The 44,862-nt window shown below is 30.3% G+C and carries 38 protein-coding genes (1 of these 38 running past the window's edge); 16 read left to right on the top strand and 22 right to left on the bottom strand.

The window, feature by feature from the left end; all coding sequences use genetic code 11:
• Positions 1–603 precede the first annotated feature (603 nt).
• A complete protein-coding gene (locus AC27L2_RS03425; RefSeq protein ID WP_487210271.1) occupies positions 604–1,050 on the top strand; it encodes an SRPBCC family protein in 447 nt (148 codons plus the stop codon).
• Positions 1,051–1,265: 215 nt separating this feature from the next.
• Here the strand turns inward: AC27L2_RS03425 and AC27L2_RS03420 are convergent, their stop codons facing one another.
• From AC27L2_RS03420 to AC27L2_RS03410, 3 genes are all read right to left on the bottom strand, one after another.
• Entirely contained in the window at positions 1,266–2,387 is a 1,122-nt protein-coding gene (locus AC27L2_RS03420; protein WP_487210270.1) for a C-GCAxxG-C-C family protein, read from the bottom strand.
• 15 nt (positions 2,388–2,402) lie between these two features.
• Positions 2,403–2,843, bottom strand: a complete 441-nt coding sequence (locus AC27L2_RS03415; RefSeq protein ID WP_487210269.1) for a tetratricopeptide repeat protein — start codon at positions 2,841–2,843, stop codon at positions 2,403–2,405.
• A gap of 192 nt (positions 2,844–3,035) precedes the next feature.
• Positions 3,036–4,358, bottom strand: coding sequence for a sigma-54 interaction domain-containing protein (locus tag AC27L2_RS03410; RefSeq protein WP_487210268.1), 1,323 nt, complete (start codon positions 4,356–4,358; stop codon positions 3,036–3,038).
• A gap of 197 nt (positions 4,359–4,555) precedes the next feature.
• On the opposite strand from AC27L2_RS03410, the gene AC27L2_RS03405 reads away from it, so the two are divergent.
• Positions 4,556–5,875: an NCS2 family permease gene (locus AC27L2_RS03405; protein ID WP_487210267.1), complete on the top strand. Its 1,320-nt coding sequence runs from the start codon at positions 4,556–4,558 to the stop codon at positions 5,873–5,875.
• 28 nt (positions 5,876–5,903) lie between these two features.
• Here the strand turns inward: AC27L2_RS03405 and AC27L2_RS03400 are convergent, their stop codons facing one another.
• The 3 genes from AC27L2_RS03400 to AC27L2_RS03390 are packed head-to-tail and all read right to left on the bottom strand — an operon-like array spanning position 5,904 to position 7,738.
• Positions 5,904–6,338 (bottom strand): hypothetical protein, encoded by a 435-nt coding sequence (locus AC27L2_RS03400; protein ID WP_487210266.1) that lies wholly within the window; start codon positions 6,336–6,338, stop codon positions 5,904–5,906.
• Positions 6,339–6,393: 55 nt separating this feature from the next.
• Positions 6,394–7,167, bottom strand: a complete 774-nt coding sequence (locus tag AC27L2_RS03395; RefSeq protein ID WP_487210264.1) for an AMP nucleosidase — start codon at positions 7,165–7,167, stop codon at positions 6,394–6,396.
• Positions 7,157–7,738: a phosphatase PAP2 family protein gene (locus AC27L2_RS03390; protein ID WP_487210263.1), complete on the bottom strand. Its 582-nt coding sequence runs from the start codon at positions 7,736–7,738 to the stop codon at positions 7,157–7,159. The genes AC27L2_RS03395 and AC27L2_RS03390 overlap by 11 nt, the downstream gene beginning before the upstream one ends.
• Before the next feature lie 187 nt (positions 7,739–7,925).
• On the opposite strand from AC27L2_RS03390, the gene AC27L2_RS03385 reads away from it, so the two are divergent.
• From AC27L2_RS03385 to AC27L2_RS03365, 5 genes are all read left to right on the top strand, one after another.
• A complete protein-coding gene (locus tag AC27L2_RS03385; RefSeq protein WP_487210262.1) occupies positions 7,926–10,169 on the top strand; it encodes a hybrid sensor histidine kinase/response regulator in 2,244 nt (747 codons plus the stop codon).
• Between the two features lie 75 nt (positions 10,170–10,244).
• Positions 10,245–10,751 carry a hypothetical protein gene (locus AC27L2_RS03380; protein ID WP_487210261.1) on the top strand — a complete coding sequence of 169 codons (507 nt, stop codon included), beginning with the start codon at positions 10,245–10,247 and terminating at the stop codon, positions 10,749–10,751.
• Between the two features lie 3 nt (positions 10,752–10,754).
• A complete protein-coding gene (locus AC27L2_RS03375) occupies positions 10,755–11,900 on the top strand; it encodes a 1-deoxy-D-xylulose-5-phosphate reductoisomerase (protein WP_487210260.1) in 1,146 nt (381 codons plus the stop codon).
• Positions 11,901–11,912: 12 nt separating this feature from the next.
• Entirely contained in the window at positions 11,913–13,265 is a 1,353-nt protein-coding gene (gene rseP, locus AC27L2_RS03370) for an RIP metalloprotease RseP (protein WP_487210259.1), read from the top strand.
• A gap of 197 nt (positions 13,266–13,462) precedes the next feature.
• Positions 13,463–15,280, top strand: a complete 1,818-nt coding sequence (locus tag AC27L2_RS03365) for a TonB-dependent receptor plug domain-containing protein (protein ID WP_487210258.1) — start codon at positions 13,463–13,465, stop codon at positions 15,278–15,280.
• A gap of 42 nt (positions 15,281–15,322) precedes the next feature.
• Here the strand turns inward: AC27L2_RS03365 and AC27L2_RS03360 are convergent, their stop codons facing one another.
• The 7 genes from AC27L2_RS03360 to rimO all read right to left on the bottom strand — a co-directional run bounded on the left by AC27L2_RS03360 (position 15,323) and on the right by rimO (position 22,326).
• Positions 15,323–15,877: a hypothetical protein gene (locus AC27L2_RS03360; protein ID WP_487210257.1), complete on the bottom strand. Its 555-nt coding sequence runs from the start codon at positions 15,875–15,877 to the stop codon at positions 15,323–15,325.
• 106 nt (positions 15,878–15,983) lie between these two features.
• The gene (locus AC27L2_RS03355) at positions 15,984–16,340 is read right to left on the bottom strand and encodes a YraN family protein (RefSeq protein WP_487210256.1); all 357 of its coding nucleotides are present in this window, start codon (positions 16,338–16,340) and stop codon (positions 15,984–15,986) included.
• Entirely contained in the window at positions 16,330–16,947 is a 618-nt protein-coding gene (gene rnhB, locus AC27L2_RS03350; RefSeq protein ID WP_487210255.1) for a ribonuclease HII, read from the bottom strand. Before rnhB ends, AC27L2_RS03355 begins: the two co-directional genes overlap by 11 nt.
• A gap of 65 nt (positions 16,948–17,012) precedes the next feature.
• Positions 17,013–18,761 carry a BamA/OMP85 family outer membrane protein gene (locus AC27L2_RS03345; protein ID WP_487210254.1) on the bottom strand — a complete coding sequence of 583 codons (1,749 nt, stop codon included), beginning with the start codon at positions 18,759–18,761 and terminating at the stop codon, positions 17,013–17,015.
• Entirely contained in the window at positions 18,742–19,710 is a 969-nt protein-coding gene (locus tag AC27L2_RS03340) for a 1-phosphofructokinase family hexose kinase (protein ID WP_487210253.1), read from the bottom strand. The genes AC27L2_RS03345 and AC27L2_RS03340 overlap by 20 nt, the downstream gene beginning before the upstream one ends.
• Before the next feature lie 28 nt (positions 19,711–19,738).
• Positions 19,739–21,016, bottom strand: coding sequence for a GWxTD domain-containing protein (locus AC27L2_RS03335; protein WP_487210252.1), 1,278 nt, complete (start codon positions 21,014–21,016; stop codon positions 19,739–19,741).
• Between the two features lie 17 nt (positions 21,017–21,033).
• Positions 21,034–22,326 (bottom strand): 30S ribosomal protein S12 methylthiotransferase RimO, encoded by a 1,293-nt coding sequence (gene rimO / locus AC27L2_RS03330; RefSeq protein WP_487210251.1) that lies wholly within the window; start codon positions 22,324–22,326, stop codon positions 21,034–21,036.
• Positions 22,327–22,478: 152 nt separating this feature from the next.
• Here rimO and AC27L2_RS03325 point away from each other — a divergent pair, with 152 nt between their 5' ends.
• From AC27L2_RS03325 to hutH, 5 genes are all read left to right on the top strand, one after another.
• A complete protein-coding gene (locus tag AC27L2_RS03325) occupies positions 22,479–23,819 on the top strand; it encodes a SpoIID/LytB domain-containing protein (protein ID WP_487210250.1) in 1,341 nt (446 codons plus the stop codon).
• The gene (locus AC27L2_RS03320) at positions 23,819–24,943 is read left to right on the top strand and encodes a glycosyltransferase family 4 protein (protein WP_487210249.1); all 1,125 of its coding nucleotides are present in this window, start codon (positions 23,819–23,821) and stop codon (positions 24,941–24,943) included. The genes AC27L2_RS03325 and AC27L2_RS03320 overlap by 1 nt, the downstream gene beginning before the upstream one ends.
• Before the next feature lie 8 nt (positions 24,944–24,951).
• Entirely contained in the window at positions 24,952–27,045 is a 2,094-nt protein-coding gene (locus tag AC27L2_RS03315; protein WP_487210248.1) for a BatA domain-containing protein, read from the top strand.
• A gap of 53 nt (positions 27,046–27,098) precedes the next feature.
• Complete coding sequence (hflX, locus tag AC27L2_RS03310; protein WP_487210247.1) at positions 27,099–28,364, top strand: GTPase HflX; 1,266 nt, start codon at positions 27,099–27,101, stop codon at positions 28,362–28,364.
• Between the two features lie 140 nt (positions 28,365–28,504).
• The gene (gene hutH, locus AC27L2_RS03305) at positions 28,505–30,067 is read left to right on the top strand and encodes a histidine ammonia-lyase (protein WP_487210274.1); all 1,563 of its coding nucleotides are present in this window, start codon (positions 28,505–28,507) and stop codon (positions 30,065–30,067) included.
• Between the two features lie 198 nt (positions 30,068–30,265).
• On the opposite strand, the gene serC is transcribed toward hutH, so the two are convergent.
• From serC to AC27L2_RS03290, 3 genes are all read right to left on the bottom strand, one after another.
• Positions 30,266–31,354 carry a 3-phosphoserine/phosphohydroxythreonine transaminase gene (gene serC / locus AC27L2_RS03300; protein ID WP_487210246.1) on the bottom strand — a complete coding sequence of 363 codons (1,089 nt, stop codon included), beginning with the start codon at positions 31,352–31,354 and terminating at the stop codon, positions 30,266–30,268.
• Positions 31,355–31,396: 42 nt separating this feature from the next.
• Positions 31,397–32,629, bottom strand: coding sequence for a DUF1015 domain-containing protein (locus AC27L2_RS03295; RefSeq protein WP_487210245.1), 1,233 nt, complete (start codon positions 32,627–32,629; stop codon positions 31,397–31,399).
• 155 nt (positions 32,630–32,784) lie between these two features.
• Entirely contained in the window at positions 32,785–33,243 is a 459-nt protein-coding gene (locus AC27L2_RS03290) for a MarR family winged helix-turn-helix transcriptional regulator (protein WP_487210244.1), read from the bottom strand.
• Positions 33,244–33,453: 210 nt separating this feature from the next.
• On the opposite strand from AC27L2_RS03290, the gene AC27L2_RS03285 reads away from it, so the two are divergent.
• Positions 33,454–33,831 carry a DUF2203 domain-containing protein gene (locus AC27L2_RS03285; protein ID WP_487210243.1) on the top strand — a complete coding sequence of 126 codons (378 nt, stop codon included), beginning with the start codon at positions 33,454–33,456 and terminating at the stop codon, positions 33,829–33,831.
• Between the two features lie 102 nt (positions 33,832–33,933).
• Here AC27L2_RS03285 and AC27L2_RS03280 read toward each other — a convergent pair whose 3' ends face one another.
• The 4 genes from AC27L2_RS03280 to AC27L2_RS03265 form a co-directional block, all read right to left on the bottom strand.
• The gene (locus AC27L2_RS03280; RefSeq protein WP_487210242.1) at positions 33,934–34,365 is read right to left on the bottom strand and encodes an OsmC family protein; all 432 of its coding nucleotides are present in this window, start codon (positions 34,363–34,365) and stop codon (positions 33,934–33,936) included.
• Positions 34,366–34,466: 101 nt separating this feature from the next.
• Entirely contained in the window at positions 34,467–34,688 is a 222-nt protein-coding gene (locus AC27L2_RS03275) for a DUF2905 domain-containing protein (protein ID WP_487210241.1), read from the bottom strand.
• A 53-nt stretch (positions 34,689–34,741) separates the two neighbouring features.
• Positions 34,742–40,354, bottom strand: a complete 5,613-nt coding sequence (locus AC27L2_RS03270; RefSeq protein ID WP_487210240.1) for a pyridoxal phosphate-dependent aminotransferase — start codon at positions 40,352–40,354, stop codon at positions 34,742–34,744.
• A gap of 8 nt (positions 40,355–40,362) precedes the next feature.
• Complete coding sequence (locus tag AC27L2_RS03265; RefSeq protein ID WP_487210239.1) at positions 40,363–41,343, bottom strand: SPFH domain-containing protein; 981 nt, start codon at positions 41,341–41,343, stop codon at positions 40,363–40,365.
• A gap of 258 nt (positions 41,344–41,601) precedes the next feature.
• On the opposite strand from AC27L2_RS03265, the gene AC27L2_RS03260 reads away from it, so the two are divergent.
• Positions 41,602–42,279, top strand: a complete 678-nt coding sequence (locus AC27L2_RS03260) for a PspC domain-containing protein (RefSeq protein WP_487210238.1) — start codon at positions 41,602–41,604, stop codon at positions 42,277–42,279.
• Positions 42,269–42,769 (top strand): hypothetical protein, encoded by a 501-nt coding sequence (locus AC27L2_RS03255; protein WP_487210237.1) that lies wholly within the window; start codon positions 42,269–42,271, stop codon positions 42,767–42,769. The genes AC27L2_RS03260 and AC27L2_RS03255 overlap by 11 nt, the downstream gene beginning before the upstream one ends.
• On the opposite strand, the gene AC27L2_RS03250 is transcribed toward AC27L2_RS03255, so the two are convergent.
• On the bottom strand, positions 42,770–43,804 hold the full coding sequence (locus tag AC27L2_RS03250; protein ID WP_487210236.1) for an anti-sigma factor: 1,035 nt from the start codon (positions 43,802–43,804) through the stop codon (positions 42,770–42,772).
• Positions 43,805–43,809: 5 nt separating this feature from the next.
• Positions 43,810–44,388, bottom strand: a complete 579-nt coding sequence (locus tag AC27L2_RS03245; RefSeq protein ID WP_487210235.1) for an RNA polymerase sigma factor — start codon at positions 44,386–44,388, stop codon at positions 43,810–43,812.
• 216 nt (positions 44,389–44,604) lie between these two features.
• Between AC27L2_RS03245 and alaS the strand changes: the two genes are divergently transcribed.
• A protein-coding gene (gene alaS / locus AC27L2_RS03240; RefSeq protein WP_487210234.1) for an alanine--tRNA ligase crosses the window boundary here: on the top strand, positions 44,605–44,862 show its 5' portion. Its footprint extends 2,355 nt past the window's final position; the window shows 258 of its 2,613 coding nt (coding positions 1–258); the start codon lies at positions 44,605–44,607; its stop codon lies off the right edge, out of view.

Raw genomic sequence — 44,862 nt, 5'->3', positions numbered from 1 at the left:
GCTCACAACATTAATGCCTTGTTAGACAATAATTTACAAGACTTTTTTAGTTAAAAGGGAAATTAATTGAAGTATTAAGAATTAAACCACGAATTCACGAATCAATAACGAATTTATTCGTGCATTAGTGGCTTATAAAAAGTTGCCACTAATACACGAATGTTATTTGAAAGTCCGATAAGAAATACTCGAGAAATTAGCGTATCTGAAGTGTATGTGACAGGAATTTATGATGAATATGATAATAGTTTATTAAGAATTATTAGTATTCATCATTACATCCTTATTGTTTTATAATAACAAACCAAATCTAAAATAACTGATTGATTCTGAAATTCAAGTTTTTGTTGTGTATGAACTATTAGTTTATTTACTACGTTTTGATTTATATAAACTTTATCAATGAACTATCTAATTTGCTAATTACACAGAAACACTTAATAAATAATTTTGAAATAAAAAATACAATTAGATATAAATGAAATTATTATGAAAATAATACTATACACTTTCATCATGCTTGTATTAATAATTATTTTATTTTTTTTCTATGAAAATTATTCTTTTAATAAATACATTATAAATCAAACGAGAAAAGAAAAAATGAATATTCCTATAAACACTAATGCTCCAGTGATATCAAAGGGTCAAATTGAAATATTAGCACCAATAGACACAGTCTGGAATATACTTACAAGCATAAAAGATTGGCCCAAATGGCAAAAATCCGTTTCAGAAACAGAAGTTTTAGGCGATATTGAGGAAGGCACAGAATTTAATTGGAAAGCCGGAGGACTTTCATTCAAGTCTAAAATTCACACATCAAAACCAAATGTAAATTTCGGATGGACTGGTACTACACTTGGTGCAAGTGCTATTCATAATTGGACTTTAATAAAAGATAATAACAGAACAATAGTTATTGTAGAAGAAAGCCTACAAGGTATATTTCCAAAGATATTTAAGAATTATTTTCAAAAAAATCTTGATAAAGGTATTTTAACAAATTTAATGGATCTTAAAAACGCTTGTGAATTGAAAATAAAATAATTACTAAAATACATCTTTAATTTAAATTGGATAGATGTAGTTAATCTATTAAGTATGCATTAATTAAAGTAATATTTATTCTAATTAGGAACTCTAACGATATACTAAGTTAATTTTGAGGAATCCACTATTTTTTATATCCTTCACAAAAAAAAGCAGTTCACCTATTCAGAAAAAACCAAAATTAGATGAACTGCTTTGAAATTATTCAACAATTATTTCAATAAATTCATCTTTCTTGTAAATTGATATTGACCTGCGGTCATTCGTGCAAAGTAAATTCCGCTTGATACTCGATTGCCTGAATTATCTGTTCCATTCCATTCAACTGTATATTTGCCTGGATTTAATATGTCATAGTCTACAAGTCTTTTTACTTCTCGACCCATTAAATCATAAACTATAATTGATACTTTTTCTGTTCTTGGAACTGAAAACTGAATCTTAGTTGATGGGTTGAATGGATTAGGATAATTTTGTTCAAGATGGAAATCACTTGGAATTTCGCCGCTTGCTTCTATTAAACCAGATACATTGTGAGGATTGCCATGACATGGTTCGCAGTTCATTTGTGTCATAACATTATTAAATGCAGCAGGTCCATGACATCCCTGACATTGAGTTACATATGGATTTGTAACGTAAGTAGAAGTAAATGTTTGAGCAAAGAATGCATTTAATATTTCAGCTGTCTTTGCTGCAACATCTCCTGCAAGTCGAGCACATCTTTCTTTTCTTTCTGTGTCGCTCACTTTCTTTTTAGCAACATTACACCATTGAGAAACAGAAGCATGGCATAGAACACTTCCACTTACACTTTGAGGAAGTACATCATTATATTTTTTGTCGATATATTTACCATTTACAGCAGCTTGATTTGCAGCATTAGAAGGTAAAGCTTCAGAAGATGCCCAGCCCCAGATTTCATTAATTAATTTACCTGAATCAGCTTTTGATGTAACAAGACTTATTATTGCAGCAGCTCCATTTACTGCGCCGCAAAGAGTTCCCCAACCATTTCCACCGCCTCTTCCAAATAACATTACTTCAATTGGCATAGCTGTCCATGGTTCACCAACTTTTTCTCTTAATGCTTCTACAAGAGCACCAAAAACTCCAGATGCACAATCCTTATCGTTCCAGTATAAATGATGAGCTCTTATTCTAACATCTTCAGGGTCTAATGGCTGGTAGGGCCATGGCCATGTGTAATCTTTGGGACTTGCTAATATTTTACCTCCAGCAAGTGCATTCAATCCAATTACTCCTGCCATAGCTCCAACTGCATATTTAGAGGTGTTAGTTAAAAATTCTTTTCTTGTAATTTCTTTTGACATATTCATTTCTCCTTTTTAGTTCGACATTAACCTTGATTTTATTTTATCTATGATGATGGGAATTCTTTTGTCTTCAGAATTCAAGTTGAAGGCTTTTTCAAAATACTGAAGTGATTTTTCTTTATTACAATAAAGCCAAAGAATCCCAAGTTCTAAAAACAAATCATAATCATTTAAATGTTCTGGTTTTTCCTTCTCTAACTTTTCTACTAAATCTGGACACGGACAATCTTCAAATTCTGGATTTGTATTTATAATGAAATCAATATCTTCTTCTATCAGCGAATAAAATAAATTCATTGCTTTTTCAAGCTCATTAACCTGTGTATAACATATTATCAATTTCTTTTTAACACGCTTGTCTGCTGGATTTAATGACAAATAATTTTCCAGCTCTTCTATTGCAGAAGGATAATCTCTTGTAAGAAAATGATAATTTCCTAACATAATATTCATGCTTATACCAAAAGCAAAATTATTGCCAGAGAAACAACAAATTTTGGTTGAGTTTTTATTTCTTTTTTGAAGGAAATTTTATAGAAATGTTCTGAGGCAAGTATTCTGTCGCACAGTTATGCAACGAAAGTCTTATAATTTATTTAATTAAAAAAAGTTGCGATTATCAAATAATCTGTTGCAAATGCAACATTAGTTTTGTCTGATTTCCTTAAGCCAGCGCCACAAAGTAGAACGATTAACTCCTAAAATTTCTGCTACTTTTGATTTATTCCATTTATATGTTTCGAGCAGGCGGATTAATTCCGTGGTATTAATTTTTTTTGTCTTTAATAATTTTTCAATGCATATATCATTAGAGGTGTAATTTCTTATTTGCTCAGGAAGGCAGCATGGAGTAAGTAAGTGTTCATTTTTAGTTCTTATAACAGCATACTCAATTGCATTTTCGAGTTCTCTTATATTTCCAGGCCAATTATAATTCATTAAAATCTCGAGTGCAGATTTATCTATATCAAGAATATCTTTTTGATAAATTAAATTAAATTTTTTTATAAAGTATTTTATGAGATAAGGAATATCTTCTTTTCGTTCTCTTAGAGGAGGCAATTCAATTGGAATAACATTTAATCTGTAGTAAAGGTCTTCTCTAAATTTTCCTTCTGCTATTGCGTCTTTAATCTTAACATTTGTAGCTGCAATAATTCTAACATCAACATGTCGTGTAATAGATTCTCCTAATCTTTCAAAGGTTCCATTTTGAATTACTCTTAATAATTGAGCTTGAGTTTGAAGAGGCATTTCAGCAATTTCATCAAGAAAGATTGTTCCTTTATCTGCAAGTTCAAATCTTCCGATACGGTCTTTGACTGCATCAGTAAATGCTCCTTTTGCATGTCCAAATAGTTCACTTGCAAGCAATGCAGGAGGCAGAACAGCACAATTGACTTTAATGTATTTTTCATTCTTCCTTTTGCTTGTCATCTGAATTGCATCTGCAATCATTTCTTTCCCTGTTCCAGTTTCTCCTTGTATCAAAACATTTGCATCTGTATAAGCAATTTCATGAATCAAGTTAAAGATATTTACCATTGCTCGAGTGTTGCCAACAATTCCATAAAAGTGCTCATCAGTTTTTGTATTCTCTTTTTCATTTATGTATGAAGAAATATCTCTAAAAGAAATTACTCCACCTGATATTTCTCCGTTACCGTTTTTAATTACAGATGCACTCAGTCTTACAAATTTAATTGTGTTATTTTTTGTTCTAAGTTTTGTTCTTAAGTCAAATATATTTTCGCCTGATTTTAATGCTCTTGCAATTGGACAATTACCATAACATAAATCTGATTGAAAAATATTTTTGCAGAATTTCCCAATTACATCTTGACTTGCAAACCCAGTAATTTTTTCTGCAGACTTATTGAAAAAATTAATTCTGAAATTTTCATCTACAGTAAAAATGCCATCAGCTATTGAATTAAGTATGTTGCTTTTTAAGTCTTCGCTGTTCATAACCTATAACTTTTCTAATCACACATATAAAAATAATAAAAAAAGATAAATATAGCTGAATTAATATTTTTATCAGAATCATAACAGACTTTTTAAATGATTTGGATTGTTGAATTCTATTCTAAGAGAAAATATTTTCTTGCAATTTATTTTATTTCTTTTCTTATTGAATTTATAATTCTTAGGAAGTGATAAAAATGATTAAAGAATATTTCCAGTTCGAAAAATATAATACTGATTTAAAGACAGAATTAATAGCTGGCTTAACTACATTCTTAGCTTCAATGTACATTATTGTTGTAAATCCTTCTATACTTTCACAGGCAGGTTTGCCTTTTGAAGGCGTTCTTACAGCTACAATTTTAGTCAGTGCATTCAGCAGCATAATGATGGGAATTTATGCAAGGAATCCAATTTTAATTGCTCCTGGGATGGGAATAAATGCTTTCTTTGCTTATTCAGTTGTATTAGGAATGGGTGTCAAATGGGAAGTTGCACTTGGAACTGTTTTCTGGTCAGGCATAATTTTTTTGATTCTATCGATTTTGAACATAAGAACATTAATTCTAAAATCAATTCCAAAACAAATTAGATTTGGTATTTCAGCAGGTATAGGATTATTTATCACATTCATTGGTTTTGTTAATGCTAAATTTATTGTAAGCAAACCTGCCACTCTACTTGGTATCGGCAAGATTGATGCTGCAGTGATTACTTTTCTTGTCGGCTTAATTATAACTTCCATTTTAGTGGTTAAAAAAATTAAGGGAGCTTTGATATTAGGAATATTTATTACAACTCTTTTATCCATTCCAATTGGAAGAATTTATGGCGATGCTTATGCAAGTTTTGGTACATCAACTTTAATTTCATGGAAAGGTTTATTTGCAAATCCAGATTTCAGCCTTATTCTAAAACTTGATTTAATTGGCTCATTAAAATTTTCTTTGTTTCCTGTAATCTTTGCTTTTTTGTTCACAGATATGTTTGATTCGATTGCAACTTTTATTGGCGTTGCAGAAGCAGGAAATTTGCTTGATGAAAATGGAGAACCATTAAGAATAAAAGAATCATTGATTGCAGATGCATTCTCTACAACCATTTCTGGATTACTTGGAACAAGTTCTGGAACGAGCTACATTGAATCTGCAGCAGGAGTTGAAGAAGGAGGAAAAACAGGGTTAACTGCCGTTATTGCCGGCATATTATTTCTGCCGTTTATGTTCTTCTCTCCATTAATTTCAATAGTTCCGCCTATAGCAACTGCACCAGCATTAATTCTTGTAGGTGTATTTATGATGAAGCCTATCATTAAAATTAATTGGAATAATTTTGATGATTCAATCCCAGCATTTCTTGGAATGATTTTAATCCCATTGACTAACTCAATCACTCAAGGAATTATATGGAGTTTTATTTCGTGGACATTAATAAAAATTTTTACAGGCAAAAAAGAAGAAGTAAGTTTAATGCTAATTGTAATTGATTTGTTTGCAGTCTTAGCATTGATAGTTTGAGAAATCAGTCAACAAAAATATCTATCTATTAATTTATGCTGATCAGCAAGTAACCGTTATCAACTTTAACAAATTTGAAATTGGTTTTTAATTTTTCTTCGCCGCTTATGAATGTTACTTCTGCATTATATACATCAATATTATTTTCTTTTGAAACTGTAACTTTACCAACTTCGTAACTGGAACTAATATCTAAAAGTGCAGAAATTTTTTTGCATATTCTTTTTACTTGATTCAATTCATCTTTGTTAGAAGCATCGAACGAGGTTTTGTATTCTCTGCTTTTGTCTTCACCAGTGTATGCAATTATACTTGCAGCTTTTTCAAATGATTTTTCTTTACTGTAATTCAAAAGTTTTGTGAGTGTTTCTTTAATTATTTTCTCTCCTGAGTTTTGAGCATAAATTGAAGTATAACTCAGAATCAGCATTGATACAAAAATTATAAACAAAAATTTTTTCATGGATTTCCTCTTTTATTTTCATTGATTGAACATTGAAAAATAGTGAATGTTTCTTTTAGAAAGTAAAATGTTTAATCTGTTCTCCTTTGGCACCTATTTCTGTCATTGCTTCAATTCCGATATCAAGATGAACATCAGTATAAAGCTGAGTAACAAGTTTATCAGATTCTTCGGTTTTAATTCCTTCAGGAAACATTGGCAAATCAGAAACAAGCAATAAAGCACCGCGGGCAATTTGATTTGCATAACCAACAATAAATAAAGTTGCCGTTTCCATATCAATTCCAATTACGCCAATTCTTTTTAGATATTGCTTGAAATTTTCATCCCACTCCCATAATCTTCTGTTTGTTGTATAAACCACACCAGTTCGATATTCCATATTGCGAGCAACAATTTTATCAGACACAAATTTATGCAGTTTGAATGAGGGCAGTGCTGGAACTTCAGGAGGCAAATAATCATTGCTTGTTCCTTCGCCTCTTATTGCAGCAATTGGAAGAATAAAATTTCCAATTTCTGTTGAATGTTTCAAGCCACCGCATTTTCCTAAAAACAAAACTCCTTTAGGATTTCTTGCAACAAGCAAATCCATAATTGTAGCAGCATTAGCCGAACCAATTCCAAAATTTACAATAGTAAGACCATTATTATTTGTTGCTGTCTGCATTGGTCTGCCAATTCCTTTTATATCACAATTAAATCTTTCTGCAAATTTTATTATGTAATTATAAAAATTTGTTAAAAGCAAGTAATCACCAAATTCATCTATTTTGGTTCCTGTATATCTTGGCAGCCAGTTTTTGGCAATTTGAAGTTTAGTTTTCATAGCTGCTTTTACCCTTTTTTATTTTTTCATTAAAAAATTTTTCGATAAATATAACAAGATAAGAAAAAAGAATACCAAGCAGCGAACCAATTATTGCCCCACCCAAAATATCCGATGGATAATGAACTCCAACATAAGGTCTTGAAAAAGCAACTAAAGAAGCAACAACAAGCAAAATCCACTTATATTTTGGAAAAAGTTTACTAAAAAAAACTGCAGCTGCAAAATTATTAACAGCATGAGACGAAGGAAATGAAAATGAATTTGTGCATCCAACAAGCAGATTAACATCATTCAAAACATTACATGGTCTAATTCTGCCGAACAAATTTTTTAGAAATACACTGCTCAACTGGTCAGAAGCCGCAATCAAGAATATAAGAATTAAAGCAGAAATTCTTCCTCTTTTTCCTCCTTTTATTATGAGAATTAAATACAATACTAAATAAGTTATAAACCAATTTTTAACATCGGTTATAAAAACAAAAAACTTATCAAACAAAGGATTTGAAAGTGAATGATTAATAAAATAAAATATGCTTAGGTCTATTTGATAAAAGAAATCGCTCATAAATTCACATTTATAAACTTTTGAAATTACATTTCAATTTTTTGGTTGAATTTTATTTATTTATTAAATTGTCTGCAGAATAAAATATTTTATATCTGAAAGTTCATAATTACTTAAAAAAATCTAAGAACATTGTAATTAAACTTACTTAAAAAATTTAGAAAAAGTTCATTTTGAAATAAAATAAGTGGGTAAATCGATTACAACACGACCATCGTCCAAAACTCTTGAACTAAAAGTTCGAGAGTTCATCAAAGAAGAGAATAAAAAACAATTACTGCCTCCTTTCAGGTCGTTAGCCACTTTTACAGCTTCAGCTGGAATTGTCGCTTTAATATTCGAAGTCATTTATTTTACACAACACAGCATTCAACTTTATATTTCACGTGTAGCATCGGTTTTAATTGCTTTTATTCTTCTGGCATTATCAAATACAAAAGTGGGTAAAAATCATCCATCAGTTTTAGTTCATATTTTATTGCTCTCAATTGTTATTTCATTTGGAGTAATGATTTATCTTGAACCTCACACACTTGTTTTCAATTCTCATATAATCAGCTTAATAATTTTTACTGCTGCATTGTTTTTAAGCTGGGAAGTAAAAGACCAGATAATAGTAGCAATTTATTACAACATTGTTTTTGTTTCTTCAATATTGTTCAGCAATCCTTCTATTACTTCAATTCCAAATATGCTTGAATCAATTATTCTGGTTATAATTATAAGTGTAATGGCAATTGTTGCAAGTTATATCAATTATAGATTAAGACACGAAGCACTTCTAAAGAGCTATGAAGTTGCATTGTCTGAAAGAAAGTTCAGAAACATTTTTGAAAATTCAACCGAAGGAGTTTTTCAAATTCTTCCCACAGGAAAATTTACAGCAGTTAATCCAGCATTTGTAAAAATTCTTGGTTATTCAAGCGATGACGATCTTTACAAATTAAATTTCATTGATAATTTATTTAAAAGAAAAGCCGATTGGGAACTGCTTCATAAATTATTGGAAAAGCAGGGAAAAGTTCGAAACTACAGAGTTCAGTTCCTGAAAAAGGATGGTTCTGAAATTACAGTTCGAATTAATATCAGAATCAGCTATGATGAAGAAGAGGATATTACATATTACGAAGGAAGCATTCAAGATATTACTCAACAGGTTCAAGCAGAAAATGAAAGACAGAAAGCACTTGAAGCATTAAGACAGGAAAAATTAAAATCCGATTTGGCTGCACAAAAAGCACAGCAAGAAAGCAGCTACAAAACAAAATTTCTTGCAAATATGAGTCACGAAGTTCGAACTCCAATGAATTCTGTAATGGGCTTCTTAACATTAATTGAAAATGATTTATTCGAAAGCAAGGAAGAATTAAAAGCTTTTGCAAGAGATGCAAGACTTGCTGCAGAATCATTGCTTGACATAATTAATAACATTCTTGATATATCCAAGATAGAAGCTGGTAAAATGGAACTCGACATTGTTGAGTTTGATATTAGAGACGAAATTCATAAAGTCTATTCGATAATGGGACAAACTGCGCGTCAAAAAGGAATTGAACTTGAAGAGGAAGTTGACCCTGAAATCCCAGAAAAAATTTATGGAGACCCTACAAGATACAGACAAATAGTTTTGAATCTTGTTGGAAACGCAGTAAAGTTCACTGATGAGGGAAGGGTTAAAATAACTGTAAAACAAAAATCGAGAACGATTAACACTGTAGAAATTTTAACTTCTGTAGAAGATACAGGACATGGAATTCCTGAAGATAAAATTCCATTACTGTTTGAGCCATTTGTTCAGGTAAAAAGCAAAAGAGATAGAAAAGAAGGTTCAGGTTTAGGTTTAGTAATTGCAAAAGAATTTGTAAAACTAATGGGCGGTGATATTAGAGTAGAAAGCAAACTTGGAATAGGAAGTAAATTTTATTTCAATGCATTTTTTAAGCTTCAGCCAGTTGAAAAAATTGAAGAACAGGTTTTGGAAATTTCTCAAAAACCTGAATCAGAAAAACAAGTTGAACAAGCCGAAAAACCTCAGGAAGAAAAGCAATCAAGAAAAAAATTACTTCTTGTTGAAGATAATCCAATAAGTCAAAACTTGGAAAGCAAAATTTTACGCGAAGTTGGTTATGATGTAGAAGCTGTCTCGAATGGTAATGATGCAATTGAAGCTGTAAAAACAGGTCAATTTGATTTGGTATTAATGGATATTGAAATGACAGATATGGATGGAATTACAGCAACAAAAAAAATAAGAGAGATTCCGGGAGATATTGGTAAGATTCCAATTATTGCAGTAACTGCCCATTCAAGCATGAAAGACAGAGAAAAATGTCTTGCAGCAGGAATGAATGATTACATTGCCAAGCCTATAAATATTCATTTCTTAAAACTCACAATTGACCAATGGCTTAATAGACCATACAGAGATTAATCCATTTCACTTTATAAAGGCTTAACCAGAGGTATGAATAATCTCATCATCTTTTTTTATATTTAAGAGAACAAAATGAAAGGAATCTCAATGGAATTTTATCCAACTATATTAACTCTGCATATAATTTTTGCTGGTGGATGGATTATCAGTTTCATTTCAGATATATTTTTGAAATCAAACATTACTAAAAATAAAGGTTTATCCTGCGAAAAAAATTTAATTAACCTCTATCTTAAGCTTTCAAATCTTACTGGAATTATAAGTGCAACTGGAATTTTAATTACAGGAATTATTCTTGTTCTAATAAATCCTGCTTACACGTTTTTTCAAATGACTTCAAATCACTGGCTTACAACAAAACAAATTCTGATGGTAATCCTGCTTTTAATAATTTTTCTTTATATAATTCCTTCTGCAAAAAAATTAAGAGCTGCTATTGGAGAAAATCTGAACAGCAGTAATCCTGTAAACGAAGAAGGTTATAATTATCTTAAAAAAATTTTTAGGCTTAATGGTATAATAAATTTAATTGTGATAATAAATTTCTTACTTGCAATAACTCATAGATTTATTAATTAAATCATGAAAAAAATATTAATACTGGGTTCTACTGGTTCTATTGGGAAGAATGCACTTGAAATCATAAGAAATTTCAAGGATGAATTTTCTGTTGCAGGCTTAACTGTCAACGATAATATTGATTTACTTGAAGAACAAATTAATGAATTTAATCCTTCCTCTGTAGTTGTTAAAAACAAAGAAAAAGCAAAAGAACTAAGAAACCGCACAGGCAGCAAATGCAGAATAATTGATGGTGAAGAAGGACTTTTGGAAATAACAAAAAATGAAGATTATGACATTCTTCTTTCGGCAATTGTAGGATTTGCCGGGCTTAAGCCAACAATCGAAGCAATTAAAAAAAGCAAGAGAATTGCTCTTGCCAATAAAGAAACACTTGTTGTAGCAGGAGAAATTATCATTCAACTTTCTAAGGAGTATAATTCAGAAATAATTCCAGTTGATTCTGAACACAGTGCAATTTTTCAATGTTTGAAAGGAGAAGAAAAGAAAGATATAAGCAAAATTATTTTAACAGCTTCTGGCGGTCCATTTTTAAATAAGAGCAAAGAAGAATTTTCAAATGTAACAATTGAGGAAGCATTAAGTCATCCTAACTGGAAAATGGGAAATAAAATTACAATTGATTCAGCAACAATGATGAACAAAGGATTGGAAGTTATAGAAGCTTTCTGGCTGTTTGGACTTTCGAAAAACCAAATTGATGTAGCCATTCATCCTCAATCAATAATTCATTCAATGGTTGAATTCAAGGATGGCTCAATTAAAGCACAGCTCAGTCTTCCTGATATGAAACTCCCAATTCTTTATGCACTTTCTTATCCAAAAAGATTCAATTATTCACATGTTTTAACTGATATAAAAAAGATTGGTCAACTTACATTTTTTGAACCAGATTTTGATAAATTTGTATGTCTAAAGTTAGCTTACGATGTAATTGAAGAAGGCGGAACTGCTCCATGTATCCTGAATGCAGCCAACGAAGTTGCAGTAGAAAAATTTTTAACAGGGAAAATTAAATTTTCTCAGATTCCAGATTTAATTAAGGAAGCACTTGATACAGTTAATAATCACAGTAAAGCAACATTAGAAAATATTTTTGAAATAGATTTTAAAACAAGAGAGTTCTTAAATAAAAAATATAATTAAGAGAAAAACATAATGGATTATATAATTTATTTTATCATAACAATTGCAATTCTTGTTTTCATTCATGAGTTCGGTCATTTTGCAGCTGCAAAATTATCTAAAATGCGTGTTGATATTTTTGCTATTGGTTTTGGTAAACGATTATTCGGCTGGAATAAATTAAATGGATTTACTTTTGGCGATTTACCAGCTGATTGGGATGGACAAGGAAATACTGATTACAGAATTTGTCTTTTCCCTCTCGGCGGCTATGTTAAAATTGCCGGTATGATTGATGAAAGTCTTGATACAAAATTTATTCAAAGTGAACCACAGCCTTATGAATTCAGGTCCAAGTCAACTGTTCAAAAGCTCTTTGTTATAAGTGCCGGCGTTATAATGAATCTAATTCTCACACTTGCAATTTTCTGGGGAATAAATTATTTCATCGGAAAACAAGTATTTAAGACAACAACAATCAGCAAAATTGAAAAAGGAAGCACTGCAGAGAAAGTTGGATTTCAATCTTACGATAAAATAATTTCAATAAATAATAAACCTGTAAAAAACTGGGATGATGTAGTTGAAAACATTTTTAATCCTGGAATTCAAAACATCTATGTTAAAGTACTACGAAACAATGATACCGTTGCATTCAATTTTTCAAGCAAAGCTGTAACAGAAAATGCACAAGAAGGATTTTTCATTTTTCCATATCCAACTCAGCCATACATTCAGGATGTGATGAAAAATTCACCTGCAGAGGAAGCAGGAATTAAACCAGGTGACATTTTTATTTCTATTGATGGAATTAAAGTTCAAGACCGCGAACATGTAGTTCAAATTATCTCTTCAAACAAAGAAAAAAATTTGGAAGTTGTATTTCTTAGAAACAATGATACGCTAAAAACAATTGTTAATCCCGGCATTGAAGGAAAAATTGGAATTGCAGTAAGTGATGCTTACACAGGCGAATTTGAATATAAAACTTATGGCATGCTCTCAGCATTTACGCATAGTGTTGCTAACATTGGCAATTATACTATGCTTACTTTCGGAATGCTTAAAAAAGTAATTACCGGAAAAATTCCATTCAATCAAGCATTTGGCGGACCAGTTAAAATTGCTCAGTATGCAGCTAAGTCGGCAGATTCTGGAACAATTTCATTTCTCTATTTTCTTGCAATGCTCAGTTTGAGTCTTGCAATAATTAACATTCTTCCATTCCCTGCACTTGATGGAGGACATTTTATTATAATTTTTCTTGAAGGAATTTTCAGAAGAGAACTTCCACTTAAGGTTAAAATTGCAATTCAAAATGCAGGATTTATAATTCTACTTTTGTTGATGGCATTTATTATTTACAATGATTTAATAAGTCTTTAATTGTTCTTTTAATTCTGCATTACATTCCGCGCTTCTGAAAATTTCTGTCATATCATTTATCCCAACATGCCAAAAGCATGACCCAAGCGGGATAATAAAATTTTCAGAAGTTGACAGCAACCAACCTTACTTACTCAAAATCAATTTATCAATTTCATCATTTTTCATTCTTTGTAATTTTTAATAAAGGAGGATTTATGAAAAAATTTATTATTCAGATTATACTGTATTTAATTATAAATCAATCAATCATAATATCTCAGGAAAAAGAATACAAATTAGATGATGTTGTTGTAACTTCGAACAGAACCCCAATTGAATATTCAAAATTAACTCGTGTGGTCACAATTTTAAATTATGAGGATATAAAAAATTTACCGGTTAATAATATTCAGGATTTACTTCAGTATGTTAACGCACTTGACTTAAAAGTTCGCGGGACAGAAGGAATTCAGGCAGATGCAGGAATTAGAGGCGGCACATTCGAACAAACATTAATTATGATTGATGGAATAAAATTAATTGACCCGCAGACAGGTCATCACAATTTGAATTTGCCAATATCACTTGAAAATGTAGAAAGAATTGAAGTGTTAAAAGGTCAGGGCTCGAGAACCTTTGGTGCAAATGCATTTGGAGGAGCAATTAATATAATCACAAAAAAATCTAAGGAAAAAAATTTTAAAATATCTGCGCTTGGCGGTGAACATGGATTGTATGACTTAAACTTATCTGCTTCTTATCCAGTAAACATCACAGGAAATAATTTTACTTTTTCTAAAAAGAAATCTAATGGCTACAGAGAAAACACAAATTTTGATATAACAACATTTTCAATTGGACAAAATTTTACAATCGATAAAAACTTGTTTAATCTTTTCTTCGGCTATGTCGATAAAAAATTTGGTGCATATAATTTTTATTCAGATAGATTCCCAAATCAATGGGAACATACAACAACAAAAATACTTAGCTCTTCTGCAGAATTCGGCAATGATAAAATTAATATATCACCCAAAATTTTCTGGCGCAGAAATGATGATGATTACATACTCGACAAAACACGACCTGATTGGTATCACAACATTCATAAAACTTATTCTTATGGATTAGAAATTCAAGCATCAATAAAATCTTCACTTGGAATAACAAGCCTTGGAAGTGAATTGACAAAAGATGAAATAAAAAGTTCGAATCTTGGTTCACATCAAAGAAGCAAAGGAGGATTTTTTATTGAACATTTAATTGATTCATACAAAAATTTTACGGCATCTGCAGGATTATTTATTTACAATTATTCAAACATCGGCTGGAAAGTTTGGCAGGGAGCAGATATTTCTTATAAAATTTCAAACTTGTCTAAAGTATTTGCATCTTACGGCAAAGCTTTCCGAATACCAACATTCACAGAACTTTATTACACTAGTCCAGCAAACATGGGCAACCCGAATTTGAAACATGAAGAAACAACAAATTATGAAATTGGATTTTCTACTTTTCAAAAAATCTTTTTGACAGAACTTAGTTTCTTCATAAAAGATGGGAAGAATATTATTGATTGGGGAAGAATTTCGAAAGATGAACCATGGAAAGTTGAAAACATAGCCAATGTTAAAACTTATGGAACAGAAATTAATTTCCAGTTTATACCGCAAAAAATTGATTATCGAATACCTATTAAAAAAGCAGAAATTAATTACACTTACTTAACAATGAATCGCTCGACTGGGAAATATGAATCAAAATATCTGCTTGATTATTTGCAGCATCAATTATTGTTAAGTGTAAATCATGAACTTCCTTTTGGATTTGAGCAGAATTGGTTTTTTAGATACGAAAAGAGAATCAATTTTGATGCTTACTTAATTGTTGATTCACAAATCAGTTCACAGTTTAAAAAGTTCTATATTTTTATTCGTGCAACAAATTTATTCAACAAAGAATACTCTGATTTTGCAGGACTTCCACTGCCCGGAAGATGGATTAGTGCTGGAATTAAATATCAACTTTTATAAACATAGCGGGGTGAACATTTAATTGTTCACCCCTGAATAAATTTAATCTGTAAAATAATAAACTATGCCGGCACCAAATCTCAAATAATATGTACTTCTTTTTACATTGTGAGTCAATAAAATTGAATATGAAACAAAAGGTTCTAAAGCAATCTGCTTGCTTAGAAAATGGTTCATTCCACCAGTAAAAAATATTTCCGTACTATAACCATAAGTATATTTAGTATAACCAACTCCTGCACCAAGAAATGGTATAAATTTTTCAGCATTAAAAAAGTAACGAAAAGAAGAGCCGAGTGAATAATCTCTCCAGTAATATTTGTCTATATGTTCATTATCTTCATATTTAGATTCATAATAAGAAAAGCCAAGCTTTCCTAAAACCATAATATTATCAGTAATAAAATATCCAAAAGATGGAGAAACCAATATACTAAATGTTTTATCTGTAGAAACCTCAAATTTATTGTTTTGATAACTTAAACTAACTGAGCCTCCAAAAGTATACACATTTTTTTTAAGTGGACTCTGACCGAATGATTCAGTGAAAAATATAATTGAGAATAAAAAACCAAAGAATAATTTTGATGTGTTCATAATTATATCCCTCAATTTGTGATTATGATTTTTATTGCAAAATATTTTTCCCCCTAAAGGTCAGTTGCAATTTATCAAATTAAATTCTTTAATAAAATTATTAAAACTAAATTGCATTTATGTAATGATTAATAATTGGTTCTTGGTTTGGCAGATGTAAAATTGATATCACATCAATTCTGCAAGTTTGTTCATAAATATTATTTTCATAAATATAAGCTTCTGCCGTTTTTCTGATTTGATGCTTTTTATTCTTTGTTATAGAATCTTCAGGATTGCCGTATTCAAGAGATTTTCTATATTTAACTTCGATAAAAACAATTGTATCTCCATCTTTTGCAATTATATCTATTTCACCATGACCATACTGATAATTTCTTTCTAAAATCTGGTAACCAAGTTCTGAAATAAATTTACAGGCGAGTTCTTCTCCCTCTTTGCCTGTTTTTCTTTTATTCTTCATAAATAATATTTTTCAAAAAAGATTTTCTATGAAGTGGTGTAATGCCATAATTTTTTATTGCATCAATATGTGCTTTTGTAGGATAACCTTTATTTTTATCCCACAAGTATTCTGGAAATTTAATTGCAGCTTCTCTCATAATTCTGTCTCGCGTAACTTTTGCTAAAATTGAAGCTGCAGCAATTGAAAAAGATTTTGAATCTCCTCTAACAATTGTTTTTATTTCTTTATCATTTACTGAAAAGGATTTATTGCCGTCAATTAATATCAGGTTAGGCTGAACTTCAAGTTCTTCAACTGCAGTCTTCATCGCTCTAAGAGTTGCCTGCAATATATTTATTTCATCAATCACATCATGATTAATGATACTAACTGCATAGCTTATGCAATTTTGGATTATCCACTCATAAAGATTCTCTCTCATATTCTCGTTAAGTTTTTTTGAATCATTAATCTGAGGATGATAAACATTTTTTTCAAATATTACAGCAGCAGCAACCACTGGACCTGCGATAGGACCTCTGCCTGCTTCGTCAACTCCAGCAATTAATTTTATTTTTTTTGTAAGAAACGAGTTATCAAAAACTTTTAATGAATTATAATGCATTGAAAAATAAAATTAATTTCATAAAGCAATTTAATATTTTTATTAAATATTGATAAAAAGAAAAATTAAAATCCACTTATTAAACCAAAATGAATTTTGCCCTGTGAAAATGAATCTCCTTTTGCAAGTGCAAAACTAACCCCAAGAATTCCTATCCCTGTTTCGACATTCAATCCAAATCCATAACCAATTTTAAAATCGCCAGATAAATTTTCAGCATAATTTTTTCTTGAAATGTAGCCAGTATCAAAGAATAAAAATGCATAAGTTTTATTTGAAAGCAAAAATCTGTATTCCAGATTTGACCATAAAACATTTGTTCCAGAAAATTGTTTTTCACGATAACCTCGCAATGAGTTTGTACCACCAAGTAAATATAAATCACTCATTTCGATATCCGAACCTTTCAACTGTCGAGCATGAACTTTTAATGCTGCAATCTGATTTGAAAGCAGCTCCTTAAAAAATTCAAAATCGATTTCCAATCGTTGAAGATTTAGTTCTGTTTTAGTTTTCTCAGAAATAAATTCTGCTGGTCCAATTATTTTCTTAAATGTGTATTTGTATGAATTGCTAAATAAGATTCCTTTCTTTGGCGAGTAATAATCATCTCTTGTATCAATTTTGAAATTCACTCCTGTGGTTGTTGAAGAAGAATTAAACACAGTAAAAACTTTGTTCTTTCTTTCAACAGGAATTGTTGATTGAGAACTAATCATAATTGAAGCAGAAATTTCAGAAGATGCTAAATATTCAAGTGCCACTTCATAATTCCTCTGGATGTAAGTTGAATCCTGAATTCTCTGAAACATGCTTCCCGATAAATTAAATGGGAAACTAAAAATCCATGGTTCAGAATATTTTAATTCAAGTTCCTGTGTAGTTTGATTTTCTCTCTGCCACCTTATCAAAGCTGTTCTTCCTGTTCCGAATAAATTTCTAAACCCAAGATTAATAAAGCCTGTAAAATAACCTTTTTCGTTTCCACTGGAAGGAACATAACCAATGATTCCATCAAAATTGTTTGTGACTTTTTCTTTTACAATTATCTTGAGAACGCCCTCATTTTTAGCATTGATAAAATATGTAGGAGTTTCTACTCTTTCAAAAAAATTAAGCTTATTTAACTTGGCGGGAATCTCATCAATTTTCTTTTGATTATACTCATCCCCAATTTTTAATCCAAGTTCTCTAATTATCACTCTATCTTTGGTTTTATCATTGCCTGAAATTTCGATTCGGTTAATTAATCCTTTAATTCCTTTATCAATGTTCAAAAAAATATCAGCATAATTTTTTTGTTTTGAAGAATCAGAATAAAAGTAAATTGAATTTATCCTCACAGCTGCAAATGGATAGCCGTTATTTTCATAATAATCAAGAACATTGTTTATTGCATTTTCAAAAGGTTCTCTTGAAAAAATTTTTTCTGATAATTGTGAAAATATATTAGATAAAAATGATGAATCTTTAAAATCACAATTATATTTGATGTTCGATATAAAGGTGGGTTTGTTTTCGTAAACATTAATAATCAAATTTATTTTTGATGAATCAACATTCTGCAAAATTATTTCTGCATCAGCATTGTAATAGCCTTGTTCCTGAAGAGCCGAAAGAATATTTTTTATAATTGAATCATGAATGCTCTCAAAAATATTTTTCCCTCTTGTTATGCCTGTCCAATTAAGATAATCTTTTTCAGAAAAGATTTTATTCCCCTGAATTTCTATTGAATTTATAATTTGTGAAAAGGTAAGCTGAGAGAAGAATAAAAAAAGAAAAAAATGAATTCTAATACTTTGGTGTATCATCGATTATTTTCATTTTCTTTCCAATGGGTTCCACAACAATATCGGACAAATATTTTTCATATTCATGTTTTTCTACATTGCAAGTTTCCAATTTAGATGCATTGGCAATTCCAAGAGCAGTAGCAATTTTAACAAATTCATCAAAGACAAGAGAATTTTCCAGTCCATAAGCTATTCCAGCTGTAAATGCATCACCGCTTCCAGTTGAATCTACTGGTTCAATTGAAGGAAAAGAAATTTTATAAATGAAATCATATTTAGAAGCAAAGAAATAATTTGAGCCGTCAGTCAAAAATGCAAGTTTAATCCCTTTTGCATAAAGATTTTTCAAATAGCTAATCTTTTCTTCATCAGTTCTAAGTTTGATTGAAAGAGAATTTTCTACTTCAAAAATATTATTGTGAACAACTGTTGGAGCAGCATTCAAACAATCATTTAGATGAGTTCCATAAGTATCGAGGATTGAAATTTTATCGTATTTATTTGCAAGTTCAATTCCAAATTGAAAAATAGAATTTGTTTCTTCACAGGGAGAGCTTCCAGAAAATACTGCGATAGAACAATTTTGTATCATTCTCTCAAGTTTATTCTTGAATTCATCGGTTTCTTCTTTTGAGATTTTACTGTTGATTCCAAAAAATGTTGTTATTCTTTTTGTATCATTTTCAATAATTACATCTGCAATACGCGTTTCTGATTTCGTTGATTGAACTGAAAAATTTATTTTTTCTTCTGTTAAGATTGACCTTAAAATCTTTCCGTTATTTCCGCCTAAAAAAGTTAAAGCAGAATTTTGAATTCCAAGATAGTTCAGTTGTCTGCTTACATTAATTCCTTTTCCGCCGGCAGCATATTTTTCATCAATGCATCTATTGTTTTTACCTAACTCAACAGAATTGAAAAATAATCTTCTTTCAAGTAATGGGTTGAGTGTTACAGTAAGAATCATAATGGATAATTTTATTAATTAATAATAATTATGGTCTATAACCAGGCCATCTGCTGTAGTCTGGATTAATTAATCTGTAATCACCAAATCCAGTTTGGTCTACAAAAATAAACGAACGATTCAATTCATAATAATCCCATATTTCATACGGTCTTGAATTTGGTTCAAGCGGATGACGTTCAACATAGCTTGGCGGACCAAAAGTTATATAAATCATTCCCATGTCTGAGCGCCAGCCTTCGCGTCCCCATCCTTTGAAATTTTTATTTGCATATTCAACTCTTCTGTAATATTCATTAAGAATTGGATTTTCATCCATCTTTGGATTTGGTTTTCTTTTTTCCCAGAATGCAAGAAAACGTTCTAATCTTTCTTCATAAGTCTTTCCTTCTTTGATAAAATCTATTTCATTGGGACTTGCAATATAAATCATCTGTTCGATTGCTTTATCCAAATCAACAATTGATTGAGGAAGTCCTGTAATTACTGAATACAATTTTTTTTCTGTTGATGCAATATTATTATTCTCATTGTCCTTCAAATTAACTGTGAATTTATAATCACCAAGTTTAAATTCAGTATTCTCAAAAGTATAGAAAATTGAATTTGTGCCAGTTTTAATTTTATATGGAGATGTTTGTTTAACCCAGGAATTATTTCTCAAATCTTCAATTATGTATTCAAGAATTACATCTCTTTCTTTATTTGAATAAATCTCAAAATAAACAGGAAGGTTTTTAGTTTTATTAGTTACTGTTTTAGAAACATTTGGAACAATTTTTTCACCTGAGGAATCTTTAACAACATCTTTAACAAAAATAACATCACTCAATCCAAGTGAATCTGAAATAGAATTCACATTTATTTTATAATCCATTGAATAACTGTTATGCGAATCAAGGTCTTCGAGTATGCAAGTAAGAAAATATTCGCCGGGTTCAAAATCAAATGTTTTGTAAGAAAGATTAAAATTATCTTTTGAAATTGTATGTTCAAAATCAACGGCGGTTACTTTTTCTTTCCAGATTCTTTCGAACAATATATTTTTTTTCTCTTTATCATAGAAAATCAACGACAAATTGTAACTTGCATTAAAGCTATTATTCTGCTTAACAAATTGAATACTCGAATACGGAACCTGAACAAATACATCCAATCGTGTTTTGGATGGTGTCGAGTCGATATAATCAGCAAAATCAACAAAGAATGCTTGTTTTGTATTAAACTGGCTTACTCCAGCTGAAGATTCAACCTGAGCATACAAACAGCCGCCAATCAAAAGCATTAATAAAATTATTTTGTTCATTTTATATATCCTTTCTTTCACTTCAATTTACCAAATAAATCATACTCGTTGCAATCATAAATTTCTGCACTATAAAATCCACCTGTTTGAATATTATTTTGATTTTTTTGAATATATACTTCACCATCAACTTCTGGTGCATCTCGCTCAGTTCTTGCTATATAATATTCATTTTCTTTTCCATCAATGATTACTTTTAATTTTCTTCCAATTAATTTTTTATTTTTATTGTAAGAAATTTCTTTTTGCATTTCCATTAATATTGCTTTACGCTCTTCTTTAACTTCCTGTGGAATTGGGTCGCCAAGTTTATAACTTTCAGTATTTTCTTCCATTGAATAAGTAAATACTCCAAATCTTTCGAACTTTATATCTTGCACAAAATTACAAAGTTCCTCAAAATCTTTTTCTGTTTCTGAAGGATAACCAACAATAAAAGTAGTTCTAAGAGTTAACTCAGGAATTTTAGTTCGAAGTTTTTCAATCAATTCAATTGTTCTTCTTTTAGTTATTCCTCTTCTCATTGATTTTAGAACATTATCCGAAATATGCTGAAGCGGAAGGTCAATATATTTGCATACTTTTGGATTTAATGAAATTGTTTCAATTAAATCATCAGGAAAGTGTGATGGATAAGCATACATAATTCTTATCCATTCAATTCCATTAATTAGAGAAAGTTTATTTATCAATTCAGATATATTTCTTTTTCCATACAAATCTTTTCCATAATCTGTTGTATCCTGGCCAATCAAAATTAATTCTTTTACTCCTTGTGAAGAAAGAAATTCGGCTTCTTTAATCAAATCTTCTATAGGTTTTGTTTTATGCTTACCTCGCATCAAAGGGATAGCACAGAAAGAACAGGGATGGTCGCAGCCTTCCGATATTTTCAAGTAAGCAAAATGCTTTGGAGTTGTTAATAGTCTTTCTCCAAGCAATTCATATTTAAGATTTCCGCCAAATTCTCTCAATACACTTTCATAAGCTTCTGTTCCAAAATATGAATCAACTTCAGGAATCTCGTCTCTTAGTTCCTTTGCATATCTTTCAGAAAGACATCCAATCACAACTACTTTTTTAATTTTTCCTTCTTTTTTCAGTTCAACTGCTTCGAGTATAGTGTTTATTGATTCTTCTTTTGCTGCTTCAATAAAACCGCATGTATTTATGATTAATGCATCTGCCTCGTTTAAGTTTTTTGTCAGTTCAAGATGATTCAGTTTTAATTGCTTCATCAATCTTTCAGAATCTACTGTATTTTTTGAACAACCGAGTGTTATAACTGAAATTTTATTTTTCTTTCTCATATTCCTTTTTCTTTGTTGCACAAAGATAAATAATTAATCCTGCTCACAGAAATTATACAGCTTCAAAATAAATTCATCTACACTCCTTCTTTCTCTATTTATTTAACATCATCATTGCTATATTTATGACACAAAAATTTATAATTGAGTTTATGAATAATCCAGAAATCAGTATCGGTATATTGAGCCAAGACGAAATTAAGTTTGATTTATATGGAGAATTTTTCGAGAACTCCACCAACAAAAGATTCAGCGGCAGCTTTTTAGCAACATTGAACAATAACAAAATAACATTAAAACAAAATTCTAAGGAAATCTTTTCTGCAGAAGAAATCATTCTTAATCCAAAAGATATAGAAGAAGAATCATTTGTGCTCTATGATGTCACAATTGGGAAACAATTTCACTGGGAAAGAAAAGAAAAGCAAAGATTTCGTGGAACTTTAAAATTAATCATCGATGAAAATAATTTAACAGCTATTAATATAATTCCACTTGAAGATTATCTTGTAAGTGTAATTTCTTCAGAAATGAGTTCCAACAGTTCAATTGAATTATTGAAAGCACACGCAGTTGTTTCAAGAAGCTGGGTTTTAGCTCAATTAGAAAAAACAAAAAATTTTTCTTCAATTAATGAAGTAATTACAGATGACGAAATAATTAGATGGTACCACAGGAATGACCACACAAAATATGATTTTTGTGCTGATGACCATTGTCAAAGATATCAAGGAATAACAAAAATTCTCAATGAAAAAGCTTACGAAGCTGTCGATACAACGCGCGGTTTAGTTTTAATGTATGATAAAAAAATTTGTGATACTCGTTATTCAAAATGCTGCGGAGGAATTACTGAATCCTACGAAAATGTATGGGAACCAATTAGATATCATTACCTCGTTCCCGTTCTTGATTCAAAATTTGAATTCGAGGGACTCGATTATGATTTAACAAAAGAAGAAAATTTTGAAAGATGGTTAAAATCTTCACCTCATGCTTTTTGTAATACAACAAATAAAAAAATTCTTTCTCAGATTTTAAATCAATTTGATATTCAAGAAGATATTTCAGCAGAACAAAATTTCTTTAGATGGAAAGTTGAGTATAAGCAGGAAGAAATTTCTGATATTATAAAATCAAAAAGTGGAATTGATTTTGGAAATATTCTTGATTTAATACCAATTGAAAGAGGTTATTCAGGAAGAATTGTTAGATTAAAAATTATCGGCACAAAAAAAACATTGACCATTGGTAAGGAACTCGAAATCAGAAAAACATTATCCCGAAGTCATCTCTATAGTTCAGCATTCATGGTTAAAAAGGAAAATTTTATTAAGAATATTCCAGAAAAATTTATATTGATTGGAAGCGGTTGGGGTCATGGCGTGGGTATGTGTCAGATTGGTGCCGCTGTTATGGGAGAAATGGGTTATTTATTTGATGAAATTCTTCTTCATTACTACAAAGGTGCAAAAATTCATAAGATTTATTGATGAAAGTACTGAAGACATGTTTATCACAAAGTTGGGGCGGACTTGAAATGTTTGCACTCCGGACTGTCAAAGAACTCCTGAAAAAACAAATTGATGCCGAACTTTTGTGTTATCCAAATTCAAAAATTCATAAAGAAGCTATTGCTGAAGGAATTAATACTCACACTTCAAAATTCAGAAGTTATTTTCATCCATTTGAAATAATAAAAATTGCTTCTCTCATAAGAAAAAATAATTATGATGTAATTCATTGCGGTGCTTCAAAAGATTTGTGGTTAATTGTTCCTGCCCTAAAATTAGCTGATATGAATACACCATTGCTTCTTTCAAAACAGATGGGTTCTTACATCATCAAAAAAGATGTTTTTCATAAGTGGATATACAAAAGAGTTAATTATGCACTTGCGATAAGTAAAGTCATAGCAAAAAATTTAGTTGATACAACCCCACTTCCCGAAGAAAAAATTTTGCTTCTTCATAATGCAATTGATACAAATAAATTTAATCCGGAAAAAGTTAACAGCATAAAAGTTAGAAATGAATTCAAAATAAATGATGATGAAATTTTAATTGGGATGATAGCAAGATTTAGTCCCGGAAAAGGTCATGAAGAATTTTTGTATGCAGCAAATGAATTGACTAAAAAATATGACAACATAAAATTTATGATTGTCGGTGAGGCAAGCAAAGGAGAAGAAGAATATGAAAAAGAAATCAAAAAACTTTCAGAAAATCTTGGCTTAAATGATAAAATAATTTTTACGGGCTTCAGAAAAGATACCCCTGATGTTTTAGCTGCCATGGATATATTTGTTTTTCCTTCTCATGCAGAAGCATTTGGGATTGCACTTGCAGAAGCATTGAGCATGGGAAAGCCATCTGTATGCTCAAATTCTGATGGTGTTTTAGATATTGCAGTTGATGGAGAAACTTCTTTCCTTTTTGAAAAACAAAACTGGAAAAATCTTTCAGAAAAAATTGAAACATTGATTCTCAATCCAGATTTAAGAGAGAAGTTTGGAACTGCAGCAAGAAAAAGAGCTGTTGAATTCTTTGACCTGAATGTTTTTTCTGATAAACTTATAAGCATTTATGAAAAAGCATTAAAAGAAAGGAGAGAATAGTTTAGAAAATGACTTTCCTAAATCCAGCAATATTATTTGGTCTAATTGCAACTTCAATTCCAATTATACTTCACTTTCTTAATCTTAGAAAATTAAAAAAGGTTGAATTCAGCACTCTCATTTTCTTGAAACAGCTTCAGAAAACAAAAATCAGAAGAATAAAAATTAAGCAGTGGCTTCTGCTTTTATTGAGAGTTTTGATTATAACTTTTATCGTTCTTGCTTTTGCTCGTCCAACAATTAAAAATATTTCATTTACTTCTAAATCTGCAAACACAACAGCAGTAATCATAATCGACAATACCTTCAGTATGTCAATTGTTACCGGCACTGGTTCATATTTCAACAAATGCAAACAAATAGCAAAAAATTTAATTAACAATTTCAACGCAAAAGATGAGATTGCCGTTCTTCCGCTTGTCAACAATACAAATGAAGAAATAAAACCATATTCTAATTTTGATTTTGTAAGAAAAATAATTGACAATCTTCAAATATCTAATCAAACAAATACATTAAATAACGGAATAATTAAAGCAGCAAAAATTTTGTACGAATCCAAAAATCTTAACAAAGAACTTTACATTATTACTGATTTGCAGAAAGGCAGAATTTACAATTCAAAGAAAGAACTTTTGAACTTATCTGAACTGATGAAAAATGTAAACATTTATTTGATTGATGTTCATAATAAAGAAATAAAAAATCTTGGAATTGAAGAGTTCAAGGTAAACAATCAAATATTTGAGAAGAATAAAACAATTAGCTTCTCAACAGTTGTAAAAAATTATTCAAACTCAGCTGTTAACAATTATCTTGTATCGTTATTTATAAATGGAAAAAGAAGTGCACAGCAAAGCATATCATTAAATCCTCATGAATCACAGATTGTAAATTTTGAATCTAATTTAAGCGACGCAGGATTAATTGAAGCTGCTGCAGAACTTGAAGATGATGACATTAATTATGACAACAAATTTTACACATCTTTTTATGTGCCGGATAAAATCAATATTCTAATTCTTACAGATAATAATTCCGACAGCAGATTTATCAAACTTGCTCTTTCAAATCAAAATGGAAATTCTTTACAATTAACAGAAAAAGATTTGTCTCTTATCTCTTCAATCAGGCTTGAAGATTTTGATGCAGTTTTTATAATTGGTTCAGAAAAATTTAATGACATAAAAAAATTAAAAAATTATATCGAAAGTGGCGGAGGTGCGGTTTTAATGCCGAGTTCTTCAAGTTCAATTAGTTCTTTCCAAAATTTAACAAAAAATCTTGAAATCGGTATTGCAGCTTCATTCAAAGGAAGAATTAATTCTCAGGAAACTTCTACACAATTTGAAAAAGTTGATTTGCAGCATCCTTTATTTGAAGACTTGTTCGAAGATAAATCAAAAACAAAAATTGAATCTCCCGAAATTTATTATTATGCACAGATTATCCCAGATATAAAAGGAAAATCAATTATAAGTTTATATGATAATTCTGCTTTCTTAAGTGAATATAAATTTGGTTCTGGCAAAGTATTAGTTTTCAATATAGCTCCTGTTTTAAGCTGGAGCAATTTCCCCGTAAAATCTCTGTTCGCACCATTAATTAATAAAATTGTTTTTTATCTGTCATCAAAAATCAAGGGTCAACAATTTTTTTATTCAGGTGATGAATTACCAGTTAATCTTCAGAATATGAAAAAAAATTTTGTGAAAGTTGTTTTACCTGATAATTCGCAAGAAATAATTAATACAGATACACTCATCAACAAAATTTATCTCAATTATCGAAATACTGATTTAACCGGCACTTACAAATTTTTTTCTGATGACAAGTTGATTGATTATTTTTCTGTGAATCATAATCCAAAAGAATCTGTTTCGGATTATGAAAATCCTGATGATTTTGAAAGCTATCTTAAAGAAATTTCTTTTACTGGAAACTTTATTAATCTTAAGCCAGACGAAGATTACCTAAGAATAATTTATCAATCAAGATTTGGAATTGAACTTTGGAAATATTTTTTAATTATAGCATTAATTTTATCAATAGTGGAAATGTATTTGTCGAAAAGCTCAAAAAAAGAGATGACAGAAAACTGAATTGATTTAGATAGTAAATGATTTATAATTTAATACTGTAAAAAATTAAAAAGATGATAGAAGTTAAGAGAAAAGAAAGAGAAAGAGCAATTTTAATTGCATTATCAACAGGAGAGTATTCAGAAGAACAGGTTGAAGAACATCTTGATGAATTAGAATTGCTTGCTGATACAGCAGGAGCAGACACAGTATTCAAAATCATGCAGGAAAGGCCAAAACCAGACCCTGCATTTTTTATTGGAAGAGGGAAAGCAGAAGAGATAGCTCAATTAATTGAACCAAATGATATTCATTTAATCATTTTTGATGATGATTTAACTCCATCACAGGTTCGAAATTTAGAAAAATTATTCAGCAGAAAAATTCTCGATAGAAGCGGATTAATTCTTGATATTTTTGCTTCGCACGCAAAAACAAAAGAAGCCAAAACTCAAGTTGAACTTGCTCAGCTGCAGTATATGCTTCCCCGATTAACGCGGGCTTGGACACATCTTTCAAAACAATACGGCGGTATTGGAACAAAAGGTCCAGGTGAAACACAAATTGAAACAGACAGAAGATTAATCAGAACAAGAATAAGCAAACTGAAAGAATATCTTGAAAAAATAGAATCACAGCAAGAAATAAAAAGTTCTTCTCACAAAAAATTTATTACAGCTGCAATTGTTGGATATACAAACGCAGGAAAATCTACACTTCTAAACAGATTAACACATGCAAATGTACTTGCAGAAGATAAATTATTTGCTACTCTTGATTCAACAACTCGCGCATGCATTCTTGATAGAAACAAAAAAATTCTTTTAAGCGATACTGTAGGATTTATTCGAAAACTTCCTCATCATCTTATTGCTTCTTTCAAAAGCACATTGAATGTTGTAAAAGATGCAGATATTATTCTTCATGTAATTGATATTACAAATCAATATTTTGAAGAACATATAAAAGTTGTGGAAAATACTTTAGAGCAATTAAACTGCAGCAAAAAAATTCAAATAAAAATTTTCAATAAAATTGATGTTCTTGACAAAAGAGAATTGCTTGATTCAGTCAATTACAGATATCCAAATAGTTTATTCATTTCTGCAGAAAGAGGCATTGGGATAAACAATCTCAAAGAAATCCTGCTTAATTATTATGAAAAGAATTTTGAAGAGTATCAGCTAAAATTAAAACATCATCAATCGAAAAAAATTTCACTTATTTATGAACTTGCAGAGGTTCTCGATACAATTTATAAAGATGATTATGTGCTTCTTAAATACCGCGCAAGTAAACCAATTCAAAGCAGAATATTAAAATTGGTTCATCAAAATTAATTGATTATTTTATTGCGTATTAAAAATTACTTTTGATTTTATGCATCAATTTTCTGAAGCAGATTACTCATTAATAAATTTCATTTATACCCTTCAAAAAAATCACACACCAAAACAAAAAAAATCACAGCAAGAGAATCATTATGAATTTAATAATTGATGGTAGTTCATTAACACTTAAGAGCATAGAAAATTTTTTATTAAATAACACTAAAGTAATATTATCAAAAAAAGCAAAAGAGAGAGTTTCAAAAGTCAGTTCACTTATTGACAAATGGGTAAATGAAGGAAAAGTAATTTATGGAGTTACAACAGGCTTTGGTGATTTTTCAAACGTACGAATTAATAAAAATGATATCGAGAAACTTCAGGAAAATTTAATAATAAGTCATACAGCGGGAGTTGGAGAATACTTACCGCCACATATTGTAAAATTAATGATGTTATTAAGAGCCAATGCACTTGCAGGTGGTTATTCTGGAATTAAACTTAACTCACTTCAACTTTTAATTGACATGATTAATAACAATATTCTGCCTTTAATTCCTTCGCAGGGTTCGGTTGGTTCAAGCGGGGATTTAGCACCACTTGCCCACTTAGTTTTAGCAATGATTGGAAAAGGAAAAGTTCAGATTATTAAAAACATATTTGATGAAACATCAATTAAAAAAGCAAAAGTAATTTCATCAAACACAGCATTAAAAAAATTTGGTTTGAAACCAATTCGTTTAACAGCAAAAGAAGGCTTGGCATTAATTAATGGAACACAAATGATGGCAGCATTTGGTTCGTATGTTTGTATTGAAGCAATGAAATTAATTAAACTGGCAGATATTGCAGCGGCATTATCACACGAAGCTTTGCGTGCAACAGATGATGCTTTCGACTTGAGAATTCATAAACTAAGACCATACAAAGGTCAATTGATTGTTGCAGAAAATTTATTAAGGTTATTAAAAAATAGTGAAATTCGAAAATCGCATAAAGAAAATGACCCAAGAGTGCAGGATGCTTATTCATTAAGATGTATTCCACAAATTCATGGGGCAGTAAGAGATACAGTTGATTATGTCTGCTCTCAAATTGAAATTGAACTTAATTCAGTTACAGACAATCCAATAATTTTTTATAAAGAAAAAGATTATATCAGCGGAGGAAATTTTCATGGAGAACCTCTGGCACTTCCACTTGATTTCATGGCAATTGCTTTATCAGAACTTGCAAATATTTCTGAAAGAAGAATTGACAGATTATTAAATGGTTCATCAGAAAAGCTGCCAAAATTTTTAACAAAGAATGGCGGATTAAACTCAGGATACATGATGCTTCAATACACTGCTGCATCTCTTGTATCTGAAAATAAAGTTCTATCACATCCTGCAAGTGTCGATTCAATTCCTACTTCTGCAAATAAGGAAGATATAAATTCAATGGGTTCAATAGCTGCAAGAAAATGTTATCAAGTATTAAAAAACACTCAAACTGTAATAGCACTTGAATTATTAACGGCTTCGCAAGCATTGGAATTTTTAAAACCTCTTAAATGCGGCGAAGGAACAAATATTGCCTATCAAACAATTCGAAAATTTATTCCTCCATTAAAAAATGATAGAATAATAAAAAACGATATTGATAACATAATTGAACTTGTCAAAAGAAATATAATTTTATCAGAAGTTGAAAAAGTTATCAATGTAAAATGATTTTGTAACTCGTCCCATATAAAAACTTGTCTAGCTAAAATTATTCATAATGCAAAATACTATTACATTTTTCAGGTCATGATAATATCTCTTTGAAAATGCAATTAATATGAGATTATAATTACCCTCTTTGATTAGCTAATAAGCTCAAAAAAATTAAAAGCCGCAAAGATTAACTCCCTGCGGCTCATAATTATTCTAATTATTCTTTCTAAATTCTTCCATGAATGTAACTAAGGTTTCTACGCCTTTCTTCGGGAAAGCATTATAAATTGATGCTCTTATTCCTCCAACACTTCTGTGGCCTTTCAAGCCATCTAAATCTCTTTTCTTTGCTTCTTCAATAAATTTCTTTTCCAATTCTTCATTTGGTAATCTGAATGTAACATTCATTAATGAACGGTCTTCTGGAACTTTGACTGTGCCTTGGTAAAATCCATCACTTGAATCTATAGCATCATAAAGAATTTTTGCTTTCTCTACATTTCGTTTATACATTTCATCCAAACCGCCCATATTTAATAACCACTTAAAGACTAATCCTGCAATATAAATTCCGAATGTAGCAGGAGTATTGTACAATGAATTATTTTCTGCATGGACTTTGTAGTTCAAATAAGTATGAAGACTATCTGATGACCTTTCAAGCAAATCTTTTCTAATGATAACAAGAGTAACTCCAGCAGGACCAATATTCTTTTGAGCTCCCGCATAAATTAAGCCATATTTATTCACATCAATTTTTTTATGAAGAATATCAGAGGATGCATCACATACTAATGGAACATCTCCAACTTCTGGTTCAGTTTTCCATTGTGTTCCATAAATTGTATTGTTTGATGTAAAATGGACATAAGAAGCATCGGGGTCAAGTTTTAATTCAGATTGTTTAGGCAGACGAGTAAAATTTTCTTCTTCGGTTGATGCAGCAACATTAACAGTTCCAACTCTTTTAGCTTCTTTCAATGCCTTCTTTGCCCATGAACCTGTGATGATATAATCTGCTTTATTCTTTGGCGGCATTAAATTTAATGGCACCATTGAGAATTGCAGAGTTGCTCCCCCTTGAAGAAATAGAACTGCGTAGTTGTCATTAATATCAAGAAGTTTTCTTAAATCTGCTTCTGCTTCTTTAATTATCTGGTCAAATATTTTCCCGCGATGACTCATTTCCATTACGCTCATTCCACAGCCTTTATAGGAAAATAAATCTTTCTGTGCCTCAAGCAATACTTCCTCTGGCAGAACTGCGGGACCTGCACTAAAATTATAAATTCGTTTTTCCATAATACATTCCTTTTTTTGTTATAAATTAATTTATATGCAATTTCAAATCAGATGAACCAATAAACCATCTCTTAGTTTTGGTTCAAACCATGTTGATTTTGGAGGCATGATTTCTCCAGCATCAGAAATATTCATTAAATCATCTAAAGTTACTGGATACATTGAAAATGCAACTTCAGCATTGCCACTGTCGACAAGTCTTTCTAATTCTTCTGTGCCTCTTATTCCTCCAATAAAATCTATATTAGTATCTGTGCGGGGATCTTCAATATTAAGCACAGGATGCAAGAGATAATTTTGTAAAATGCTTACATCAAGATTATCAGAAACTGTTTTGCCTTCTTTTACATTATTATTTGGCTTTAATAAATACCAATTTTTATCTAAATACATGCAAAAAGTTTTTGGTTTTTGTGGAATAGGTGAATCAGCTTTTTCAACAAAGAAATTTTCTTCTACCCGTTTTAGAAATTCTTCCTTATTCATATTTAATTTATGAATAATTCTGTTATACGGTAATATCTTAAGCTGATTTGAAGGAAAAAGAACTGCAAGGAAGTAATTGTATTCTTCGTCTCCTTTATGATTAGGATTTTGTTCCTTTTTAATTTTTTGAACTCTGCTTGCACTTGCAGCACGATGATGACCATCAGCAATGTAGAGATAATCAACTTTTGCAATTGCATTAATTATGTCACTCAAATAATCATCAGGAAGAATCCAAATTGTATGTTTAATTCCATCTACTGCAGTAAAATCATAAATTGGATTTGATTTAGTCATCACATTATTAACTATTTTTTCAACTGATTCAACAGCTCGGTAAGTTAAAAAAACAGGTCCTGTTTGTGCTTCTGTAATTAAAATATGATTTGTTCTGTCATCTTCTTTTACTTTGCGAGTCTTTTCATGTTTTTTAATTATATCTCTATCATATTCTTCTACTGAAAAAGTTGCTGCAAGTCCAACCTGTGAATGATTCCCCATAACAAGTTTATATATGTAAATATGAGGATTATCATCAATTAACAGTGGTGCTTCTGATTTCAGTCTTTCAAGATTTTCTTTTGCTTTTTGATATACCTCATTTGAATAAACATCTTCTACATCAGGCATCTCGATTTCTGAGCGTGTAACCCTTAGAAAACTTAATGGATTTCCTTTGGCAAGTTCAGCTGCTTCTTCTCTGCTTACAACATCATAAGGCACACTTGCCACAAGATGAGCAACTTTTTCATCTGGTCTTAATGCTCTAAAAGGACGAATGACTGCCATAAATACTCCAATAATGAAAAATTTATAATGCAAAATAGCATATAAAGGTATTATTGTAAAATAGAAATGAGATTTTATAAAACTTTTATGAATATGTATAAATAATTATAAATAATTATGCATTTGAGAATTTTTAATCTTCGTTACGATATTTATCATTCCAATTTATCTTCGGCAACAGCCTTGCCAAGTTTTTTAAGAAGTTCTCCCAAAGTTTTTTGTTCTTCTGCAGTTAAGACTGACATAAGGCGAGTAATATATTCAGCATGTGGATAAAAAATTTTGTCAAAAAGTTCCTGTCCTTCTTTTGTTAATCTAACAAGAATTGCTCTTCTATCTTCTTTGCTGTGAACTCTTTCAATTAAACCTAATTTTTCTACATTATCAAGAACGAGCGTCATATTACCGCCGGTAACAAGCATCTTCTTGCAAATCTCTCCTACTTTAAGCGGTCCTAAATGCCCGAGCACTTCTATCACAGCAAACTGAGGCTGAGTTAAACCATAGTTGCGAATATTTTCAGTTGTTCTCTTATTAAAAGAAGAAAATGCTCTTGCAAGTTTAACCCAGGTATCTAAAGCAAGGTCAATTTTTTTTCCATATCTTTTCTTCATTTTATTTTACTCTAATTAAAATATTACTAACCAGTAATATAATCTATTTGGTTCAATTTAATCAAAAAAATAACTCTTTTAATTGAACGATTTATAAAAGAAATTTTGTTTAAAGGTCAAATCTCATATAAAATCTATTGCAGCTAAAAAATTATTTTTGAGATTAATATTTTTTAGTTATAAATTATAACCAAAGAAAAGAGGAAAATATTGGAAACTCAGGTTAAATACTTTACACCGCAAGAAGCAAGGAAGTCACTTCCATTAGTAAAGAGAATTGTAAGAGATATTTTAAATACAGCATACGAAATTCGCATGATTACAGAATTCAATGGCGGTAAATTCGAAGGGAATAGTCAAATTTATCTTCTTAAGGAACAGATTAATAATTACATAAAAGAATTGGAAGAAATTGGTTGCTCATTTAAAGACTGGAATTTTGAAGTTGGACTTGTAGATTTTCCTTCCATAATCAATGGAGAAGAAGTTTTTCTCTGCTGGCGAAGTGATGAAGATGATATTAAATTTTATCATGGCTTAACAGAAGGTTACATTGGAAGAAAACCAATACCTGAAGAATATTTATAAATTTTACAACGATTATTATTTCATCTCAATTTAATTTTTACTCCTGTTTACCTATCATATAATTTTTATCAAAGTAATAAATATTTTTTTTCTTCACTCAAATTAAGATTTAGTTTCTTCAATTCTATATGAATGAGTTATTTCAACAGCTTTCTGAAGCATTGCTGTTACGCTGCAATAGGTTTTTTGAGATAATTCAATTGCCCGTTCAACTGCTTCTACTGGAATATTTTTTCCATAAAAAACATATTCAAGATGAATTTTTGTGAATACCTGCGGATGTGTTTCTTGAACTTCGGCAGAGATATTCATCTCAAATCCATCCAATTTTACTTTCTTTTTTTGTAAAATTACAGCAACATCACTGCCTGTGCATCCACCTAATGCAATTAACAAAAGTTCCTTTGGTCTTATGCCGGCATCACTTCCACCAAATTGTTCTGGACCATCCATAACAACCCAATGATTGGAATCTGTTTTACCAATAAATGTTACACCCTGTATATGTTTAACTATTGCTTTTTTTGTTGCCATAACTTCTCCTAAATAAAAATTTTTATATGCATGAGATGTAATTGTTTTAAAAGAGATTCAACAATAAATTAAAAAGGCAGAAGCAAGCTTTTAGATTTCATTTACTTTCTTAAAAGATATAAAATAAGTGAAATAATTATGCTTAAAATTATTGAGCTGACAATCGGGAAATAAAATGTAAAATTTTTCCCTTTGATTAAAATATCTCCAGGCATTTTACCAATGAATGGAATTTTATCCCAAAGTGTGATTAATAATCCAAGTAGTATGAAAAGCGCTCCGCCAAGAATCAAAAATTTTCCGAGTGTTTGAAATTCATTCATAAGCATATCTAATTTTTGTTGACAAAATTAACACTAAAAATAAAATGAATCTATCAGCCGTTTTCTCCTGCAAGTCTTGCAATTTGAAGCAAATAAAATCTCAAGAGTTCTTGATTTTTTGCACTTAAAGGCTGGTCTTCAATTTTAATTATTGATTCAACTTCTTTTAATGCACGAATAATATTAATCGGCACTTCTGTCATTCCTTGAGAAATTATAGATAGATACTCAAAAGCTGCAGTTAAAAATTGCTGCATATTGTCGTCAAAAGAAGCTGTTGTAAGCAAGCGAGGTGATATTTTTAATTTCTTTGGTGTGAATAAATATTCTTTAACAGGAACATTTGCAGATAATGAGTTAAGTGCAATTGCAAGTTCAACAAAGCTTGCTACTCGTTGAAAGATTGGTTCTTCAAGCAGCAACCAGATTTTTGCTCTCCACTTTGAAATTTCAATTGGAACCAAAAGCAGCTTTTCAATTTCCTTAATCCATTCTTTATCGATATTTCCATTAATTAATTTCAATAAGCTATTGAGATTTGTATTAAAGAAATCAGGCTGAAGTAAAATTGCAACATCAGGTCTAAGTGTTGGAAGCAAATCAGGAATAAATTTATCTTTATCAAAGAATTCTGTTACATCAAGACCATGTCGTCTCAACAATTCTTTTTGGAATAAAGGCAAATATTTATAAAGTGAATCAATATCTTCATGCAATGCAATCAAAGCAGAATTACCTGCTGGAAAAGCTTTTTCAAGTTTAGTAAGGTATGTTAAATTAACATCATGATAAATACGTAAAGTATGCAGTATTTCATAAACAGGAAGATTTGGAAGAATTCTATCCAGAATTAAAGTTTCTGATTCTCCTTCTGGAAATTCTTTTTGAGAAAAATTATTCAATGCTCTAAATAAACCAGTTGTAAGTTGATTGATGCCCAAAATCATAGTTTGAGATTGATTATGGGCAATAGCTCTTAAAAGGCTTCCATAGCGGGCAAATGGAATTGTGCCTGCAATTCTTTCAAGTATCTTTTGTCCAACTAATTCTCCTGAACCTTGTCCAGGTCTTACTGTGGGTCTATCTCTTAAAGCTGGAATAGTTCTTCCAATAAAGTAAGAAATAATATGAATTCCGACTACATCTTCTTCTCTTCCATATAAAATTTGTCTAAAGTTTTCTGTATAAATTTTCAAGAACTCATCATAAATAGAATCTCTTTTACCAATTGTTAATCTTTCTAATTCTTGCAAACCTCTTGTTTTATATTGAAGTCTTGTTTCAGAAAGTGGTTCGCCTGCTCTTAAAATTTCTTCTCTGTAAAATTTTTGAGTTTCTTTGACATGGTATAAAAGTCCAGCAAAATCCTTAACAGATAAATATCTAACTCTTTCAGAAAGATTGCTTTGGAAAGTCATCAAATCTTTGCTGGAAAAAACTCCAATCAGTGGTGTAGAAGCATAGTCTGTGCTTCTTTTTGTAGAAGCTTCAAGATATTTTGAAAATCGTTTTGAAGTATCTTCAGATTTTATGAATGCAGGTTGACCCGCTGCATTTGAATAATATCCGCCCTGCCGCTGCATAGGTTCGCCGCTTCCCATTTTTATTCTTACTTTTCCAATTAAATTATGAGATGCAAGCCATTTCATTAATTCATATTTTGCTTCTTTGAAAAGATTCATTCCAGCTGCCTGACCTATTTGTTGACTTAAATCTGAACCTGCAACAAAAATTTCTGTTATTATTTCTGCAAATCGTTCATGTGTTTCTTGATACATTCTTCTGCTTTGATTTGAATATTCCCAGATTTTATTCAAATAATTTTCAAGATTTTTTACTGATTCACTGTCTTCAAATAATGGCACTATCCAGATGTTGGGAAGTTCTATGTTATTGTTCTCTCTTAATATTTCTTCCCTCTTTGAATATAATTTTCTATCAAGTGATATTAGTGCATCTGGCTTGGTTGTCATGCTTACCTGAATTGCAAGCACCATTCCAGGATTTCCATACTTGCCGGATATTTCATTTATTTCATTGATGTTATGAACAGTAGTATCAATTGCAAATTGGTCTTGTGCAGTAATTAATTTTTGATGAATTCGAGGTGTTACAACAACTCTTTTTAATAAATCACGATACATCCCTGCTTCAATAAAAAACTCGAGGTTGGTAATATTTTTTTGAATTACTGGAATAAGTGAATGAAGAGTTTTTCTTAATTGTTTATTCAAAGCAAAGTAATATTCTAAAGTATCCCTGCGTTTTCGTCGAAGTTCAAGCATTTTTCTTTCAAGCCTGTCATTATGCTTCCACATTTTTGTAAGCGGGTCTTCAGCAATATGAAGTTTTATGCCCAACTTTCTTAGTCTGCTCATTTCAACATTAAAAGGAAGAGTTCCTCTAAATCTTTTCTCGAGCTGATGAGTCAGCAAAGTTATTTCATTCAACAAATCTGTAAATCGTTTATTATTCACAGGAAGTTTTTCAATTTCTTGAATCAAAGTAGGTTCTATTGAAACAGATGAATCATGCTTCATTATCATTTCAATAATCTTTGCTTGCCGCGAAACATTTTCAATAATTACAGCTGCAAGAAGACTATGACCTTGACCAGATGGACGATTGCTTCCATCCCAATCTCCCCAGAAAGATAGAAATGCACTGAATGGATAATCAGAATAGATGTTGAAATAATCTTCAACTGTTATTATAGATTTTAAATCGAGAAGTAATTCCTGTGGTTCTTCACTCGAGATTATCGGCACATTTTTGCCAAAGTATTCTTTTATGATTTCTTCTTTTAATTTTTCAATTAAGGTTGATGATACATCTTTATTCTTAATCAAATTGTCTATCAACTTTTCAAATAAAATTTCTGATTTAATCGAATACATTTGAGTTGGATGAACAGTTCTATCATACAATCGATTTTGAAATGCATCTCTTCTTCTTTGCAAATCGTCTTTGTAAAATTCTTTCTCTAAAATATCTGCTGTAGTTTTTCCGTTATTTGAAAAAGCAATGTTTGCAAGTTCGTTAATAATTGCAATTCTGTCTTCCAATCTCCTTCTAAATAATTGAAGCCTATCTGGAAGATATTCATTAATCAATCTTTTATAATTTTCTTGAATATCAATATCATTATTCAGCATTTTTGATTGTTCATCGTATCGCAGTTTGATGTTTTCTTTTAATTTTTCTTCAACATATTTCCAGATATTTATTCTATCAGATAAATCAAATACTTTTTTAATGCCTGTTGGTTTTACATTAAGTTTTCTTCTGTTATAATTTGATGCTTCTTCATCTATTAATCTGTTCAAATCAATCAACACGCGGCGAGTTTTTTTCAAAAGAATTTCTGCATTGTCTGTTCCACCGAGAGTCAAACGAAATGTTTTTCTTCCGGCATCAAATCCTTGCTCTGTTCTTGCAAAAGTTGAGAGAGGCACCATTCCTATTCCTTGTCTTGCAAGTCCAGCTGCAAGCCAATCCAGCGATAAACCAGATGGAAGTTTTTGAATTATTAATTGAGGGTACATACTTCCTGAAGGAGGTTTTATTGTTATGCTATATTTATTTCTTACTCCAGGAAGATTATTTACAGCTTCGAGTAAAGCATTACTTCTTTCAAGAAAGATTTTATTTCTTAATCGATAATATGCATTAATGTTTTCTGCTCTGTTTCGATAGAATAAATAAGAAAGAAAAATAGCTGCTATATTAGGTTTTATGGTTGAATTAATTTCATTAAGCTTATTAAATAATTTTTTATTCCTGATTTCTGCAACTGATAAACGAGCACCTGCATACGAATCTGTCTTTGACATTGAATGAATTGTAATGACATTATTAGACTGCTCCTTTGTAATGTAACCTTCTTGTTCCAGTTCATCTGCAAGCTGTCGAATTGTTTTTATCAATTTAAATTCATTTGACGGAGCTACATTTTGATATGAAAGGTCGTCGATTACATAAATATTTCTTTCAAGCAGCCATTTCAAAAGATTTTTTACTTCATTTTCATTAAATATTTGTCCAGTTGCATTGTGAGGATTATTTAAAACTACTGCACCATAATTTTTCCAGTTATCATCCTGATTTAATCTTTCTTGAACGGCATTTTTGATTTCTTCGATATTTAGTTGAAAATCCTCTGTAAGATGAACAACTTTCACTTGAGGAAAGCAATGTTCATATGTCCAGCTTAAATCTGGAATTATTACTTCTTTAATGCCACAGTGAAAGCCAAGAAGACTCAGTGCTGTTCTTGATGAACCACTTATTACAATGCAGCTTTCAGGTTCATATTCAGGATGATAATTTAGAAATGCACTTAAGTAACTTTTGATTATTTCATCAAAATATTCTTGCGAGTTAATGTTGTCGATTAAATTCTCAAGAAGTTCTTTCGCATCTGTTTCAAAAAATCTGTCATAAAGAAATCTTCCAAAATATTTTTTAATGCTGTTATCAATTATTCTTTCTTTTTTCAAATAAATATTTATTACTTCATCAATTACTTTGCTTCTTTTTATAATAATTTCTTCTGCCTTTTTTCCTATTTGTTTAATTTGTCTGTCAAGAATATTAAAACCCGATTTTTGCAAGAATGATTTTTCGTATTCTGGCTCTACATAAATTTCATCTTTACTTTCATTTTTATTATAAAATGCAGAATAATTCTTAAGCAAAAAACCAAGCAGTTCAATTTCTGTAGAAGAAGGTGTTCCTTTAAGCTGAAAATGAATTGTTTCTATAATTTTGATAAAATCAGAATTGCCAAGAACAAATGTTAAAGAGAGATTCTCAAAATATTTAGAAAGAACTTTTGGGGTAATGATCCTTATTACTCGATTCATCATCTTTGCTTCTCTTGCAAGCGAAAGATGATTTGGTGCGTCATTAACTTCTACAAAAAAAAGAGGAAACTGCAAACTTAACTCTCTTAGCGAACGCCGAGTTTTTTCCTTAGTTAATTTTCCGATTAACAAAAAATTCGGCTTTTCTGAATTTACTTCGAGATATGATTTTAACTCGTTTATTAAATTCGATTCATCTTCATTTAACGAATAGAATTTTAGATTTGAGAACATTTTCAGATGTTCGGGCAAAGTAACACCAAACAAAAATATATTTGCAGGAGTTCGAACTAAAAAATTAGACAATGAATGAAAAAGAACTCTTAAAGTCTCATTGATGCCGCCTGAAGAAAGTATGACTTCTCTTTTCCCAGATTTATCACCTAAATCATATGCAAGTGGTTCTTGCTGAAGTTTTATAAGCCAGTCAATAAAATAATTTATAATGAAATGAGGATTTGTACGAACAAATCCTCCTCTTGGTGAATAAGGAGCACTTTTTTTAATAAGTTCCACAAAAAATTTTAATTTGTCTTCATCTTCTTTTTTCCAGCCTAATTCTTGTAGAATTTCTTCAAGATTATTTATGCCTAAATTTTCTTTTTCAATATCAATCCCTAAAATCATTCGAAGGTATGCGGAGTAGAGGCTTTCATCCTGAATAGGATTGCCAATATGAAAATTAACTCTTTCTTCAGGAGGCACTTGTGAAGTTATTGTTGCCTCGCTTATTTCAGAAACTTTTGCTGCTTTTACCGGCTTAAGCTGAAAAATATCGAAAAGATTTTTTTGATTATTCATAAATGCTGTTATTTCTCGTTCTTATCTTTTTGAGAAGTTGAATAATTATTCAAATAATTTTGAAGAAACTTTTGAAACATCCCAATCAGCTCTGTTCCTTGTGCTAAATCGTTTGGAGATAAAGTAACAACTGTCCTTGCATTTTTTAATGACTGACTTGCTTCTGCTAATCTTGCTGCCTGCGGTGTTAAAATCAAAAGTTCTGGATTCTTCTTAAGCAATTCCAGTTCTTCTTTTTCATATTCAAGCTGCATTTTTTTTCTTTTAAGTTCTTCAGAGACTCTTTTATCTGCAAGTTCAGATTCCTTTTCCAATTCTACTTTTTTCAAATCATATTTTTTCAGTTCAACTTCATTTTCCATATGTGCAATTTCTTCATCAGCCTGAAGTTTTGCTTTTGCAGCTGATATTCTTGCCTTTTGATTTAATAATTCTGTTTGTTCAAATATTCTGGCAGATTCTTGTTGACGTATAGCTTCTGCAATTTTAGCATCCAATATTTCAAATGATTGAATTGAAATTGAAATAACTTCCAAGCCAAATTTTTCTTTACTAATATTTATTTTATCCATCAAAAAGTTATAAATCTTTTCTGATGATAATTCTTCTATCTCATATTTTTCTGTAAATTCTCTTACAAGACTATGGATAACCGTCTCAAGTTCTTTTGTTGCTTTCTGAACCGCTGATTTATTCCATCCTCCTGTTTTGATTAATGAATCAATATTGCTCAGAGAAAGTGCAACTGCAATTGTTAATTTTACTTTTACATCAAGACTTCCTTTTGCCGAGGCATCTATACTTAATTGAGAAGAATAAATTGTCTTTGGCAGAACAAGACTAAAATGGCGCGGATAAAATCTTCCTTTTCTTAATATAATTTTACCACTCCTTTCTGTCAGCACCAATTCGTCTGGTTTACGAATTCTTAATTCATACAACAATAACAAAAGTATTATTATTGCTATTATGATAATTGTTAACAACATTTTATTTCTCCTGTTTTATATTTTACACTTATCTTTTTATCATTAATTGATGAATTAAATATTTACCTTGATTGCATTGGATTTGCAAGGATAATGAAGGAAAAAGCAATCAAAACTGCAATCCAATGTAATAAATTTTTTAAAATAATGTAATAATTGAAAAAACTTAATTAGGCTCTCAATAAAATTTTTCTTATAAATTATTCTTATAACAGAATTTTGTTAAATTAACAAAGGAATAATTGGATATATATCCTTATGAACGAAAATAATATTCCAAATATATTTGAAGAAAATGAAAATGCTCCTCAGTTCAAAAAAATCAAAAGATTGGAACGTTCAGGAAATGATTTTATTATTTCCGGGCTTTGTGCTGGTTTAGGAAAATATTATAACATTGATGCTTCAATTATTAGATTAATTTCGTTGCTCAGTTTAGCTGTAAGCAGCTGGTTTATTTATCTTTACTTATTAGCTTCTTTCATCTTTCCGCTCGAAAAAGAAATTACAGCACTAAGTGATTTTGAGAAATCAAAAATAAGCAGAAAAAATTCGTATACAGTATTAAGCGGCTTTCTAATTCTTGCAGGAATTTTGTGGTTATTTAAGAGTTCGGGATTAAGTCACAGAGATGCGCTGTTAAATCAAAGTTCTTTATTAATCAATTTCATGTACTTAATAATTGGGATTTACCTGATTGATAAAAATTCTTCAGAAGAAGTTCTGGCTCATCATGAACATATTTCAAACAGCAAAAAAATGCTTCTTGGGGTTTGCAAAAATCTAAGTGATGATATAAAAATTGATGTTAATCTTTTAAGAACATTTTTTATTATTGGCACATTAATAACGTTAGGAGCAATTTTATTGCTTTATGTTTTTCTTTTTATTGTTCAACCAAAGAATAAAGATTTGGGTATAACAGATGAAAATTAATTATAAAACTCTGCTCGGATTTTCAATTACTATCTATGGAATTTTATCAATATTAAATGGAAAGATTATTTACCTTCCTTCAAAAGCAATTTATGGTATTTCTTTAATTGTGTTGGGAATACCATCTGCTTATCTGTCTTTCAGTTATCATAAGAAAAATATGATTGTGTTTTCTTCAATTGCTTTTTTCACAGGTATATTCTTAACACTTAATGCTTACTATAAAGTTTATTCCCTTACAACGCTGGTCTTATTTATAATTTTTGTTTGCAGTGCTGCATTTTTCCTATTATTTATCGAAGAGACTAATAAAAAATATTATTTGGTTACAAGTTTATTTCTTTTGTTATTATCATACCCTGCAGCAAAATTATTTCAAAAGATTGAAAACAGTTATTTTATTTATCATTATTTAAAAATTGGGAATATAATTTTGCCAATAATTTTGATTTTATTGGGAATCAGTTTATTCCTCAAAAGGAATGAATAATTATTTTACTTTTGCTTGCTGAGGAAAACTGCCTGCAAGATAACTTTGAACAGATGGAGTTGGTGAACCAGAATTTGATTCAATTGTAATTTTCAGCATTTCAATATTTTCTTTTGGTATAAACGGAAATGAACTAATGTGAATATACTCATTGCCTGATGGTGTGTAAACTCCCATCGAATAAGCAACCCCTTTACTTACTGCCCATAATTGATAGCCCTGATTAGGCGGGAGCGGTTTTACATTTTTAAATTGAATTAATCCTTCTCTAACATCAAAAGATAGGAATACTCTTGCACTTGCTTTTTCATTGGGGTCAACACTATTGAGATTTACAACAATAACATCTTTGTAATTAAAGAATTCAATAAAAGAAAGATAATTGTTAACAAAATTATTTGTTCTGCTCAGCTCACTTCGAAAGAGTGTAATATCATGATTTAATTCTTCAATCTGTCTGTTCAATGATTCCACTGATGTAAAAGAATAGTATCCCAGAACAGAAAACAATACAATTGAAATCAATAGTGCTATCCAGCCTATAACTGCTCCGCCTGATTTTTCTTTTGCCTGTGGTGCTACAGGCTGCGGTGTCATATATTGAACTGGTTTTTCTGGGATAACAGAACCTTCATATTTAGTTTTTGTTTTCAAGGTTTTTTCTTCTTTTGATTCTTTTACAATTGTGGATTTTGTAAGATTTGACAACTGAAAAGTTGGTTTGCCAATTTCCTTTTGAGTTGTGTTAAATGTTTTTCCGAGCAAAGTTTTTCTTTTTTCTTCTCTTATTCTTGTTTTAATTTCATCCTGAAGACTCATTAATTTTTTTGCAACTTCATCTTTCAAAGAATCTTTTGGCTTTTCTAATTCAAGAATTGTTGGAATTAATGAAACAATATTTTGCAATTCACCTAATGCTCCTTCTGGCAGTTCACCGCCTGCGTCAACATAATCTTTGAATTGAATAAAATTTTTTCTATCCATGCAGCCAATTGCAAAGGCAGCCATCATCTCGTGAATTGCATCATCCGACATTTCTCTTACTCCTTTGTAAGGTTGTCTCTGAAATTATGCAGAGCATTCATAACTTTGCTTCTTACAGTTTCAATTGGCACATTTAATTTGTCTGCAATTTCATCAATCGTATATCCTTCATAATAAGCAAGATGAAGAACATACTTTTGTGTATCCGTCAATTTAGATAATGCTCGTTCAACTTTAGGAACTAAACTCATTGCAGTATTTAAATCAAGGCTATCCATATCATCTGGAAAAGTTGGTATAATAAAATAATCTTCATAATCATCATCGTAAATTTGAGAAGCTGAGAGTGAAAGCCTGCTTCGTCTTAAAGTATCAACTGCTTTATTCCTTGCTAATGTTACAAGCCAGCTGTAAACATTGCCATTATTAAAGTTGAATTTATAAGTTTTACGCCATACAATTACAAAAACATCAACAAGCACTTTTTCGGCGGTTTCTTCATCGGGTGTTATTTTTTTAATCAATGTATAAAGGAGTGGAGAATATCTATCATATAATTCTTCGAGAGCACGCGATTCAAAATTCGCTATCTCTCGCATCAATTCTAAATCAGTTAATTCTTTGAACCTGCTCAAATATTTTACACCTTCAGAATATTTATAATCAAAACTATAATTACTACTGCAAAATTACAATATATTTATTAAAAACTGCATCAATTGTTTTTTCAAACCTGTTGTAAAATGAATTACTTCAAAATTCTAATCGAGCTTGATAAAAATTACAACATCATATATTCCCTCTATTTTTTATTATATTTGCTCACATTTATAAAAAAATTCTCTGGAACTATGACATCAAACGAAATAAGACAACAATTTTTAGACTTCTTTGTTAATAAAGGACACAAACTTGTTCCAAGTGCACCAGTAGTTCCTCAAGGTGATCCAACTTTACTTTTTACAAATGCAGGAATGAATCAATTCAAAGATGTATTTCTTGGAATAGGAACAAGAGATTATAAAAGAGCGGTTGATACACAAAAATGCATTAGAGTTTCTGGAAAACATAATGACCTTGAAGAAGTTGGTTACGATACATATCACCAT

This window comes from Rosettibacter sp. KY25 (assembly GCF_057554405.1).
The sequence above is the reverse complement of the archived record's forward strand: the minus strand, read 5'-3'. Positions and strand labels throughout refer to the sequence as shown.

Coding starts and splice junctions, on each gene's coding strand:
- AC27L2_RS03315 (WP_487210248.1), top strand. CDS start 24,952: ATGACTTTCCTAAATCCAGCAATATTATTTGGTCTAATTGCAACTTCA.
- AC27L2_RS03265 (WP_487210239.1), bottom strand. CDS start 41,343: ATGTTGTTAACAATTATCATAATAGCAATAATAATACTTTTGTTATTG.
- AC27L2_RS03275 (WP_487210241.1), bottom strand. CDS start 34,688: ATGAATGAATTTCAAACACTCGGAAAATTTTTGATTCTTGGCGGAGCG.
- rimO (WP_487210251.1), bottom strand. CDS start 22,326: ATGAGAAAGAAAAATAAAATTTCAGTTATAACACTCGGTTGTTCAAAA.
- AC27L2_RS03325 (WP_487210250.1), top strand. CDS start 22,479: ATGAATAATCCAGAAATCAGTATCGGTATATTGAGCCAAGACGAAATT.
- AC27L2_RS03420 (WP_487210270.1), bottom strand. CDS start 2,387: ATGTCAAAAGAAATTACAAGAAAAGAATTTTTAACTAACACCTCTAAA.
- AC27L2_RS03280 (WP_487210242.1), bottom strand. CDS start 34,365: ATGGCAACAAAAAAAGCAATAGTTAAACATATACAGGGTGTAACATTT.
- AC27L2_RS03335 (WP_487210252.1), bottom strand. CDS start 21,016: ATGAACAAAATAATTTTATTAATGCTTTTGATTGGCGGCTGTTTGTAT.
- AC27L2_RS03415 (WP_487210269.1), bottom strand. CDS start 2,843: ATGAATATTATGTTAGGAAATTATCATTTTCTTACAAGAGATTATCCT.
- AC27L2_RS03295 (WP_487210245.1), bottom strand. CDS start 32,629: ATGGCAGTCATTCGTCCTTTTAGAGCATTAAGACCAGATGAAAAAGTT.
- AC27L2_RS03395 (WP_487210264.1), bottom strand. CDS start 7,167: ATGAAAACTAAACTTCAAATTGCCAAAAACTGGCTGCCAAGATATACA.
- AC27L2_RS03400 (WP_487210266.1), bottom strand. CDS start 6,338: ATGAAAAAATTTTTGTTTATAATTTTTGTATCAATGCTGATTCTGAGT.
- AC27L2_RS03290 (WP_487210244.1), bottom strand. CDS start 33,243: ATGAAGAAAAGATATGGAAAAAAAATTGACCTTGCTTTAGATACCTGG.
- rseP (WP_487210259.1), top strand. CDS start 11,913: ATGGATTATATAATTTATTTTATCATAACAATTGCAATTCTTGTTTTC.
- AC27L2_RS03365 (WP_487210258.1), top strand. CDS start 13,463: ATGAAAAAATTTATTATTCAGATTATACTGTATTTAATTATAAATCAA.
- rnhB (WP_487210255.1), bottom strand. CDS start 16,947: ATGCATTATAATTCATTAAAAGTTTTTGATAACTCGTTTCTTACAAAA.
- AC27L2_RS03320 (WP_487210249.1), top strand. CDS start 23,819: ATGAAAGTACTGAAGACATGTTTATCACAAAGTTGGGGCGGACTTGAA.
- AC27L2_RS03410 (WP_487210268.1), bottom strand. CDS start 4,358: ATGAACAGCGAAGACTTAAAAAGCAACATACTTAATTCAATAGCTGAT.
- AC27L2_RS03340 (WP_487210253.1), bottom strand. CDS start 19,710: ATGATTCTTACTGTAACACTCAACCCATTACTTGAAAGAAGATTATTT.
- AC27L2_RS03425 (WP_487210271.1), top strand. CDS start 604: ATGAATATTCCTATAAACACTAATGCTCCAGTGATATCAAAGGGTCAA.
- hflX (WP_487210247.1), top strand. CDS start 27,099: ATGATAGAAGTTAAGAGAAAAGAAAGAGAAAGAGCAATTTTAATTGCA.
- AC27L2_RS03375 (WP_487210260.1), top strand. CDS start 10,755: ATGAAAAAAATATTAATACTGGGTTCTACTGGTTCTATTGGGAAGAAT.
- AC27L2_RS03255 (WP_487210237.1), top strand. CDS start 42,269: ATGAAAATTAATTATAAAACTCTGCTCGGATTTTCAATTACTATCTAT.
- serC (WP_487210246.1), bottom strand. CDS start 31,354: ATGGAAAAACGAATTTATAATTTTAGTGCAGGTCCCGCAGTTCTGCCA.
- AC27L2_RS03250 (WP_487210236.1), bottom strand. CDS start 43,804: ATGTCGGATGATGCAATTCACGAGATGATGGCTGCCTTTGCAATTGGC.
- AC27L2_RS03380 (WP_487210261.1), top strand. CDS start 10,245: ATGAAAGGAATCTCAATGGAATTTTATCCAACTATATTAACTCTGCAT.
- AC27L2_RS03405 (WP_487210267.1), top strand. CDS start 4,556: ATGATTAAAGAATATTTCCAGTTCGAAAAATATAATACTGATTTAAAG.
- AC27L2_RS03390 (WP_487210263.1), bottom strand. CDS start 7,738: ATGAGCGATTTCTTTTATCAAATAGACCTAAGCATATTTTATTTTATT.
- AC27L2_RS03355 (WP_487210256.1), bottom strand. CDS start 16,340: ATGAAGAATAAAAGAAAAACAGGCAAAGAGGGAGAAGAACTCGCCTGT.
- AC27L2_RS03270 (WP_487210240.1), bottom strand. CDS start 40,354: ATGAATAATCAAAAAAATCTTTTCGATATTTTTCAGCTTAAGCCGGTA.
- AC27L2_RS03345 (WP_487210254.1), bottom strand. CDS start 18,761: ATGATACACCAAAGTATTAGAATTCATTTTTTTCTTTTTTTATTCTTC.
- AC27L2_RS03360 (WP_487210257.1), bottom strand. CDS start 15,877: ATGAACACATCAAAATTATTCTTTGGTTTTTTATTCTCAATTATATTT.
- AC27L2_RS03260 (WP_487210238.1), top strand. CDS start 41,602: ATGAACGAAAATAATATTCCAAATATATTTGAAGAAAATGAAAATGCT.